This window comes from Streptomyces sp. CHD11, from assembly GCF_018638295.1.
Classification (GTDB): Bacteria; Actinomycetota; Actinomycetes; order Streptomycetales; family Streptomycetaceae; genus Streptomyces.
This window is the reverse complement of record NZ_JABTTS010000026.1, coordinates 1-57,671: the sequence shown is the minus strand read 5'-3', so window position 1 is coordinate 57,671 and position 57,671 is coordinate 1. Positions and strand designations below refer to the sequence as shown.

At 72.8% G+C, this 57,671-nt stretch carries 42 protein-coding genes and 1 pseudogene (1 of these 43 running past the window's edge); 17 read left to right on the top strand and 26 right to left on the bottom strand.

Features of this window, described 5'->3' with window-relative positions:
* The 9 genes from ngcE to HTV45_RS23090 all read left to right on the top strand — a co-directional run.
* Nucleotides 1–1,072, top strand: the 3' portion of a protein-coding gene (gene ngcE / locus HTV45_RS23130) for an N-acetylglucosamine/diacetylchitobiose ABC transporter substrate-binding protein (protein ID WP_215207773.1). Its footprint begins 386 nt before the window's first position; 1,072 of the gene's 1,458 nt are visible here — the last part of the coding sequence; the start codon falls outside the window, past its left edge; its stop codon occupies nucleotides 1,070–1,072.
* A 76-nt stretch (nucleotides 1,073–1,148) separates the two neighbouring features.
* Nucleotides 1,149–2,078, top strand: coding sequence for a carbohydrate ABC transporter permease (locus tag HTV45_RS23125; protein WP_215207772.1), 930 nt, complete (start codon nucleotides 1,149–1,151; stop codon nucleotides 2,076–2,078).
* A gap of 15 nt (nucleotides 2,079–2,093) precedes the next feature.
* Complete coding sequence (locus HTV45_RS23120; protein WP_215207771.1) at nucleotides 2,094–3,029, top strand: carbohydrate ABC transporter permease; 936 nt, start codon at nucleotides 2,094–2,096, stop codon at nucleotides 3,027–3,029.
* Nucleotides 3,030–3,212: 183 nt separating this feature from the next.
* Entirely contained in the window at nucleotides 3,213–4,424 is a 1,212-nt protein-coding gene (locus HTV45_RS23115; RefSeq protein WP_215207770.1) for an ROK family transcriptional regulator, read from the top strand.
* A 132-nt stretch (nucleotides 4,425–4,556) separates the two neighbouring features.
* Nucleotides 4,557–5,657, top strand: coding sequence for a substrate-binding domain-containing protein (locus HTV45_RS23110; protein WP_215207769.1), 1,101 nt, complete (start codon nucleotides 4,557–4,559; stop codon nucleotides 5,655–5,657).
* A gap of 181 nt (nucleotides 5,658–5,838) precedes the next feature.
* On the top strand, nucleotides 5,839–6,630 hold the full coding sequence (locus tag HTV45_RS23105) for an ATP-binding cassette domain-containing protein (protein WP_215207768.1): 792 nt from the start codon (nucleotides 5,839–5,841) through the stop codon (nucleotides 6,628–6,630).
* Entirely contained in the window at nucleotides 6,627–7,919 is a 1,293-nt protein-coding gene (locus HTV45_RS23100; protein WP_215207767.1) for a sugar ABC transporter permease, read from the top strand. Before HTV45_RS23105 ends, HTV45_RS23100 begins: the two co-directional genes overlap by 4 nt.
* A 252-nt stretch (nucleotides 7,920–8,171) precedes the next feature.
* The gene (gene dxs / locus HTV45_RS23095) at nucleotides 8,172–10,106 is read left to right on the top strand and encodes a 1-deoxy-D-xylulose-5-phosphate synthase (RefSeq protein WP_215207766.1); all 1,935 of its coding nucleotides are present in this window, start codon (nucleotides 8,172–8,174) and stop codon (nucleotides 10,104–10,106) included.
* Between the two features lie 149 nt (nucleotides 10,107–10,255).
* Nucleotides 10,256–11,779 carry an amino acid permease gene (locus HTV45_RS23090; protein WP_215207765.1) on the top strand — a complete coding sequence of 508 codons (1,524 nt, stop codon included), beginning with the start codon at nucleotides 10,256–10,258 and terminating at the stop codon, nucleotides 11,777–11,779.
* A 184-nt stretch (nucleotides 11,780–11,963) separates the two neighbouring features.
* Here the strand turns inward: HTV45_RS23090 and HTV45_RS23085 are convergent, their stop codons facing one another.
* Genes HTV45_RS23085 through HTV45_RS23060 form a run of 6 tightly spaced genes read right to left on the bottom strand, consistent with a single transcriptional unit; the run spans nucleotide 11,964 to nucleotide 17,991 of the window.
* Complete coding sequence (locus tag HTV45_RS23085; RefSeq protein WP_215207764.1) at nucleotides 11,964–13,187, bottom strand: beta-ketoacyl synthase; 1,224 nt, start codon at nucleotides 13,185–13,187, stop codon at nucleotides 11,964–11,966.
* Complete coding sequence (locus HTV45_RS23080) at nucleotides 13,184–13,444, bottom strand: acyl carrier protein (protein WP_215207763.1); 261 nt, start codon at nucleotides 13,442–13,444, stop codon at nucleotides 13,184–13,186. Before HTV45_RS23080 ends, HTV45_RS23085 begins: the two co-directional genes overlap by 4 nt.
* Nucleotides 13,408–14,454, bottom strand: a complete 1,047-nt coding sequence (locus tag HTV45_RS23075) for an NAD(P)-dependent oxidoreductase (RefSeq protein ID WP_215207762.1) — start codon at nucleotides 14,452–14,454, stop codon at nucleotides 13,408–13,410. The genes HTV45_RS23080 and HTV45_RS23075 overlap by 37 nt, the downstream gene beginning before the upstream one ends.
* Nucleotides 14,451–16,028, bottom strand: a complete 1,578-nt coding sequence (locus HTV45_RS23070; RefSeq protein ID WP_215207761.1) for an AMP-binding protein — start codon at nucleotides 16,026–16,028, stop codon at nucleotides 14,451–14,453. The genes HTV45_RS23075 and HTV45_RS23070 overlap by 4 nt, the downstream gene beginning before the upstream one ends.
* Entirely contained in the window at nucleotides 16,025–16,972 is a 948-nt protein-coding gene (locus tag HTV45_RS23065; RefSeq protein WP_308309731.1) for an alpha/beta fold hydrolase, read from the bottom strand. The genes HTV45_RS23070 and HTV45_RS23065 overlap by 4 nt, the downstream gene beginning before the upstream one ends.
* Entirely contained in the window at nucleotides 16,969–17,991 is a 1,023-nt protein-coding gene (locus HTV45_RS23060; RefSeq protein WP_215207759.1) for a 3-oxoacyl-[acyl-carrier-protein] synthase III C-terminal domain-containing protein, read from the bottom strand. Before HTV45_RS23060 ends, HTV45_RS23065 begins: the two co-directional genes overlap by 4 nt.
* A gap of 142 nt (nucleotides 17,992–18,133) precedes the next feature.
* Between HTV45_RS23060 and HTV45_RS34875 the strand changes: the two genes are divergently transcribed.
* Nucleotides 18,134–25,510 carry a type I polyketide synthase gene (locus tag HTV45_RS34875; protein ID WP_215207758.1) on the top strand — a complete coding sequence of 2,459 codons (7,377 nt, stop codon included), beginning with the start codon at nucleotides 18,134–18,136 and terminating at the stop codon, nucleotides 25,508–25,510.
* Between the two features lie 356 nt (nucleotides 25,511–25,866).
* Here the strand turns inward: HTV45_RS34875 and HTV45_RS23050 are convergent, their stop codons facing one another.
* On the bottom strand, nucleotides 25,867–26,238 hold the full coding sequence (locus tag HTV45_RS23050; RefSeq protein ID WP_215207757.1) for an NTP pyrophosphohydrolase: 372 nt from the start codon (nucleotides 26,236–26,238) through the stop codon (nucleotides 25,867–25,869).
* Nucleotides 26,239–26,305: 67 nt separating this feature from the next.
* Between HTV45_RS23050 and HTV45_RS23045 the strand changes: the two genes are divergently transcribed.
* Nucleotides 26,306–27,322, top strand: coding sequence for a hypothetical protein (locus tag HTV45_RS23045; RefSeq protein ID WP_215207756.1), 1,017 nt, complete (start codon nucleotides 26,306–26,308; stop codon nucleotides 27,320–27,322).
* A 113-nt stretch (nucleotides 27,323–27,435) separates the two neighbouring features.
* Here the strand turns inward: HTV45_RS23045 and HTV45_RS23040 are convergent, their stop codons facing one another.
* Nucleotides 27,436–29,571 carry a 3-hydroxyacyl-CoA dehydrogenase NAD-binding domain-containing protein gene (locus HTV45_RS23040; RefSeq protein WP_215207755.1) on the bottom strand — a complete coding sequence of 712 codons (2,136 nt, stop codon included), beginning with the start codon at nucleotides 29,569–29,571 and terminating at the stop codon, nucleotides 27,436–27,438.
* Complete coding sequence (locus tag HTV45_RS23035; protein ID WP_215207754.1) at nucleotides 29,568–30,785, bottom strand: acetyl-CoA C-acyltransferase; 1,218 nt, start codon at nucleotides 30,783–30,785, stop codon at nucleotides 29,568–29,570. The genes HTV45_RS23040 and HTV45_RS23035 overlap by 4 nt, the downstream gene beginning before the upstream one ends.
* Before the next feature lie 308 nt (nucleotides 30,786–31,093).
* On the opposite strand from HTV45_RS23035, the pseudogene HTV45_RS34425 reads away from it, so the two are divergent.
* Nucleotides 31,094–31,300: pseudogene (locus HTV45_RS34425) on the top strand (carbohydrate ABC transporter permease); the annotation flags it as partial.
* Nucleotides 31,301–31,367: 67 nt separating this feature from the next.
* Here HTV45_RS34425 and HTV45_RS23030 read toward each other — a convergent pair.
* The 3 genes from HTV45_RS23030 to HTV45_RS23020 all read right to left on the bottom strand — a co-directional run bounded on the left by HTV45_RS23030 (nucleotide 31,368) and on the right by HTV45_RS23020 (nucleotide 34,421).
* A complete protein-coding gene (locus tag HTV45_RS23030) occupies nucleotides 31,368–32,657 on the bottom strand; it encodes a ribonuclease D (protein ID WP_215207753.1) in 1,290 nt (429 codons plus the stop codon).
* A gap of 158 nt (nucleotides 32,658–32,815) precedes the next feature.
* Entirely contained in the window at nucleotides 32,816–33,478 is a 663-nt protein-coding gene (locus HTV45_RS23025) for a response regulator transcription factor (protein ID WP_103542798.1), read from the bottom strand.
* Between the two features lie 268 nt (nucleotides 33,479–33,746).
* Entirely contained in the window at nucleotides 33,747–34,421 is a 675-nt protein-coding gene (locus HTV45_RS23020) for a DUF3000 domain-containing protein (RefSeq protein WP_215207752.1), read from the bottom strand.
* Nucleotides 34,422–34,595: 174 nt separating this feature from the next.
* Here HTV45_RS23020 and hemE point away from each other — a divergent pair, with 174 nt between their 5' ends.
* Nucleotides 34,596–35,660, top strand: a complete 1,065-nt coding sequence (hemE, locus tag HTV45_RS23015) for a uroporphyrinogen decarboxylase (RefSeq protein WP_215207921.1) — start codon at nucleotides 34,596–34,598, stop codon at nucleotides 35,658–35,660.
* Nucleotides 35,661–35,729: 69 nt separating this feature from the next.
* On the opposite strand, the gene HTV45_RS23010 is transcribed toward hemE, so the two are convergent.
* Nucleotides 35,730–36,275 (bottom strand): GNAT family N-acetyltransferase, encoded by a 546-nt coding sequence (locus tag HTV45_RS23010; RefSeq protein WP_215207751.1) that lies wholly within the window; start codon nucleotides 36,273–36,275, stop codon nucleotides 35,730–35,732.
* Between the two features lie 40 nt (nucleotides 36,276–36,315).
* A complete protein-coding gene (locus HTV45_RS23005) occupies nucleotides 36,316–37,128 on the bottom strand; it encodes a rhomboid family intramembrane serine protease (RefSeq protein ID WP_215207920.1) in 813 nt (270 codons plus the stop codon).
* A gap of 134 nt (nucleotides 37,129–37,262) precedes the next feature.
* Between HTV45_RS23005 and HTV45_RS23000 the strand changes: the two genes are divergently transcribed.
* Nucleotides 37,263–37,592: a hypothetical protein gene (locus HTV45_RS23000; RefSeq protein WP_215207750.1), complete on the top strand. Its 330-nt coding sequence runs from the start codon at nucleotides 37,263–37,265 to the stop codon at nucleotides 37,590–37,592.
* Nucleotides 37,593–37,703: 111 nt separating this feature from the next.
* On the opposite strand, the gene HTV45_RS22995 is transcribed toward HTV45_RS23000, so the two are convergent.
* Both HTV45_RS22995 and HTV45_RS22990 read right to left on the bottom strand, forming a co-directional pair.
* A complete protein-coding gene (locus HTV45_RS22995; RefSeq protein WP_215207749.1) occupies nucleotides 37,704–39,101 on the bottom strand; it encodes an FAD-dependent oxidoreductase in 1,398 nt (465 codons plus the stop codon).
* A gap of 49 nt (nucleotides 39,102–39,150) precedes the next feature.
* The gene (locus HTV45_RS22990) at nucleotides 39,151–40,170 is read right to left on the bottom strand and encodes a DUF4349 domain-containing protein (RefSeq protein WP_215207748.1); all 1,020 of its coding nucleotides are present in this window, start codon (nucleotides 40,168–40,170) and stop codon (nucleotides 39,151–39,153) included.
* 155 nt (nucleotides 40,171–40,325) lie between these two features.
* Between HTV45_RS22990 and hemG the strand changes: the two genes are divergently transcribed.
* Both hemG and hemQ read left to right on the top strand, forming a co-directional pair.
* The gene (gene hemG, locus HTV45_RS22985; protein ID WP_215207747.1) at nucleotides 40,326–41,783 is read left to right on the top strand and encodes a protoporphyrinogen oxidase; all 1,458 of its coding nucleotides are present in this window, start codon (nucleotides 40,326–40,328) and stop codon (nucleotides 41,781–41,783) included.
* Between the two features lie 5 nt (nucleotides 41,784–41,788).
* Nucleotides 41,789–42,520 carry a hydrogen peroxide-dependent heme synthase gene (gene hemQ / locus HTV45_RS22980; protein ID WP_215207746.1) on the top strand — a complete coding sequence of 244 codons (732 nt, stop codon included), beginning with the start codon at nucleotides 41,789–41,791 and terminating at the stop codon, nucleotides 42,518–42,520.
* Nucleotides 42,521–42,759: 239 nt separating this feature from the next.
* On the opposite strand, the gene HTV45_RS22975 is transcribed toward hemQ, so the two are convergent.
* The 4 genes from HTV45_RS22975 to HTV45_RS22960 form a co-directional block, all read right to left on the bottom strand.
* The gene (locus HTV45_RS22975) at nucleotides 42,760–44,400 is read right to left on the bottom strand and encodes an alpha/beta hydrolase (protein ID WP_215207745.1); all 1,641 of its coding nucleotides are present in this window, start codon (nucleotides 44,398–44,400) and stop codon (nucleotides 42,760–42,762) included.
* Between the two features lie 88 nt (nucleotides 44,401–44,488).
* Nucleotides 44,489–45,274 (bottom strand): TIGR04222 domain-containing membrane protein, encoded by a 786-nt coding sequence (locus HTV45_RS22970; protein WP_215207744.1) that lies wholly within the window; start codon nucleotides 45,272–45,274, stop codon nucleotides 44,489–44,491.
* A 119-nt stretch (nucleotides 45,275–45,393) separates the two neighbouring features.
* On the bottom strand, nucleotides 45,394–46,752 hold the full coding sequence (locus HTV45_RS22965; protein WP_215207743.1) for a DUF692 domain-containing protein: 1,359 nt from the start codon (nucleotides 46,750–46,752) through the stop codon (nucleotides 45,394–45,396).
* Nucleotides 46,753–47,033: 281 nt separating this feature from the next.
* Nucleotides 47,034–49,109 (bottom strand): neutral/alkaline ceramidase, encoded by a 2,076-nt coding sequence (locus HTV45_RS22960; RefSeq protein WP_215207742.1) that lies wholly within the window; start codon nucleotides 49,107–49,109, stop codon nucleotides 47,034–47,036.
* A 264-nt stretch (nucleotides 49,110–49,373) separates the two neighbouring features.
* Between HTV45_RS22960 and HTV45_RS22955 the strand changes: the two genes are divergently transcribed.
* Nucleotides 49,374–51,290, top strand: a complete 1,917-nt coding sequence (locus HTV45_RS22955; RefSeq protein WP_215207741.1) for a glycoside hydrolase family 76 protein — start codon at nucleotides 49,374–49,376, stop codon at nucleotides 51,288–51,290.
* Nucleotides 51,291–51,307: 17 nt separating this feature from the next.
* On the opposite strand, the gene HTV45_RS22950 is transcribed toward HTV45_RS22955, so the two are convergent.
* The 6 genes from HTV45_RS22950 to HTV45_RS22925 form a co-directional block, all read right to left on the bottom strand.
* Entirely contained in the window at nucleotides 51,308–52,111 is an 804-nt protein-coding gene (locus HTV45_RS22950) for an alpha/beta hydrolase (protein ID WP_368860897.1), read from the bottom strand.
* Between the two features lie 273 nt (nucleotides 52,112–52,384).
* A complete protein-coding gene (locus tag HTV45_RS22945) occupies nucleotides 52,385–53,104 on the bottom strand; it encodes a peptidyl-tRNA hydrolase (RefSeq protein ID WP_215207740.1) in 720 nt (239 codons plus the stop codon).
* A 34-nt stretch (nucleotides 53,105–53,138) separates the two neighbouring features.
* Entirely contained in the window at nucleotides 53,139–53,330 is a 192-nt protein-coding gene (locus HTV45_RS22940; RefSeq protein ID WP_215207739.1) for a hypothetical protein, read from the bottom strand.
* An 18-nt stretch (nucleotides 53,331–53,348) separates the two neighbouring features.
* Nucleotides 53,349–54,167, bottom strand: coding sequence for a polysaccharide deacetylase family protein (locus HTV45_RS22935; protein WP_215207918.1), 819 nt, complete (start codon nucleotides 54,165–54,167; stop codon nucleotides 53,349–53,351).
* 113 nt (nucleotides 54,168–54,280) lie between these two features.
* Nucleotides 54,281–55,804 carry an FAD-dependent oxidoreductase gene (locus tag HTV45_RS22930; protein WP_215207738.1) on the bottom strand — a complete coding sequence of 508 codons (1,524 nt, stop codon included), beginning with the start codon at nucleotides 55,802–55,804 and terminating at the stop codon, nucleotides 54,281–54,283.
* 347 nt (nucleotides 55,805–56,151) lie between these two features.
* Nucleotides 56,152–57,534: an alkaline phosphatase PhoX gene (locus HTV45_RS22925; protein WP_215207737.1), complete on the bottom strand. Its 1,383-nt coding sequence runs from the start codon at nucleotides 57,532–57,534 to the stop codon at nucleotides 56,152–56,154.
* Between the last annotated feature and the right edge of the window lie 137 nt (nucleotides 57,535–57,671).

Genomic DNA, 57,671 nt, shown 5'->3' with positions numbered 1-57,671 from the left:
CGACGACTCGGGCGCCCAGCAGATCCCGATCGACGTCCTGCACAAGAACGGCCAGCTCCTCGACCTCGCCGAAGTGCTGGACGCCCCCTCGGCCGACGACCCGGACGTGAAGGTCCGCGACACCCTCATTCCCGGCACGCTCGACGCCGGCATGCAGGAGGGCAAGGTCGTCGCCCTCAACTACATCTACACGGTGTGGGGTCTGTGGTACTCCGGCAAGCTCTTCGAGGAGAAGGGCTGGGAGGCGCCCAAGACCTGGGACGACTTCCTCGCCGTCTGCAAGGACGCCAGGTCCCAGGGCATCGGCGGCCTCGCGCACCAGGGCAAGTTCCCGTACTACATCAACGTCGCCATCATGGACCTGATCGCCAAGAAGGGCGGTCTGGACGCCATGAAGGCGATCGACAACCTCGATCCCAAGGCGTTCGTCGGCTCCGACGCCGCCACCGAGGCCATCGAGGCCGTCTACGAGGTCGTCGAGAAGGGCTACTTGATGCCCGGCACGAACGGCCTGACCCACACCGAGTCGCAGACACGCTGGAACCAGTACAAGGCCGCCTTCATCACCAGCGGCTCCTGGCTCGAGAACGAACAGCTCAAGACGACACCGGAGGACTTCGACATGAAGTTCCTGCCGATGCCGGTGCTCGCGGACAGCGCGCTGCCCTTCGAGGCGATCCGGGCCGGTTCCGGCGAGCCCTTCATCATCCCGTCCAAGGCCAAGAACCTCCCCGCGGCCAAGGAGTTCATGCGGATGATGCTCTCCAAGGAGTGGTCGACCATCTTCGCCAAGGAGGCGAACTCGCTGACCATCCTCAAGGACGGCGTCGACCCGGGCGTGCAGCTGCGGCCGGGCACCCAGTCCACCGTCGAGGCCTCCAAGGCGGCCGGCGACAACACGTTCCGTTTCCTGTACACCGAGTGGTACAGCGAGATGGGCACCGCCATCGAGAACGCGTCCAACGAGCTGATGGCCAAGCGTATCCAGCCCAGGGAATGGCTCAAGCGCGCCCAGGCGGCGGTCGACAAGCAGGCCAAGGACCCGGCCTCGAAGAAGAACCGCCGCGACTGATCTCGCTCGGCCGACGACCGCCGCGGGCCCGGAGGAATCCCGGCCCGCGGCGGCCACACCCAGGGGCAGGAACGCCATGCGCAAAGGGCAGCACCGGTTCGTCGCGGGATTTCTCCTCTTTCCCGTGGCGCTCTACCTGATCTTCGTGATCTGGCCGTACATCCAGACCTTCGGTTATTCACTGACCGACTGGAAGGGACAGTCGCAGAGCTTCGACTTCGTCGGGCTGGACAACTACACGGCGTTGTTCAAGGACGACGTCTTCATGGGTGCCATCTGGCACAACATCCTGTTCCTGGTGTTCATCCCGGTGATCACCATTCTGCTCGCGCTGTTCTTCGCCTTCATGCTGAACGCGGGCGGACGCGGACGTTCCGGAGGCGTCTCGGGAGTCGCCGGATCGAAGTACTACCGGGTCATCTACTTCTTCCCGCAGGTCCTTTCGCTGGCCATCCTGGCCGTGCTCTTCGGGGCGGTCTACCGCAGCGACGGCGGCGGAATGCTCAACGGCGCCCTGATCAAACTCGGACTGGTCGACAGCCAGAATCCCGTGGAATGGCTCAACGAGCCGAACGTCGTGCTGTGGGCCCTCATGGCGGTGGTCGTCTGGCACGGCGTCGGCTTCTATCTGGTGCTCTTCTCGGCCGCCATGCAGTCCATTCCGCGTGACATCTACGAGGCCGCCCTGATCGACGGGGCGAGCCGCACCCAGTCCTTCTTCCGCATCACCCTGCCCCTGCTGTGGGACTCCGTGCAGACCGCCTGGGTCTACCTCGGCATCGCGGCGATGGACATGTTCATCCTGGTCTCCACCATGACCGCCGGCGACTACGGCGGTGGCCCCGACCACCACAGCGAGGTCATGTCGACCGTGATGATGCGCAACTTCCTGCTGTACGGCCGGAGCGGCTACGCCTGCGCCATGGGCGTGGTCATGCTGCTCCTCACCCTGATCGTGTCCGTGGTCATGCTGCGCGCCACCCGTCGCGAGCGCATCGAGTTCTGAGGCGGAGCAACGACGATGAGCGCACCTCTCAAGGAATCCGCCCCCACCGGGGGCCCCACCCCGCCCTCGCCGCCGGTGAGCAAGGGCACCGTCCGCCCCGGCGACGAGCGCGGCGAAGGCGTCGTGCTGAACGTCTTCTCGCACGGTTTCCTCGCCGTGTGGGCGGTGCTGATCGTGCTGCCGCTGCTGTGGCTGGTGCTCAGCTCCTTCCGGACCGACGCGCAGATCGGCGGATCGGCCTTCGGCTGGCCGCGGAACTGGGACCCGGGCGTCTTCTCCCGCGCCTGGGAGAAGGGCATCGGCGACTACTTCACCAGCACCGTCATCGTGCTCGTCATCTCCGTGCCGCTGACGATGCTGCTCGGTTCCATGGCGGCCTACGTACTGGCCCGCTACGAGTTCCGGGGCAACCGCCTGCTGTACTACTTCTTCGTCGCGGGCGCGATGTTCCCCGTCTTCCTGGCCCTGGTGCCACTGTTCTTCATGGTCAAACGGCTGGACATGCTGAACACGTACCACGGCCTGGCCCTGGTGTACGTGGCCTACTCGCTGCCGTTCACGGTGTTCTTCATGCACGCGTTCTTCCGGACCCTGCCCACGGCGGTCTTCGAGGCGGCGATCCTCGACGGGGCCTCGCACACCCGGACGTTCTTCCAGGTGATGATGCCGATGGCCAAGCCCGGTCTGCTGAGCGTCGGCATCTTCAACACGCTGGGCCAGTGGAACCAGTACATTCTGCCGACGGTGCTGATGCAGCCGCAGAGCGGTGACGATCCGGAACGCTATGTGCTGACCCAGGGGCTGATCCAGCTCCAGCAGCAGCAGGGGTACGCCTCCGACCTTCCCGTGCTCTTCGCCGGCGTGACCATCGCCATGGTGCCCATGCTGGTGGTCTATCTGTCCTTCCAGCGGCAGGTGCAGGTCGGCCTCACGTCCGCAACCTTGAAGTAACGCTCCGGCACCCACCGTTCACACGCCGCTCCCGGCCCAGGGAGCGGCGTGTCCGTGTGTGTCCATGCCCCCGGAAACGGTTCAACCTCTTGACGGGAGGCGACCCGAACGGCTCATCTTAGGGTTCACTAGTTGGACAGAGAGGGGCCTCACCGATGCGGCCCCCGCGCGCGGGAGGTCGTCGTGGAGACTCCGGGGTCGCAGTCGTCGCTGCACCGAGCCAACCTGGAGCGGGTCGTCCGGGCAGTACGTCTTGCGGGTTCCCTCACCCAGGCCGAGATCGCGAGGACGACCGGTCTGTCCGCGGCCACGGTCTCCAATATCGTCCGGGAGCTGAAGAACGGCGGGACGGTGGAGGTCACCCCGACCTCCTCGGGCGGCCGCCGGGCCCGCGCGGTCTCGCTGAGCGGGGACGCGGGCATCGTGATCGGGGTCGATTTCGGGCACACCCACCTACGGGTCGCGGTCGGGAACCTCGCGCACCAGGTGCTGGCCGAGGAGGCCGAGCCGCTGGATGTGGACGCATCCTCGACCCAGGGCTTCGACCGGGCGGAACAACTGGTCAGCCGGCTGATCGAGGCGACGGGCGTGGACCGTTCCAAGGTCGCGGGGGTGGGCCTTGGCGTGCCGGGCCCGATCGACGTGGAGTCCGGCACCCTGGGCTCCACCGCGATCCTGCCCGGCTGGACCGGCACCAGGCCCGCCGAGGAACTGCGGGGGCGGCTCGGCGTGCCGGTGCACGTGGACAACGACGCCAACCTCGGCGCCCTGGGAGAGATGGTCTGGGGCAGCGGCCGGGGTGTGCAGGACCTGGCCTACATCAAGGTGGCGAGCGGTGTCGGCGCGGGCCTGGTGATCAGCGGCAAGATCTATCGCGGGCCGGGTGGCACCGCGGGTGAGATCGGACACATTACACTCGACGAATCCGGTCCTGTGTGCCGCTGTGGCAACCGCGGCTGTCTGGAGACGTTCACGGCCGCGCGCTATGTGCTTCCGCTGCTCCAGCCGGGCCACGGCTCCGATCTGACGATGGAGGGAGTCGTCAGACTGGCGCGGGGCGGTGACCCGGGCTGTCGTCGCGTGATCGCCGACGTCGGCCGTCACATCGGCAGTGGAGTCGCCAATCTCTGCAACTTGCTGAACCCGAGCAGGGTCGTTCTCGGTGGCGATCTCGCCGAGGCCGGCGAGATCGTACTGGGGCCGATCCGGGAGTCCGTGGGCCGCTACGCGATCCCCAGTGCGGCACGTCAACTCTCCGTTCTCCCCGGGGCACTTGGGGGTCGTGCGGAGGTGCTCGGGGCGCTCGCCCTCGCGTTGAGCGAGATGGGCGATTCGACCCTTCTGGACGGAACCGCGACGGGGTCACTCGCCGCGGCCAGCCCTGCCTTCACTTAGAGAACGGATGGCACCGTTGCCATCTCGTTAAGGATTTACTTCTTGACGTCGCACGCGTGGCCGAGTTGACTTCCAGCCACCTCGGCCGCAAGGACGCGGCCTCGTCAGGGAGGTTTCTGAATGAACACGCGTATGCGTCGTGCAGCCTTTGCCGTTGCCGCAGGTGCGATGGCCGTCTCGCTCGCCGCTTGCGGCAGCGCCGCCGAGTCCGGCGACAAGAAGGACTCCGGTGACTCCGCCGCCAAGGGCGACGACATCAAGGTCGGCCTGCTCCTGCCGGAGAACCAGACCGCGCGGTACGAGAAGTTCGACAAGCCCTTGATCGAGAAGAAGGTCAAGGAGCTCACGAACAACAAGGCCGAGGTCGTCTACGCCAACGCCAAGCAGGACGCCAGCCTGCAGAACCAGCAGGTCGACACGATGATCACCAACAAGGTGGACGTCCTCATCGTGGACGCGGTCGACGCGAAGGCCATCGCCGGCTCGGTGAAGAACGCCAAGGACGCCGGCATCCCGGTCGTCGCCTACGACCGTCTCGCCGAGGGCCCGATCGACGCCTACACCTCGTTCGACAACGTGACCGTCGGCAAGACCCAGGGCGAGGCCCTGCTGGAGGCGCTGGGCGACAAGGCCGAGGGCGGCCAGATCGTCATGATGAACGGGTCCGCCACCGACCCGAACGCCGCCATGTTCAAGGAGGGCGCGCACTCCGTCCTCGACGGCAAGGTGAAGGTCGGCCGCGAGTACGACACCAAGGAGTGGAAGCCGGAGAACGCCAACGCCAACATGGAGGGCGCCATCTCCGCCCTCGGCAAGGACAAGATCGTCGGCGTCTACTCCGCCAACGACGGCATGGCGGGCGGCATCATCACCGCCCTGAAGGCGGCCGGCATCGCCGACGTCCCGGTCACCGGCCAGGACGCCGAGCTCGCGGGCGTGCAGCGCATCGTCACCGGTGAGCAGTTCATGAGCGTCTACAAGCCCTTCCCGCAGGAGGCGAGCGTCGCCGCGGAGCTGGCCGTCCTGCTCGCCCAGGGCAAGTCGCTGGACTCCGTCGCCAAGGACAAGGTCGACAGCCCCACCACCAAGGGTGTCCCGTCCGTCCTCGTCCCGGTCGTGTCGCTGACCCAGGAGAACATCAACGAGACGGTGATCAAGGACGGCATCTACACCGTCCAGGAGATCTGCACCGACAAGTACAAGGCCGCCTGCGACAAGATCGGCCTCAAGTAAGCAGTCCCTCCGTCCCGTGACACATGAGGGAGTCCGCGACCCGGACCCCCTCTCGGGACCGACTGCCGCACGCTTCCGCCGGTGCCCCGCACACAACAGCCCCGCAAGCTAGGCGGGGCACCGGACGGAACACCCCCCAAATACTCAGCACAACCTCCCGCCGGGTCAGGCGGCGAAGGAGATGGTTCACGTGTCCGCTACGCCCGTGCTGGCGTTGCGCGGGGTCTCCAAGCGGTTCGGTGCCGTTCAGGCGCTCACCGACGTAGAGCTTGAGGTCCACGCCGGTGAGGTGGTCGCCCTGGTGGGCGACAACGGTGCCGGAAAGTCCACGCTGGTCAAGACGATCGCCGGCGTGCACCCCATCGATGAGGGCATCATCGAATGGAGCGGAAAGGGCGTCCAGATCAACCGGCCGCACGACGCCCAGAACCTGGGCATCGCGACGGTCTACCAGGATCTCGCGCTGTGCGACAACATCGATGTCGTCGGCAACCTCTACCTGGGCCGGGAGCTCCGCAGGCGCGGTGTCCTGGACGAGGTGGAGATGGAGCGCCGTTCCCGCGAGCTCCTCGACACGCTCTCGATCCGCATCCCCAGCGTCCGGATCCCGATCGCCTCCCTCTCCGGAGGCCAGCGCCAGGTCGTGGCCATCGCCCGCTCCATGCTCGGCGAGCCCAAGCTGGTGATCCTCGACGAGCCCACCGCCGCCCTCGGCGTCGAGCAGACCGCGCAGGTCCTCGACCTGGTCGAGCGGCTGCGCGAGCGCGGTCACGCGGTCATCCTCATCAGCCACAACATGGCCGATGTGAAGGCCGTGGCGGACAAGGTCGCCGTCCTGCGCCTGGGGCGCAACAACGGCGTCTTCGAGGTCAAGTCGACCTCGCAGGAAGAGATCATCTCCGCCATCACGGGCGCCACGGAAAACGCCGTGACCCGTCGTGCGGCGCGCACCAATGGGGAGATCAAGAAGTGAGCACCGAAAAGACCTCCGCCCCCGCCGAGGACCACGCCGTGGAGAATTCCGAGGCGGCCGCCGCCGCGGTCACCGTGGTCGACCCCCGGCTGCTGGTCCGCGAACAGGGCTTCGCGGGCTACCTGAGCGAGTTCAAGCGGAAGATGAAGGCCGGTGACCTCGGCTCCATCCCCGTGGTGGTCGGCCTGCTGATCATCTGGGGCATCTTCACCGGCCTGAACTCCAACTTCCTCACCGCCGGCAACTTCTCCGACATGTCCGTCGCCATGGTGGGCACGGGCATGATCGCCGTCGGCATCGTCTTCGTCCTGCTGCTCGGCGAGATCGACCTGTCGGTCGGCTCGGTCAGCGGTGTCGCGGGCGCCGCCTTCGCGGTCATGAGCGTCACCCACGGGATGAACGAGTTCCTGGCCCTCGTGCTGGCGATTCTCACCGGCACGGCGGCCGGCGCCATCCACGGTTTCGTGTTCGCCCGTATCGGCGTTCCGGCCTTCGCCGTGACCCTGGCCGGCCTGCTGTTCTGGCAGGGCTTCATGCTGTGGATCCTCGGCAGCAACGGCACGATCAACCTCGACTCCGAGGGCATCGTCGTCAAGCTGACCAGCTACTACTTCAGCGATGTGGCAGCCGCCTACGGCCTGGCGATCCTGGTGACCGCGGGGTACTTCCTCTCCGCGTTCTTCGACAACCGCCGCCGCGAGGCCGCCGGGGTGCCGTCCCGCCCGCTGAACGAGATCATCGTGCGGACCGTGCTGCTGGCCGTCCTGGCGTTCGCCGCGGCGATCGTCTTCAACCAGTACAAGGGCCTGCCGCTGGCCGTGGTGATCTTCCTGGCCTTCCTGGTCCTCACGGACTTCGTGCTGCGCCGCACCGCCTACGGCCGCATGGTCTTCGCACTCGGCGGCAGCGTCGAGGCGTCCCGCCGCGCGGGCATCAACGTGGAGATGGTCCGGATCTCGGTCTTCGCGATCGCCGGTACCTTCGCCGCGATCGGCGGTCTGTTCGTCGCCTCGAAGATCGCCTCCGCCAACCAGGGCGCGGGCACCGGCGAGTTCCTGATGAACGTCATCGCCGCGGCCGTCATCGGCGGTACGTCGCTCTTCGGTGGCCGCGGCCGCACGTGGAACGCGCTGCTCGGTGTGATGGTCATCATCTCGATCACGTACGGCCTGGCGCTGGAAGGTATCGCCTCGCCGGTGCAGTACATGATCACCGGTGGTGTGCTGCTGGCGACCGTCGTCATCGACGCGGTCACCCGGAAGACGCAGAGGACCGCCGGCCGCGCGTAGCGGTTCCGCTGTGGCTGATCGCGCCCGCGCGGCGGAGCCGCACGGTGAAACGGTCCCGCGCCCCTGAGGGCGTCGCTGTTGCCCGGTGCCTCGTCGGTGCCGGGCAACAGCCGTGTCGTAGGACGTGGGCATCCGGGGTACTGCTGATCGGGTGATGTACGACGCACGGCCCGAGGGCCCGTCGGCCGAGCGGAACATTAGACTCGACCCGCCCGGAAACAGCTCGATCAGCTCTACTGCAAGGAGGCACGGGTGCCGCTGCTGACCCGCATCAGGGGACCGCGCGATCTGGACCGGCTCAGCCCGGAGGAGCTCGACCGGCTGGCCGGGGAGATCCGGACCTTCCTCGTCGACGCGGTCTCCAAGACCGGCGGCCACCTCGGCCCCAACCTCGGTGTGGTGGAGCTCACCATCGCCCTGCACCGGGTCTTCGAGTCGCCCAAGGACAAAGTGCTCTGGGACACCGGCCACCAGTCCTACGTGCACAAACTGCTGACCGGCCGCCAGGACTTCTCCAGGCTGAAGATGAAGGGCGGCCTGTCCGGTTACCCCTCGCAGGAGGAGTCCGAGCACGACGTCATCGAGAACAGCCACGCCTCCACCGTGCTCGGCTGGGCCGACGGCATCGCCAAGGCCAACCAGATCAGGAAGCGGGACGACAGCCACGTCGTCGCCGTCATCGGTGACGGCGCGCTCACCGGCGGCATGGCCTGGGAGGCGCTGAACAACATCGCCGACGCCAGGGACCGCCCGCTCGTCATCGTCGTCAACGACAACGAGCGCTCCTACTCGCCCACCATCGGCGGCCTCGCCAACCACCTGGCGACCCTGCGCACCACCGACGGCTACGAGCGCTTCCTGACCCGCACCAAGGACCTCCTGGAGCGCACCCCGGTCGTCGGCAAGCCCCTCTTCGACACGCTGCACGGCGCGAAGAAGGGTCTCAAGGACTTCATCGCCCCGCAGGGCATGTTCGAGGACCTCGGCCTGAAGTACGTCGGCCCCATCGACGGCCACGACATCGAGGCCCTGGAGTCCGCCCTGACCCGCGCCAAGCGCTTCGGCGGCCCGGTGATCGTGCACTGCCTCACCGAGAAGGGCCGCGGCTACCAGCCCGCCCTGGCGGACGAGGCCGACCGCTTCCACGCCGTCGGCAAGATCCACCCCGACACCGGCCTGCCGATCGCCAGCTCCGGCGCCGACTGGACGAGTGTCTTCGGCGAGGAGATGGTGAAGCTCGGCGAGGAGCGCGACGACATCGTCGCCATCACCGCCGCCATGCTCCAGCCGGTCGGCCTCGACAAGTTCGCCAAGCGCTTCCCCGACCGGGTCTACGACGTCGGCATCGCCGAGCAGCACGGCGCCGTCTCCGCGGCCGGCCTGGCCCACGCCGGGGTGCACCCCGTCTTCGCCGTGTACGCGACCTTCCTCAACCGCGCCTTCGACCAGGTGCTGATGGACGTGGCACTGCACAGGTGCGGCGTGACGTTCGTGCTCGACCGGGCCGGAGTCACCGGCACCGACGGCCCCTCCCACAACGGCATGTGGGACATGTCCCTCCTCCAGGTCGTCCCCGGACTGCGGCTCGCCGCCCCGCGCGACGCCGACCAGGTCCGCGCCCAGCTGCGCGAGGCCACGGCCGTCGATGACGCCCCCACCGTGGTCCGCTTCTCCAAGGGCGCCGTCGGCCCCGCCGTGCCCGCCGTGGGCCGCGTCGGCGGCATGGACGTCCTGCGCGAGCCCGGCACCGACACGCCCGACGTGCTCCTGGTGTCCGTCGGAGCTCTCGCGCCGATGTGCCTGGAGATCGCCGGACTGCTGAACCGGCAGGGCATCTCCACCACCGTCGTCGACCCGCGCTGGGTCAAGCCCGTGGACGAGGCGATGGCGCCGCTCGCCGGGAAGCACCGGGTCGTCGTCACCGTCGAGGACAACTCCCGCGTCGGCGGCGTCGGCTCGACGATCGCCCAGGCCCTGCGCGACGCCGGCGTGGACGTCCCCCTGCGCGACTTCGGCATCCCGCCGCGCTTCCTCGACCACGCCTCGCGCGCCGAGGTCCTGGCGGAGATCGGGCTGACCGCCCCCGACATCGCCCGTCAGGTCACCGGCCTGGTGGCGAAGCTCGACGGCGGATACGAGCGCCCGTCCGCGGACGCCGTCGATTCGGTGCAGCCGGCCCGCGACTGACCCGCCGTCCACCTGTCGCCCGGATGGGCCGCCCGCGCCACCGTGAAGAGTGGCGCGCGCGGCCCATTCGCGTGAGAACGCCCGCGCGGGGGCATACGAGGTGTGCCCCCTCTCGATCATGTCGAGGACGACAAGCGTGGGAGGTACCCGTGACAAGCCCCCTCTTCCGGACGAAGAAGGTCGAGCAGTCCATCCGTGACACGGAAGAACCTGAGCACGCGCTCAAGAAATCCCTGTCCGCCGTCGACCTGACCGTGTTCGGCGTCGGTGTCATCATCGGCACCGGCATCTTCGTCCTCACCGGCACGGTCGCCAAGGACAACGCCGGGCCGGCCACCGCCGTGGCCTTCGTCGTGGCCGGTGTCGTCTGCGCGCTCGCCGCGCTCTGCTACGCCGAGTTCGCCTCCACCGTGCCGGTCGCGGGTTCCGCCTACACGTTCTCGTACGCCTCCCTGGGCGAGTTGCCGGCCTGGATCATCGGCTGGGACCTGGTCCTGGAGTTCGCGCTCGGCACGGCGGTGGTGGCCGTCGGCTGGTCGGGCTACATCCAGTCGCTCATGGACAACGCGGGCTGGCAGATGCCGGCGGTCCTCGGCAGCCGCGAGGGCTCCGACGCCTTCGGGTTCGACATCCTCGCCGCCGCCCTGGTGCTGGTGCTCACCGGCATCCTCGTCCTCGGCATGAAGCTGTCCGCCCGTGTCACCTCGGTCGTCGTCGCCATCAAGGTGACCGTGGTCCTCGTCGTGATCATCGCCGGAGCCTTCTTCATCACCAAGGACAACTACGACCCGTTCATCCCGGACTCCAGGCCCGTGCCGGCCGGCGACAGTCTCGACTCCCCGCTCATCCAGCTGATGTTCGGCTGGGCCCCGGCCAACTTCGGCGTGATGGGTATCTTCACGGCCGCCTCGGTGGTCTTCTTCGCCTTCATCGGCTTCGACATCGTCGCCACGGCGGCCGAGGAGACCAGGAACCCGCAGCGGGACATGCCCCGCGGCATCCTCGGCTCCCTGATCATCTGCACCGTGCTGTACGTGCTGGTGTCGATCGTCGTCACCGGCATGCAGAACTACCGGGAGCTGTCCGTGGACGCCCCGCTGGCGGACGCCTTCAAGGCCACCGGACACCCCTGGTTCGCGGGCTTCATCAGCTTCGGGGCCGCCGTCGGCCTGACGACCGTGTGCATGATCCTGCTGCTCGGCCAGACCCGCGTCTTCTTCGCGATGAGCCGCGACGGACTGCTGCCGAGGTTCTTCTCCCGGGTCCACCCCCGGTTCCGGACCCCGCACCGGCCGACCATCCTGCTCGGTGTGCTCATCGCGGTCCTCGCGGGCTTCACCCCGCTGAACGAACTCGCCGCGCTGGTGAACATCGGCACCCTGTTCGCCTTCGTCATCGTCGCGATCAGTGTGCTCATCCTCCGCAGGACCCGGCCCGATCTGCACCGGGCGTTCCGCACCCCCTGGGTGCCGCTGCTGCCGATCGTGTCGGTCGCCGCCTCCCTGTGGCTGATGCTGAACCTGCCCGCCGAGACCTGGGTCCGCTTCGGCATCTGGATGGCGCTCGGCATCGTCGTCTACTTCCTCTACGGCCGCACCCACAGCCGTATGGCCCGGGAAGAGGCGGAACCCGGGGCGTCGCTCGGGCCGTCCGGCGGTCCGGACCCCCGCTGAACGGGCGCGGGCCGGCCGCCCCCCACTCCGCCGACCGGCGCGGCGTCCCGCCGCCGTGCGCCCGGCCGACCCGTCTCCGGCCGGCCCGCGTCCGGCCGCCGCGCCGGTGGTGGCGTCCTGCCGTGCCCCGTTCCGCGCACTCCGGTGCCCGGACGCCCCGCACCACCTGGCCGAACACCCTTCCTCAGGCCCTGGCCAGGACGAGGACGACGTTGTGGCCGCCGAAGCCGAAGGAGTGGCTGACGGCGATGCGCACGTCCTGCCGGCGGGGCTCCTTGGTGACGCAGTCGATGTCGAACCCGGGCGCCGGGGCGTCCAGGTTCGCGACCGGCGGCACCGTGCCGTGCTGAAGGGTGAGCACGGTCAGCGCCGCCTCGACGGCGCCCGCCGCGCCCAGACTGTGTCCCAGCACGCCCTTGGGCGCGGTGACGCCGGGCCGGTGCGGCAGCACCCGGGCGATCAGGGCCGCCTCGCCGGCGTCGCCCAGCAGTGTGGAGGTGCCGTGGGCGTTCACGTGGCCGACGTCGTGCGGAGCCAGGTCCGCGTCCGCCAGGGCGGCGCGCAGAGCCGCCTCCGCGCCCCGGCCGTCCGGGGCGGGCGCGGTGGGGTGATGGGCGTCCGAGGTGCTGCCGCAGCCCACCAGCCGGGCGCGCACGCGCGCACCGCGGGCGGCCGCGTGCCCGGTCCGCTCCAGCACGAGGACGCCCGCGCCCTCTGCCGGCACGAAGCCGTCCCGGCCGGCGGCGAACGGCCGGGGCGCGCCGGCCGGCGCGTCGGTGTGCCGGGACAGCGAGCCCGCCCGCCAGAAGCCGGTGACCGTCAGCGGGGTGACGGCGGCTTCGGTGGCCCCGGCCACGGCGATGTCACACCGGCCCAGGAGCAGGAGGTCGCGGGCGACGGCGACGGCGGTGGCACCGGAGGCGCAGGCGGTGGAGGGGGCGAGACCCGGGCCGCGGGCCCCGAGGTCGATGGAGACCTCTCCGGCCGCCATGTTCGGGATGATCTGGGGGACGGTGAGCGCGGACACCATGTCGGCGCCCAGTTCTCGCAGCCGCCCCGCCTGTTCCTCGCGTTCCGCGCCCGCCCCCATGCCGCAGCCGATGACGACGGCGACCCGGTCGCCGTCCCACGCGCGGGGATCGAGCCCGGCGTCGTGCACCGCCTCACGGGCGGCGAGCACCGCGAGTACGGCGTTGCGCGACATGCGCCAGGCGGCGCGCCCGACACGCCGGTCCAGGGCGTCCCGGGCCAGGGGGACACGGCAGGAGATGTCCACGGGCAGGCCGGCCAGCGCCGGGTCGTGGGACGCGGTGCCGGCGCCACGGCAGACCCCGCCCCAGGTGGCGTCGGTGCTCTCCCCGGCGGGGGTGAGCAGGCCGAGGCCGGTGACGGCGACGGGTTCGGTCACGGCGCGCTCACCGCTCCCGCGCCGTCCGCGCGCAGCGCGTCGAGGTGGTCGACGACCTGGGCGAGGGTGGTACCGCGGGCGAGGTGCTCGTTGCTGATCCGCACTCCCAGGCGTTCGTGGAGGATGAGCACCAGCTCGGTCAGGGCCAGGGAGTCCAGGTCGAGTTGCTCCAGTGTGAGCTCGGGCCGGATCTCGTCCTCCGGCACGCGGAAGGCGCCGCTCAGGACGGAACGGACGGTGTCGTAGGTGTCTGGCACGGCGTTTCCTCGCTGTCGGGCGGAAGGGCTGGGGCGAGCCGGTCGAGCTCCGCGACTCCGGCGTCGAATCCGACCGGCGGTTCGAAGCCGAGATCGCGGCGTGCGGCGGTGAGGTCGAACCAGTGCGGATGCAGCAGTTCCGCGACCAGGAATCGGCTCAGGGCATGGGTGCGGGGACTGCGGGCCGCGCGCAGGAAGACCTCGGCGGCGGCGGCCCCGACGCCGGCGAGCCGGGGTGGTACGGCACACCAGCGGGCCTCGACGCCGGCGGCCCGCAGGAAGTGCCGGGTGATCTCGCGCAGCGGCCGCGGGTCGTCCTGGCCGATGAAGTAGGCGCGCCCGCCGGTCCCAGGCGACTGCCGCAGCCGGTCCAGGGCGAGCAGATGGGCGTGCGCCGCGGTCCGGACATGCGTGGTGTCGATGAGGTTGCCGCCGTCGCCGGGCATCAGCAGCCGGCCGGCCCGCACCGCTCGCGCGAGGGCGGGGACGAAATGGGGGTCGCCCGGCCCCCAGATGATGTGCGGCCGCAGCGAGACGGTGGCCAGCTCCGGGCCGTGGGCGGTCAGCACCAGCGCCTCGGCGCGGGCCTTGGTCGCGGGGTAGGCGGCCAGGTGGCAGGGGACCGGGGGAAGACCCTCGGCGACGCCTTCCAGACCGCCGGGCCGGAAGACGACACTGGCGGTCGAGGTGTAGAGGAGCGTGCGCACCCCGTGGGCGCGGCACTGCTCGATCACATGGCGGGTGCCGAGGACATTGGTGGTCCAGTAGGGCCGCGGCGGGCCGCTGACGCCGGCCAGAGCGGCGTTGTGGACGACCGCGTCGCACCCGGCGACGGCCCGGGAGACCGCTCCGGCGTCGGCGAGGTCGCCCAGGTGCTGGTGGACGCCCAGTCGTTCCAGCGCGGTGCTGGGACGGCGGTTCAGCGAGGAGACGACGGCTCCGCGTGCGCTCAGCCGGCGGCAGATCTCCAGGCCGAGGAAGCCGCTCCCCCCGGTGACCAGTACGTTCATCGTGTCCTCCCGCGCAGCCGCCTCGCGGCCCAGCCGGCCAGCCGCATGCGGTCGATCTTGGAGTTGTGCCGGGGGTCGGTGGGGAAGCCGGAACGGATCAGCAGGGCGCCGACGCGGTGCCCTTCGGGATGGTTCTTCAGGACGGCGCGCACAGCCGCCAGGGCGGTGGCGCGCGGGGTGGACGGCGCGGGTTCCACGCACAGCACGGGCAGTTGGCACACGGCCGTGCCGACACCGACCAGGGCGGTGCGCCGGACGCCGGGGGCGGTGTCCGCCGCGGCCTCGATGTCCTCGGTGGCCAGGGTGAAGCCGGTGCCGGTCACCAGGTGCGCCTTGCGGCCGAGGAACCACAGCCGGCCCTCGTCGTCCAGCCGGCCGAGGTCTCCGGTGCGGTGCAGCACACCGTGGTCGCTGTCGCTCTTGGTGACGGCGTCGGCGTCGGGGCGCGCATGGTAGACGGGGCTGACGGTGGTACCGGTGACGGCGATCTCCCCGAGCCCGGTGGCGTCGGAGTCCAGGATCCGGGCGCGGACGCCGGGCACCGGACGGCCCAGGCAGGTGCCGGCGTGCCCGGCGGGCGGCCGGGCGCGGGTGGCCCGCAGGTCGTGGTCGGTGATCGCGGAGACGGGCAGACACTCGGTCGCGCCGTAGACGCTGAGGATCTCGGCGTCGTCCGGCACGGCCCTGCGCAGGGCGTCGGCGAGACGGACCCGCAGCGGGGCGCCGAAGGACAGGATCTGCCGGACCGAGGGCAGGGTGACGCGGTGGCGGGCACAGTGGCGGGCGATCAGGGTGAGCACGGCGGGTGACGCCAGGACGACGGTGGCCCGGTGCCTCAGGATCGGCCCGACGAGTTCCGCGGGCGGTGTACGGGCCGGGGCCAGGTGGTTCACGGCCGGGGCGATGGTGGCCGGGCCCAGCAGCGGACCGAGCAGCGCGGCCGGCAGGAATCCGGCGAGGAGTACGTCGTCGGGGCGGGGGTCCATCAGGGTCGTCAGCGCGTCGAGCTGTCCGGCCAGGGTGGCGTGACGGTACTCAGCGCCCTTGGGCCGCCCGGTGGAGCCGGAGGTGAAGGCGATGAGGGCGGGCTCGTCGCCGTCGGGCTCCCGCACGGCCGGCGGCCGGGTGTCGCCGGCCGGTGTCCGGGTGGCCAGCCGCCGTCCTGCGGGGAACTGTGCCGGGCCGGTGACCAGCGCGATCCGGACATGGGGGCGGCCCCAGCCCAGGGCCAGGCGCCCGAGGTGGGCCGGCGGTTCCCCGATGAAGACGTCCGGGACGGTGTCCTGGAGGCAGCGGCCCACCTCGGCGCGCGGTTCGATCAGCACGGGCACGGCGCCGAGGAGGCCGAGGGCGTAGCAGACGGCGGTGAGATCGTGGGCGTCGCGGGTCATCACGACGGCCTTGTGGCCGGGCCGGACACCCGCGTCGTGCAGCGCCCGGGCGATGTGGTGGCAGTGCCGCACCAGTTCGCCGCGCGAGGTCGTCCGGGAGGACCCCTTGCGGCATTCGACGAGGGCGACGGCGTCCGGCCGGTCGGCCATGCGCGCGGCGATGGGGGGAACGGTCACGGTCATGGGGCTCCCTGAAGGAAGTCACGGATGAGGTCGCCCAGTTCGGCGGCGGCGTCCTCCATCACGAAGTGCCCGGCGTGGGGAAAGCGGTGCACGGCGGCGTGCGGATGACGGCGGACCCACTCCTCCAGCAGGACCGGGGTGAAGACGGGATCGCGCATGCCCCAGCCGATGAGCAGCGGAAGTTCCGACAGGCCGGCCGCGCCGTCCCCGGGTTCGAGCAGTCGCCACGCGGGATCCGCGGGGTCGCGGGGGATGGCCCGGACGGCGTCGGTGACCGCCCGGCGTTCCGCGCGGCGGGCACAGGGCCGCAGATAGGCCCGGCGCTCGGCCGTGAGCAGCGGGCGGTGGACGCCGGCGCGCACGGCGACGCGGGCGAACGCGTCGGTGGCGTGGACGAATTCGGCGACCGGCCGGTGGTCGCGGATCCACCGCAGGTAGAACGGCAGTTGGAAGCCGTCCGGGAAGGGGAAGGCCACGGTGTTGCAGACGACCAGCCGGGCCACCGTGCCAGGGTTGCGCAGCGCCCAGGCGACGCCGAGCGGGCCGCCCCAGTCGTGCAGGACGAACGTCCAGCCCCGTTCGGGCAGTCCCACGTCCCGCACCAGGTGCCGGTGGAGCGTGTCCAGACCTTCCAGCTGGGCCTCGTAGGGATCCGGAACCCCGTCGGCGGGCCGCAGACGCCGGGACAGTCCGAAGCCCGGCAGGTCCGGTGCCAGGCAGCGGGCGTGCGGGGCGAGCCGGTGCAGCAACGTGCGCCAGACGTAACTCCACGACGGGTTGCCGTGCAGGAACAGCACCGGCCGTCCGGAGCCTAGGTCGAGATAGTGCTGTCCGGTGAGCGGCACCCGCCGCCAGTGCCGGGGCGCGGGGTAGCCGGGCATCAGCCGCGCCAGCACGGCGGGATCCGGTACGGGGGCCGGGGCGTGCCCTCCTCGTGAGGTCACCACCGGACGAGGGCCAGGCCGAAGCTGAAACCACTGGCCAGACCGATCATCGCCACCAGGTCGCCGCTCTCGATGCGGTCCGCCTGCCGCGCCTTGACCAGTTGCAGCGGAAGCGAGGCCGCCGCGCAGTTCCCGTGCTCGGCCACCGCGGGAAGGCACCGGTCCTCGGGAAGGGAGAACCCCTCGATCATCTCGCGGTACTGCGGCATGGCGATCTGGTGGAAGGCGACGAAGGCGGCGGAGCGCGCCGCCTCGAGATCGTCCCCGGCGGTGTCCAGGATCCGGGGGAGCACGTCGATCAGGCCCTGGCGCAGATCCCCGTTGAGCCGCAGCGTGGTGTGGTCGTCGTGCACGGAGAGGTGGTGCATGGATCCTCCGCCGGCCACCGTGCAGGCCTCCCAGGCGGCGGAGTTGCTGACGAACCGCAGGGACAGGATGCCGGGATCGCCGTCCCGCGCGGGGCCGGCCGTGAGCACCATCGCGGCGCCGGCGTCGGAGGCGGTGTAGCCGGGCAGGGCTCTCAGCAGATCCTCCCGGTCGGGGGCGTGCCAGCGGGTGGCCAGGGTGGAGGGTTCACCGCAGGTGATGAGGACCGTGCGGTAGCGGCCGGTCTCGATGAACGACGAGGCCACCTCCATGGCGTTGAGGAAGCTGTTGCACGCGTTCTTGATGTCGAAGACCGGGCAGGAGGCGCCGAGTTTGGCGGCCACGAGGTGGGACGTGGCGGGTTCGACCAGGTCCTGCGAGGTCGAGGCGAACAGCAGCAGGCCGACGTCGGCGATCTTCAGGCCGGCCTGGTCGAGCGCGCCGCGGGCGGCCTTCACGGCGAGGTCGGAGGAGTTCTCGCCGTCGTCGTGCACATGGACCCCGCGCACCCCGGTGAGATCCTCCAGCAGACCGGGCGGTGGAGCGTAGCCACCCGTTTCGGTGATCTTGACACGGATCTCGTCCAAGGTCCGGTAGCGGGACGGAAGATGAGCGGAGACGGCGGCGATGCGGGCACGGAGGGCTTCGGACACCGCGTCACCGTAGCCAGCCACCCGGCCGGAATGACGGTTAGATGGCGGTATCCACCCCAACGAGTGATGTGGGCTGGCTTTCCCGCCAGTTGTCCCCTTCAATCCGTACGAGGTCCGGCAATCGGCGTAAAGGGGCGGGGAATTGGCGACGCAGCAGTATGAACGGGCCGTAGCGGTGGTGGGAGTGGGCTGCCGGCTCCCCGGGGGCATCACGGACCTGGACGGACTGTGGTCCGTGCTGCGCGACGGACGGGACGTGGTCGGCGAGATGCCCGCCGACCGGCTGCCCCGCGACCGGACGGTCGACCCGGGGACCGTACGCCCCGGCCGCAGCTACACCGCCGCCGGCGGATTCCTCGAGGACGTCGCCTCGTTCGACGCCGCCTACTTCGGCATGTCCCCCGCGGAGGCCCGGCACATCGACCCGCAGCAGCGGCTGCTGCTGGAGATGGCCGCCGAGGCGCTGGACGACGCCGCCGTCCCCGCCGAGTCACTGGCCGGCTCGGACACCTGCGTGTACGTGGGCGTCTCCGACCCCGGCTACGGCGTGAACCTGTCGATGATGTCGGACCACACGAGCCCGCACACCATGCCCGGCGCCACCCTGTCCATCACGGCGAACCGGATGTCGTACGCCTTCGACCTGCGCGGCCCGAGCATGGCCGTCGACACGGCCTGCTCCTCCGCCCTGGTCGCCCTGGACCGGGCCTGCCGCACCCTGCGCGAGGGAACAGGCCGCGTCGCCCTGGTCGGCGGCGTCAACGTGCTCTCCAACCCCTACTCCTTCGCCGGGTTCTCCTACGCGAACATGCTGTCCCGACGCGGGCGCTGTGCGGCGTTCTCCGCCGACGCCGACGGTTTCGTCCGCGCGGAGGGCGGCGCGGTGCTCGTCCTCAAGCGTCTCGCGGACGCGCTGGCGGACGGCGACCGGGTCCACGCCGTACTGGCCGCCACCGGCAACAACACCGATGGCCGCAGCACCGGCATGATCGTGCCCAGCGCCGAGACCCAGGAGGCGCTGCTGCACACGGTCTACGCGGAGGCCGGGATCGACGCCGACGACCTGGTCTACGTCGAGGCCCACGGCACCGGCACCCAGGTCGGCGACCCCGCGGAGGCCGAGGCCATCGGCCGGGCGCTGGGCCGGCGCCGCCGCGGCGGACCCCTGCCGATCGGCTCGGTGAAGTCGAACGTCGGCCATCTGGAGCCCGCCTCCGGAATGGCCGGTCTGCTCAAGGCGATCCTGGTGCTGCGCCACGGGCTGGTACCGGCGTCCCTGCACGCCCTTCCCCTCAACCCCCGTATCGACTTCGCCGGCCTGGGACTGGCGCCGGCAGCCGCCCCCGTGCCGTTGGAGGTGGGGGAGCGGTCCGCCGTGGGAGTGAGCGCCTTCGGCTTCGGCGGAGCCAACGCCCACGCCGTCCTCACTCCGCCCCCCGCCCGGCCGGTGTCCGGGACCGGCCCGGTGCCGGACGGGCGCCCGCTGCCCCTGGTCGTCTCCGCACGCTCCGCCAAGGCGCTGAAGCAGATGACCGCCCGGATGGCCGAGCGGCTGCGGAACACCGGGCCCGGCGAGTTCTACGACCTGGCCCACACCAGCACCGTCCGGCGCACCGCGCACCCGCACCGGGCCGCCGTACTGGCCGCCGACCCGCAGGACGCCGCCCGTCAGCTGGACCTGCTGACGGCCGCGGAACCCGCCCGCGGAGCCACGGTGCGCACCGGTGAACGGGCCGGGACCGCGTTCGTCTTCTCCGGCAACGCCTCCCAGTGGCCGGGCATGGCCGCCGACCTGCTGGAGAGCGAACCGGCCTTCCGCCGGGCCGTCGAGCAGGCCGACGCGGCCCTGGCCCCCCACCTGGGCTGGTCGGTCACCAAGGAACTGGCCCATCCGTCCCCACGGAAGTGGCAGCGCACCGAGATCGCCCAGCCCGCCCTCTTCGCCGTGCAGGTGGGCCTGACCGCGCTGCTCGCCTCCCACGGCGTGCGCCCGCGGGCGGTGACCGGGCACAGCGTCGGAGAGGTCGCCGCCGCCCACACCGCCGGCGTCCTGACGCTGGAACAGGCGGCGCGGGTGATCGCCGAGCGCAGCCGCACCCAGGGCGCCACGGCGGGCCGGGGCCGGATGGCCGCCGTCGGTCTGCCCGAGGCACAGGCACGCGAGGAACTGCTCCGCCACGACGGCGCCCTCGAGATCGCGGGCATCAACAGCGAGAGCGACGTCACCGTCGCCGGCGACGCCGACGCGCTCGCGGCCTGGGGTGCCGAACTGACCGGCCGCGGCGTCTTCTTCCGCGAACTGGACCTCGACTACGCCTTCCACAGCCGGGCCATGGACCCCATCAGGGAGCCGCTGCTCGAAGCACTCGACGGACTCGAACCCGCCCCGGCCGCCGTCCCGTTCCTCTCCTCCGTCACCGGCACCGAGCTGGCCGGGCCCGAACTCGACGCCGCGTACTGGTGGCGCAACGTCCGCGAGCCCGTCCGTTTCGCCGAGGCCGCCGCGCTCCTCACCACCGGGCACGCCGGCGTCCTGGTCGAGATCGGCCCGCACCCGGTCCTGCGCCCCTACCTGCGCCGCACCGGTGCCACCTGCGTCGCCACCCTGCACCGCGACGGGGACGGCCCCCGCGAGACCGCGGCGGCGGTCGCCGCCGTCCTCGCCGCCGACACCGCCACCGACTGGCGGCACCACTTCCCCCGCCCCGGCCGGGTGGCCGACCTGCCCGCCTACGCGTGGCAGCACGAACGGCACTGGTACGGCACGGCGCAGGACCGGGTCGCGGGCACCAGCGGCAGCGGCCTGCTGGACCATCCGCTGGTGGGCGAACGGATGCCCGCCCCGCACCCCGTATGGCACGGCACCGTCGAACCGCAACTGGTGCCCTGGCTGGGCGACCACAGAATCGGGGACGACGTCCTCATGCCGGCCGCCGCCTATGTGGAGATGGCCCTGAGCGCCGGCCGCCGGGCCCTGGACCGCCCGGTCGAGGTGCGGCACCTGGAGATCGGCCGTCCGCTGGCCGTGCCGTGGCCGGACCCCACGCCCGTCGCCCTGCAGACCGCGGTCACCCCCGAGGACGGCGCCGTGACCATCAGCGTCCGCGAGGAACACCGCGGGGAGTGCCTGCCCGTCGTACGCGCCCAGGTACGCACCCTGCTCGGTACGGCGCCGGCCCCGCTCGACGTCGACGCGGTCCGGGCCCGCTGCGACCGCCGTATCGACGGCCCGGACTTCTACCGCGCCTGCCACGCCATCGGCCTGAACTGCGGGCCCGACTTCCAGCTCATCGACCGCATCGACGCCGGTGAGGGCGAGCTCCTCGTCGGCTACCGGCTGGAGCACACCGCCGACGCCTACACCGCCCACCCGGTCCTGATCGACGCGCCGCTGCAGGCCACCGTGGCCCTCGCGGGGGCGGAAGCGGAGAACGCCGCCTTCCTGCCCACCGTCTTCGCGGCCGTACGGGTGTGGCGCACCCCCGCGCCCACCGGCGTCGTACACCTGCGCCGCCGCAGCCGCAGCGCCAACGAGATGTGCTGGGACATCACCTACGCCGACCCGGACGGCACGGTCACCGCCGAGATCGACGGCTGCCGCACCCGCCGCGGTCACCTGACCGAACGCACCCCGCTGACCGTCCAGCGCACCGTGCTCCGGGCCGCCCCCCACCCGTGGGCCCCCGCCCCGACCTCTCCGCTCCCCGCGCCCGCCGAGGTGGCGCGCGCCGTCGAGCCGCGCGTCGCCGCCGCCCGCGCAGCCCTGGACGACAGCGGTCACCACCGGTTCACCGCCGCCGCCGAACAGGCCGGCGCCCACTGCTGGGCCGGGACGCTGCGCGGTCTCCTCACCGACCCCGCCGTCCCCTTCACCATGGCCGAGCTGGTGGCCGGCGGACTGCAGCCCCGGCACCGGCGGCTCGTCCGGCTGATGCTGCCCCTGCTGGCCGAGCACGGCCTCGCCCGGCCGGAGGGGGAGACCTGGCGGTTGACCGGCGCGGAGATCCACGCCGAGGCACGCCTGCGCGCCCTGATCGAGGACCACCCCGCATACGGCGCCGAGACACTGCTCCTCAACCGGCAGCTGCGCCGGCTGCCCGACGTGGTGCGGGGACGCGCCGACGCGCGCGAGCTCCTGCCGGCCGGGGACACCAGCCACGAGCAACTCCACGAGACGGGCCCGGCCCACCGCTTCACCCACCGCGCCGTGCAGGCACTGCTGGGAGACATCGTCGCCCGCTGGCCCGCCGACCGCCCGCTGCGCGTCCTGGAGTTCCGCGCGACCACCACCGCCCTGACGGCCGCCGCCCTGCCCGTGCTGCCGCCCGACCGGACCCGCTACACCTGCACGGCCGCCACCGGCAGCGTGCTCACCCGCGCCGAACACCGTTTCGCCGCATACGACTTCGTCGACCATCGCACCCTGGACCCGGACACCGACCTGGCCGGCCAGGGCCTGCCCCCGGGCGGTTTCGACCTCGTCCTCGCGGGCGACGCCCTGCACGCCACCACCGACCTGGCCGCCACCCTGCGCCGGCTGCACACCGTGCTGGCTCCCGGCGGCCACCTGCTGGCGGCCGAACCGCACCACGCCGGGCTCCAGGCCCTCCTGTCCGGCACACTCAACGACTTCTGGGAGCGCGGCGACCACACCCTGCGCCCGGCGTCCCGCATCCTCCCCCGCGACCGGTGGGCGCCCCTGCTGCGGCAGTGCGGCTTCTCCGGTGTGGTGCAGACCGGACCCGGGGACCGCTCCGTCCTCCTCGCCGCGGCCGACCACGACCAGACCCCGGACGCCGCGCTCCCGCGCGCGCTTCCCGGAGCCGCCTGGGTGATCGCCGTCGAGGACGGGACCGAGACGGAGACCGCGCGGGCCCTGGCCGCCCACCTCGGCGGGGCGACCGTCCTCACCGCGCCCGACGGGGCCACCGCCTGGCGCGGGACGCTGCCCACGGACTCCGACCCGCACGTCGTCCTGCTGCTCGCCGAACCCGGCCCGCACGACATCGTCACCCGGACCACCCGCCGGGCGGCCCTCCTGCGCTCCCTCGCCGCCGCCTGCGACGGCCTGAAGGGCGGTACGAGCCCCCGGGTATGGCTCATCACCCGTCCGACCGGCCTCTTCCCCGCCCCTGAACAGCCGTCCCACCCGGTCGACGCGGCCGTCTGGGCGGCCTGCCGCACCCTCGCCAACGAGCGCCCCGACCTGCGCCTGCACCGCCTGTCCTGCCACCGCACCGGCGACACCGGCATCGACGCCCGCCGCCTGGCCGGAGAACTCCTCGCCCCCGGCGACGACCCGGCCGCCCAGGAGGACGAGGTCGTCCTCACCGCCCGGGGCCGGTTCGTCCCCCGGCACGTCCAGCACCCGGCGGACGAACCACCCGCCGTCCCCGCCGGCACGCCGTACATCCTCGAAGCCCGCGATCCCGGCCTGCGGCGGCGGCTGATCTGGCGGCAGACGGATCCGGGCGAACCCGGACCGGGCGAGGTGGCCCTGGAGATGCGGGCCGTGGCCCTGAACTACCGTGACCCCATGCGGGCCAACGGCCTGCTCCCGCCCGAAGCGGTGGAGAACAGCCCGCTCGGCCGCGGACTGGGCACCGACGGCGCCGGCATCGTGCGTGCCGTGGGACCGGACGTACGGGGTCTGAAGCCCGGCGACCGGGTGTGCGGCCTGGTGCCCGCCGCCCTCGCCTCCCACGCGAGGACCGCCGCCGACGCCGTCGTCCGCATCCCCGACGGGATGGGTTTCGCGGAAGCGGCGACCTTCCCCGTGGCCTTCCTCACCGTCCACCGGACCCTGGTCGACCAGGCCCGCCTCGCCCCCGGGGAGACGGTGCTGGTGCACGGCGGAGCCGGGGCGGTGGGCCTGGCCGTCCTGCAGTGCGCCCGCCGTCAGGGCGCCCGCGTCATCGCCACCGCCGGCACGGAGACCAAACGGGACCTGCTGCGCACCCTCGGCGCCGAGCACGTACTCGACTCGCGCGGCCTCGACTTCGTCCCCCGGGTACGGGAGCTGACCGGCGGCCGGGGCGTGGACGTCCTGGTGAACTCCCTCAGCGGCGAGGCCATCGCGCAGGGGCTCGACCTGCTGCGGCCGAACGGTCGCTTCATCGAGCTCGGCAAACGGGACATCTTCCTCAACAACCCGGTCACGCTCCGCCCGTTCGACCGCAGCCTCACCTTCATCGGCTTCAACCTCGACGCCGTCATCGGCTCCCCGGAACTGGGGTCCCGGCTGCTGACGGACTTCGAGACGGAGGTCGTCTCCGGCACGTACCGGCCACTGCCCCACACGGTCCGTCCCGCCGCGCGGGTCGACGAGGCCTTCCACCTCCTGCAGCACTCCCGGCACACCGGCAAGGTCGTCGTCACCTTCGACCCCCTGGACGAACCCGTCCCCGTGGAGCCCGCGCCCGGCACTCTCCGCCTCGACGGCGGGGGCACCTACCTGATCACCGGCGGGCTGAGCGGTCTCGGCGCCGCCACCGCCCGTCTCCTGGCCGACCGCGGCGCCCGGCACCTGGCCCTGCTCTCCCGCGGCGGACCAGACGCCCCCGAGGCGCCCGCCCTGCTGCGGGAACTGACCGACCGCGGCGTACGCGCCACCGCCCACGCCGCCGACGTCACCGACGAAGCCGCGCTGCGCCGGGTCATCGAGGCCGTGGACGCCACCGGGCATCCCCTGCGCGGGGTGGTGCACGCGGCGATGCACATGGACGACGCGGTACTGGCCGACCTCACCGACGACCGTTTCGCCGCCGTCCTGGCGCCCAAGGCGGCGGGCGCGGCCCTGCTGGACCGGCTCACCGCCGACCGGGACCTGGACCTGTTCCTCACCTACTCGTCCGTCTCCGCCGGTGTCGGCAACCCGGGCCAGGCCGCCTACGCGGCGGCCAACGCCTTCCTGGAAGCCCTCACCCGGGCCCGCCGCGACACCGGCCGCAGGGGCACGGCACTGGCCTGGGGACCCATCGGCGGAACCGGCTATGTCGCCCGCAGCGGCATCGGCCCCGCCATGGCCGGACGCGGCCTCGAACTGCTCACTCCCGCCGAGGTGCTGACCACCGCCGACCACCTCACGGCCGGCGGCACCGACGTCGCCGGGGCGGGCCGCTACCGCTGGGGTACCGCCCGCCATCTGCTGCCGGCCCTCGCCACCCCGCGGTTCGCCCCGCTGGCCCCGGCGTCCTCCGGGCCCTCCCCGGACGACCGCAACGAGCTCCTGGGCACGCTGGCGGACCTCCCGGCGGACGAGGCGGTGCGCGTGATCACCGAGACGATCACCCAGCTCCTCGCCGGCGTCCTGCAGACCGCTCCGGCCGACCTCGACCCCGCGGTCAACGTCACCGACTTCGGGCTGGACTCACTGCTGGGGATGCAGTTCCTGATGCGGACGAGGGACCTGTTCGACATCCGCCTCGGCCCGGCCGACCTGGCCACCGGCCGCACCCTGACCCACTTCGCCCACCTGATCCACCAGCGCCTGGCCCCGCCCACCGGAAAGCGGGACTGAACACCCGGGCGGCGGCCCCCGGCACGGGGCACCGGCTCCCGACGGGATCCGGCCCGCCCGCCCCGCGGTACGGTCGGCGGCCGGTCGTACGGCGTACCGCTCACGGCCACCGGGGACGCGGGCGGCGGCCCGGTGCCTCGGTTGCCGGACGGAGCCGGCCTGCGGTCGCCTCGCCGTCGGCCGGTTCCGGTCCCGAGGGGCGCGGAGCACGGTCGGGCTGCTCTTGTGCCCGGTCCGGCCGCCCGCGGAGGGCGGTGCGCGGGCGTTCCTGTCCGCTCTCCCGGGGCGTGCCGGGGCCCGGCGGGCAGGCGCCCGGACGGGCGGCCCGCGGTCCGCCGTACGAAGGGGCGCCCGGGTCAGCGGGGTACGGAGCGGGGACCGGTGCATTCCGCGCCCAGGGCGGCCACCCTGCGGCGCAGCTCGCGGTCGGCCGTGACGACCAGGACCGGACGGTCGTCCGCACCGGCCACCAGCGCGACCATGTGGTCGTCCCCGCTGCCCGGAGCGGACTCCACGCGGACGCCCGGCACCGACTCCACCCCGCGGGCCGCGCCCTCGACCACCAGGACGATCTCCACCGGGCCGGTACGGCCGGGCAGGCCGTCCGCGGCCAGCCGGTCGCGCAGCCGTTCCGCGGCGCCCCGGCGGTCCCGCCACCACCCGTCGGGCACCGACCCGACGACATTCGCGGCGTCGACGATCACGAGCAGGGCGGCGGTGTCGTTCATGGGGCCAGCGTCCCACGAGGGCCGGACCCGCCCGCGCGCGCGGAACCGCTGTGCATAGGGTGAACTGGTGAACGGCGACTGGCTTCTCCGCGGCTGCGATGGCCGCCTCACCGTCTACCTGCCGTCGGACGACGCTGTCCTGTGCCGCGCGGAACTCGCCCCCGGCGGCCCCTGGGAGGCGCCCCGCGGGATCGGCGGGGAACAGAGGGTGCGCCCGGGGCCGGCCGTCGGCCAGGGCGCCGACGGCTATGCCCATCTGGCCGCGTGGCGGCCCACGGCGGACGGCGGGTCCGTCCTGGTGCACTCCACCCACTTCCGTCCCCGGCTCGCCCCGCTGGACTGGAGCCCGATCGGTCACCCCAACCGGACGGGCGACCGCACCGGAACCCCGGCCGTGGCCGTCGACGCGCGGGGCCGCGCGTTCGTCTTCGTCCGCAACGGGGGCGGAGGCGTGAGCGTGCTCGTGCAGAGGGAGAAGGGCGGCTGGTACCCGTGGGTGGACCTCGGCGGACAGCGCGTCCATGAGCAGCTGACAGCCGTGACGAGCGAGCTGGGAAGGACCGGGCTGTTCGCCGCGGCTCCGGACCGGATCCTGCACTGGCGTCAGGAGGACCCCAACAGGCGGCCCGTACGGGCGGAGAGCCTCGACGTGTCCGCGGAACCGGGCACCCTGCGCGCCCTGGCCACCTCCGCCGAGCACACCACCCTCTACTTCACCGACCGGCGGGGCGAGGTGTGCGCCTGGCGTCCCGGAGGGGCACCCGTGCCGTTCCTCACCGCGGCCGGTCCCGGCCCGGTGTCCGCCGTGCGCTGCGTGATAGAGGGCAACGACTGCACCGTGCTCGCCCAGCGCGCCGCGAGCGGCCGGATCGCGTTCGCCGCCTACCCCACCGAACAGGAGCGGGCCGGGGCCTGGTGGACCGAGTCCGGCCCCCAACTTCCAGCGGACGCCACGGTGTCCGTCGCACTCGACGAGCACGGCGAACTCGTCGCGGCCACCCTCGACCCGTCCACCGGCACCCTTATGCTCACCCGCCGCAAGGACGAACCGGGACTGGCCCTCCAGGCCTGGCGCGAGGTGTGAGGGTGTGAGGGCACGGCCTCGTTCTCGCCGCGGCGGAACAGGACGGCGCCGGACGACGGAGAAGGGCCTCCGCCCTGACGGCGAAGGCCCTTCTCCTGTGTGCGGTACGGCCGTTACGCCGGAACCGACGCCACGCCCGGCTCCAGGAACCGCTTGCCGTTGACCCGCTCGGAGACGCCCTCACGGTCCAGGTACGGCGTGATGCCGCCCAGGTGGAAGGGCCAGCCGGCGCCGGTGATCAGGCACAGGTCGATGTCCTGCGCCTCGGCGACGACGCCCTCGTCGAGCATGAGCCCGATCTCCTGCGCCACCGCGTCCAGCACCCGCGCCCGCACCTGCTCCTCGGTGAGGACGGTGTCGCCCTGCTCGAGCAGCGCGGCGACCTCGGGGTCCAGCTCGGGCTTGGCGGTCTCGGCGGAGTAGACGTAGAAGCCGCGCTTGCCCGCCCCGACGACCTTCTTGAGGTTCGGGGAGACCGTGAAGCGGTCCGGGAACGCCTTGTTGAGCGTCTCGGAGACGTGCAGACCGATCGCCGGACCGACCAGTTCGAGCAGCACCAGCGGCGACATCGGCAGACCGAGCGGCTCGACGGCCCTCTCGGCGACCTCGACCGGGGTGCCCTCGTCGATGACGTTCTGGATCTCGCCCATGAAGCGGGTCAGGATGCGGTTCACCACGAACGCCGGGGCGTCCTTGACGAGCACCGCTGTCTTCTTCAGCTTCTTGGCGACACCGAACGCCGTCGCCAGCGAGGCGTCGTCGGTCCGCTCACCGCGGACGATCTCGAGGAGCGGGAGGACGGCGACCGGGTTGAAGAAGTGGAAGCCCACGACCCGCTCGGGGTTCTTCAGCTTCGACGCCATCTCGGAGACCGACAGCGAGGAGGTGTTGGTGGCGAGGATCGCGTGCGCCGGGGCGACCGCCTCGATCTCGGCGAACACCTGCTGCTTGACGCCCATCTCCTCGAAGACCGCTTCGATGACGAAGTCGGCGTCCGCGAAGCCCTCGGCCTTGTCCAGCACACCCGAGACCAGCGCCTTGAAACGGTTGGCCTTGTCCTGGCTGATCCGGCCCTTGCCGAGCAGCTTGTCGATCTCGGCGTGGACGTAGCCCACACCCTTGTCGACGCGCTCCTGGTCGATGTCGGTCAGCACGACCGGCACCTCCAGTCGGCGCAGGAACAGCAGCGCGAGCTGGGAGGCCATCAGACCGGCGCCGACGACCCCGACCTTCGTGACCGGGCGGGCCAGCGACTTGTCCGGGGCGCCCGCGGGACGCTTGCCGCGCTTCTGCACCAGGTTGAACGCGTAGATGCCGGAGCGCAGTTCACCGCCCATGATGAGGTCGGCGAGCGCCTTGTCCTCGGCGTCGTAGCCCTTCTGCAGGTCACCGTCCTTGGCGGCGGCGATGATGTCCAGGGCGCGGTAGGCGGCCGGGGCGGCGCCGTGCACCTTGGAGTCGGCGATGAGGCGCCCCTTGGCGACGGCCTGGTCCCAGGCCTCACCGCGGTCGATCACCGGACGCTCGACGACGATCTCGCCCCTGAGGACGGACGCGGTCCAGATCAGCGACTGCTCCAGGAAGTCCGCGCCCTCGAAGATCGCGTCCGCGATGCCGAGTTCGTAGACCTGGTGGCCCTTGAGCTGCTTGTTCTGGTTGAGGCTGTTCTCGATGATGACCGAGACGGCCTTCTCGGCGCCGATCAGGTTCGGCAGCAGCGTGCAGCCGCCCCAGCCGGGGACCAGACCGAGGAAGACCTCGGGGAGCGAGAAGGCGGGCAGGGCGGCCGACACCGTGCGGTAGGCGCAGTGCAGACCGACCTCGACGCCACCGCCCATGGCGGCGCCGTTGTAGTAGGCGAAGGTCGGCACGGCCAGCTGCGACAGCCGCTTGAAGACGTCGTGGCCGCCCTTGCCGATGGCGAGCGCGTCCTCGTGCCGCTTCAGCAGCTCGACGCCCTTGAGGTCGGCGCCGACCGCGAAGATGAACGGCTTGCCGGTGACGCCGACGCCGACGATCTCACTGGCCGCGGCCTCCTTCTCGACCCGGTCGATCGCGGCGTCGATGTTCGCCAGCGACTGCGGGCCGAGCGTGGTCGGCTTGGTGTGGTCGTGACCGTTGTCGAGGGTGATGAGCGCGAAGCGCCCGGCACCCAGGGGCAGGTCGAAGTGGCGTACGTGCGCGCTGGTGACGACCTCGCCGGGGAACAGCTCGGCCGCACCCTTCAGAAGCTCTGCGGTGGTGCTCACTTGTCCCCCTCGAAGTGCGGGTTCTCCCAGATGACCGTGGCGCCCATGCCGAAGCCGACGCACATGGTGGTGAGGCCGTAACGGACCTCGGGCCGCTCCTCGAACTGGCGGGCCAGCTGCGTCATCAGACGGACGCCGGAGGAGGCGAGCGGGTGGCCGAAGGCGATGGCGCCGCCGTACTGGTTGACGCGCCCGTCGTCGTCGGCGATGCCGTAGTGCTCCAGGAAGGCCAGGACCTGGACGGCGAAGGCCTCGTTGATCTCGAACAGGCCGATGTCGGAGATGGACAGGCCCGCCTGGGCGAGCGCCTTCTCCGTGGCCGGGATCGGGCCGTAGCCCATGACCTCGGGCTCCACGCCCGCGAAGGAGTACGCGACGAGGCGCATCTTGACCGGCAGGTCGTTCTCGCGGGCGAATTCCTCGCTCGCGATGAGGGAGGCGGTGGCGCCGTCGTTGAGACCGGCCGCGTTGCCGGCGGTGACCCGGCCGTGGACGCGGAAGGGGGTCTTCAGACCGGCCAGGTTCTCCAGGGTGGTGCCCGGACGCATCGGCTCGTCGGCGGTGACCAGGCCCCAGCCCGTCTCACCGGCCTCTTCGTTGGTGCGGCGCACCGAGACCGGCACCAGGTCGGCCTGGATCTTGCCGTCGGCGTACGCCTTGGCGGCCTTCTCCTGCGAACGCACGGCGTACTCGTCGGCGCGCTGCTTGGTGATGCTCGGGTAGCGGTCGTGCAGGTTCTCCGCGGTCATGCCCATGAACAGGGCGGACTCGTCGACCAGCTTCTCGCTCACGAAGCGCGGGTTGGGGTCGACGCCCTCGCCCATCGGGTGGCGGCCCATGTGCTCGACACCGCCCGCGATGGCGACGTCGTACGCGCCGAAGGCGACGGAGCCGGCCACCGAGGTGACGGCGGTCAGGGCACCGGCGCACATGCGGTCGATGGAGTAGCCGGGGACAGAGGTGGGCAGGCCCGCCAGGATGCCGGCCGTGCGGCCGATGGTCAGGCCCTGGTCGCCGATCTGCGTGGTCGCGGCGACGGCGACCTCGTCGATCTTCTTCGGGTCGAGACCGGGGTTGCGGCGCAGCAGCTCCCGGATCGCCTTCACGACGAGGTCGTCGGCCCGGGTCTCGTGGTAGATGCCCTTCGGGCCCGCCTTGCCGAACGGGGTGCGGACGCCGTCGACGAAGACGACGTCCCTGACGGTACGAGGCACGATGGCTCTCCTCCAGTACGGGATGCTGAGCGCTTGCTTACGGGCCATGCTACTTATGAGTAACGTGACTGCCCAGTCCCGGCCCCCGGAGCGGCGAACATCACACGACCGGCCGTACGCCGGGCCCCTCGCTTTTCGCCCCCGCCGGGGGTGCTGCCCCCGCACCCTGGCTCCTCAAACGCCGGAGGGCTGGATGTCAGCACCTCCGGCGTTCGAGGAGCGGGGTCCGGGGCGGAGCCACGGGGTTGGGACGGGAAGGGGCGGCGGGGGCGAGAGAGCCGTCCCACGCCGGCAGCGACACGTCGACGATCGCGACGGTGGTGATCGTGAAGGGGATCGACGTCCACCACTCCGAGGATCTTGGCGTGATCCCGACGTCTCTGTTCCGCTTCAAGGGCCCCTTCGGAGCGCACGGGGAGACCATCTCGGCGGGCGCCGTCCTGGTCATCCCTCCCACGCCGGCCGTCTTCCCGCTCCTTCGGCGCCTCATCTGTCACGCATCCATGCCAGGCGCGGGGAACCGCGCGCCCCGTCACGACGTGGCGGCCGCACGCGCCGAAGGCGACAGCCGCCATACGGCGCTCAGGCCCCCGCGGAGGACATCGCGGCGACCAGCACCGGGGTGACCTGCTCGATCTGCCAGGGCCGCGCCCCGTGCGCGGCCAGCGCCGCGGCGACCGCCTGCTCGTCGGCGGGCTGGGGCGGCTCCCAGCAGACCCTCCGCACCGTGTCCGGAGTGATCAGGTTCTCCGCCGGCATCCCCAGCCGCTCGGCCACCGCGCTCACCCCGGCCCGTGCGGCGCTCAGCCGTGCCGCGGCCTCCGGGTCCTTGTCGGCCCACGCGCGCGGCGGCGGGGGGCCGGTCACCGGCTGGCCGGGCTGGGGCAGCCGGTCCTCGCTCAGAGCCTTCGCCCGGTCGACGGCGGCCTGCCACTGCTCGAGCTGGCGCCGCCCCACGCGCTGCCCGAACCCGTTCAGCGCGCCGAGGGCGTGGTGGTTCGCCGGCATCGCGAGGGCGGCCTCGACGATGGCGGCGTCGGAGAGCACCTTGCCGGGGGAGACGTCCCGCCGCCGGGCGATCCGGTCGCGGGCCTCCCAGAGCTCCCGGACGACGGCCATCTGCCGGCGCCGGCGGACCTTGTGCATGCCGGAGGTACGCCGCCAGGGGTCCTTGCGGGGCTCCGGCGGCGGAGCCGAGGCGATGGCGTCGAACTCCTGCCGGGCCCAGTCGAGCTTGCCCTGCCGCTCCAGTTCCTTCTCCAGGGCGTTCCGCAGGTCGACCAGCAGTTCGACGTCGAGTGCGGCGTAGCGCAGCCAGGGTTCGGGCAGCGGGCGGGTGGACCAGTCGACGGCGGAGTGGCCCTTCTCCAGGGTGAAGCCGAGCACGTTCTCGACCATCGCGCCGAGTCCCACCCGGGGGAACCCGGCGAGCCGTCCGGCCAGTTCGGTGTCGAAGATGCGGCTGGGCAGCATGCCTATCTCGCGCAGACAGGGCAGATCCTGGGTGGCGGCGTGCAGCACCCACTCGACACCGGACAGGGCCTCGCCGAGACCGGACAGGTCGGGGCAGGTGACAGGATCGATCAGCGCGCTGCCCGCGCCCTCGCGGCGCAGCTGGACGAGGTAGGCGCGCTGGCCGTAGCGGTAGCCGGAGGCGCGCTCCGCGTCGACGGCGAGGGGGCCGGTGCCCGCGGCGAAGGCGGCGACCGCTTCGGCCAGGGCGGCCTCGTCCGCGATCACGGGCGGAATGCCCTCACGCGGTTCGAGCAAGGGGATCGGCGCCTCCGTAGCAGAAGATCCGCCGTCGTCCGGAGGGGCGCCTCCGGTGGTGCGCAGTGAACTGTCTGCTGCGGTGTCGTGGGCGTCGGTCACCTGTCAAGAGTATCCGCAGGAGCCGGCGCCTGACCTTCCCCTACGTGCCGGGGCGGGGCCGACCAGCGAGAACAGGCCGCCGCGGGCGGCGCCGCCGGGTGTGGGAAGGCGCCCGCCGGCAGGGGGACGCCGACGGGCGCGGATCAGGGGGACGGGGGTCAGTGGATGATGCCGGTACGCAGGGCCACCGCCACCATTCCGGCACGGTCACCCGTGCCGAGCTTGCGGGCGATGCGGGCGAGGTGGCTCTTGACGGTCAGGGCGGACAGGCCCATCGAGACGCCGATCGCCTTGTTCGACTGGCCCTCCGCCACCAGTCGCAGTACCTCGACCTCGCGGCCGGACAGTTCGCGGTAGCCGCCCGGGTGGCTCGGGGCACCCGGGGGGCGGCGGTGCAGCCGGGCGGCGGCGGCGCCGATGGGGGCGGCACCGGGCCGGGAGGGGAGCCCGAGGTTGGTGCGGGTGCCGGTGACGACGTACCCCTTCACCCCGCCGGCCAGCGCGTTGCGCACGGCGCCGATGTCGTCGGCGGCGGACAGGGCGAGGCCGTTGGGCCAGCCCGCGGCGCGGGTCTCGGAGAGAAGGGTGAGGCCGGAACCGTCCGGCAGATGGACTTCGGCGACACAGATGTCGCGGGGGTTGCCGATGCGGGGACGAGCCTCCGCGACGGACGAGGCCTCGATGACATCGCGCACACCGAGCGCCCACAGATGGCGGGTGACGGTGGAACGGACGCGGGGGTCGGCCACGACCACCATGGCGGTCGGCTTGTTCGGGCGGTAGGCGACCAGGCTTGCGGGCTGCTCGAGGAGAACGGACACCAGGCCTCCTGGGGGGCGGGGCGGGGCCGGCTCGTGGGGGGTGTGCCGGGACGAACCGTGCTTTCAAGGTCACAGTCGTCTTCGGCAGCAAACCTGGAGTCCTTTAGGAAATGATCACGAAGTAGTGAGTAACAATCTGGGCAATTCGGACGCACGGTCGATCATTCGAAGATCGAACGGTTTCGGTCTGCGTCGAAACGCTTCCGATTGTGGCCGTATCGACAAAGAGATCGTCATGGATGGTTGCGGGGGGCCCCGCAGGGGAAGCTCAGCGCGACTGCGGCCCCCTGCGCTGGGGCAGCGTCACCACCGACGCGTCCCCGGGAGCGGCCGGGGGCAGCCCCGCCACCTGAGCCAGCAGATCGCACCAGGCGACCAGATGGGTGCCCGTGTCCGGCACCCCGCCCAGCCCCTCCCGGGGCGTCCACGAGGCACGGATCTCGATCTGCGAGGCGGCCGGCCGCGCGGACAGCCCGCCGAAGTAGTGGGAACTCGCCCGCGTCACCGTGCCGCTGGGCTCGCCGTACGACAGCCCGCGCGCCGTGAGCGCGCCGGTCAGCCACGACCAGCACACGTCCGGCAGCAGCGGGTCGGCCGCCATCTCCGGCTCCAGCTCCGCACGCACCAGCGTCACCAGTCGGAAGGTGCCCCGCCAGGCGTCGTGCCCGGCCGGATCGTGCAGCAGCACCAGCCGCCCGTCGGCCAGGTCCTCCTCGCCGTCGACGACCGCGGCCTCCAGCGCGTACGCGTACGGCGCGAGCCGCTTCGGCGCGGGCGTGGACTCCGCCTCGATCTGGGGCCGCAGCCGCGCGCCGCGCAGCGCGTCGACAGCGGCTCGGAAGGGCGGCGGAGGCGCACCTCCGTGCCCGGTATCCCCCTCGGCCCCCTTCTGTTCGTCCATTCCGCCAGCGCCGTCCGACAGTCGTCCCTGAGCCGCAGCCATGCGGGGAAGATTAAGCGGAACGGGCCCCCGGCGCAGGGAAGGACACCCGCGCCGGCCGGGGGTGTCCGGAACCCGGCCCGCGTCCACCGCGTACCGGACGACCTCGGGTCGGTCCGGCGGCCCGGTCGTGCGAGACTGGCCGGTGTGAGTGCCAACGCAAGCCCGACGGGCCAGATGCCGACTGAGACCACCGACCCCGTCAAGAACGACGCGGTCAGGGATTCAGCCTTCCTCAGGGCGTGCCGGCGCGAGCCGGTGCCGCACACGCCGGTGTGGTTCATGCGCCAGGCCGGACGTTCACTGCCGGAGTACCGGAAGGTGCGCGAGGGCATCGGGATGCTCGACTCCTGCATGCGGCCCGAGCTGGTCGCCGAGATCACCCTCCAGCCGGTGCGCCGCCACCGGGTGGACGCGGCGATCTACTTCAGCGACATCGTCGTCCCCCTCAAGGCCATCGGGATCGACCTCGACATCAAGCCCGGCATCGGCCCGGTCGTCGAGCAGCCGATCCGCACCCGCGCCGACCTCGCCCGGCTGCGCGACCTCACCCCCGAGGACGTCTCCTACGTCACCGAGGCCATGGGGATCCTGACCCGGGAACTCGGTCCCACCCCGCTGATCGGCTTCGCGGGCGCCCCGTTCACCCTCGCCAGCTACCTCATCGAGGGCGGCCCCTCCCGTACGTACGAGAACGCCAAGGCGATGATGTACGGCGACCCGGAGCTCTGGGCCGACCTGCTCGACCGCCTCGCCGACATCACGGCCGCGTTCCTGAAGGTGCAGATCGAGGCCGGCGCCTCGGCCGTCCAGCTCTTCGACTCCTGGGCCGGCGCGCTCGCCCCCGCCGACTACCGGCGCTCGGTGCTGCCCGCCTCGGTGAAGGTGTTCGACGCAGTGGCCGGCTACGACGTCCCGCGCATCCACTTCGGCGTCGGCACCGGTGAGCTGCTGAAGCCCATGAGCGAGGCCGGCGCGGACGTCGTCGGCGTCGACTGGCGCGTCCCGATGGACGAGGCCGCCCGGCGTGTCGGCCCCGGCAAGGCGCTCCAGGGCAACCTCGACCCGACCGTCCTGTTCGCCGGCCCCGAGGCCGTCGAGACGAAGGCGCAGGAGGTGCTGGACGCCGCGGCCGGCCTGGAGGGCCACGTCTTCAACCTCGGCCACGGCGTCATGCCGTCCACCGACCCGGACGCCCTGACCCGCCTCGTCGAGTACGTCCACACGCGGACCGCCCGCTGACCCACCGCACACGCGCCGGACGCGCGGCGGCCCCCGGGAGGCGGGGTACCGGGCCCGCCCCCGGGCTCCTCACGGCGCCGCCGCGTAGCAGTGGACGACCACCGACCGCGACGGGCTCCATCGCTGCTCGACCGTGGCCATCCGTTCCCGGCCCAGCCGCTCGTACAGCGCCACGGCGCCGGTGTCGGACGCCACGACATCGAGCACCGGATGCAGGCCGCGCCCGCGGGCCTCGTCGGCGGCCCGGCCGATCAGCAGCGCACCGATGCCGTGCCCCCGGGCCCGAGGGCCGACGAACAGCCGGCTGACCACCGCGGTCAGGTCCCTGCCCGCCCCGCTGCGCGCGCTCCACAGACCGGGGGCCACGTCTCCCTCGCCGCCGCGGGACAAGACTGCGTGGCCGACGACCCGGCCGTCGAGTTCGGCGACCCAGACCCCCGGCGCGGCGCCCGGCGACACCCACTCGCCGGGCCGGTCGGGCCAGTTCACCGGGTATCCGTCGCACCGATGGACTTCCGCGAGGACCCGCGCGCAGCTGTCGAGGTCGTGATCGGCCCTCGGGCGGACGCGGACGTGCGGCTTCCGCACCGCGGTCGCGGAGTTCTCGGTATCCATACCGTCAGGGAAGCACAGGCGGCGGCCCGCGCGGCCGGGGTCACCGGGCCCGCCGGCCGAAGAGGACTCCGGGTGGCTCCGGGGGCGGGGGAGTGCCGGGTCTGAGCGGCCAGGCGAGGAGCATGCCGGCCGCGAAACCGGCCACATGCGCCACGTAGGCGACGGTGCCGGCGCTGGAGACACCCTGGCCGGCGGAGTAGAACGCCTGCAGGACGAACCAGGAGCCCAGCACGATCCAGGCGGGCAGGCGCAGCGGCAGGAAGATCAGGAACGGGACGAGGACCCAGACGCGGGCCTTCGGATAGAGGACCAGATAGGCGCCGAGCACACCGGCGACCGCTCCCGAGGCACCGATCAGGGGGTCGCCCGAGCCGGCGTTGAGCAGGGCGAAGCCGTACGACGCCGCGTACCCGCAGACGAGATAGAACAGCAGGTACCGGACGTGCCCCATGCGGTCCTCGACGTTGTTGCCGAAGATCCACAGGAACAGCATGTTGCCCAGCAGGTGCAGCCAGCCGCCGTGCAGGAACATCGCCGTGAGGACGCTCAGCTCGGCGGACTTCTCGTACCCCGGCCGGTCCACCACGCATCCCGGACCCTGCGGGCCCACCCCGGTCTCGCCCGTGGGCACCAGGTGCGGCATGCGGTGGTGGATCAGCTCCTGCGGGACGGCCGCGTAGCGGTCCAGGAACGCCTGCAGACGGCACAGCTCGGCCAGGCTGCTCCCGCCGGTCAGGGAGTCGACGACACCCGGCGTGAAGCCGACGAAGACCGCGAAGTTGGCGGCGAGCAGCGCGTACGTCACCCACGGGGTGCGCCGCGCCGGATTCATGTCATGGACGGGGATGACCACATCCCCCATGTGCCCGGGCGGGGACGGGTGAATCCGAGGCCGCGCTGAACACGGCCGTGCGGGCGTGCGTATGACTCGTCAACCGCACGCGGCGCGGGGAAGGGGCCGCGGCGCCGACGTGAGGACGACAGGCGATGAACGACCGAGTGACCCCCGCGATACACGCGCTGCCCGACGGCGAGGCCGAGCTCACGCTGGTGGTGCGCCTCCCCTGGGAGGACATCGCGCGGCTCGGCCAGGAGGCGGGGCGGCTCGCCGCCCAGGCGAAGCGGCCGGTGACGCTGGACGAGGCGGTGAGCCACCGGCTGCGTTCCGTGAAGGCCGCGGCACACGCGAAGCCGGCGGGGGAGCAGCCGGCGCCGGCGCCGGTGCCGGCCGCCAGCGGCTCGGTGTCCTCGCTGCCGTCCCGGCCGCCGGCCGAACAGGCGCGGCAGGCGATCGAGAGGATCAACGGGACGGGGTGAGGGCTTCACGGGCGGCGCCGTAGGGGTGCGGTCCCGTCGTGCGGTGCCGGCCGTACGGGGCCGGCCGCGCCCACGCGGCGGAGCCGCACATCGCTCCGGCCCCGCACCCCCTCACATGACCGCCCTGATCCTCGCCGCCGCCTTGCGGGCCGCCACCTGGACCGGGTCCCAGACCGGGGAGAAGGGCGGGGCGTAGCCGAGGTCCAGGGCTGTCACCTGCTCCACGGTCATACCGGCCGTGAGGGCGACCGCCGCGATGTCGACCCGCTTGCCGGCGCCCTCGCGGCCGACGATCTGGACACCGAGGAGCCGGCCCGTGCGCAGTTCGGCGAGCATCTTCACCGTCATGGGTGAGGCGTCCGGGTAGTAGCCCGCGCGGCTGGTCGACTCGATGGTGACCGACTCGAACCGCAGCCCCACGCGCAGGGCGTCCTTCTCCCGCAGTCCCGTGCGCGCGATCTCCAGATCGCACACCTTGCTGACCGCGGTGCCGACCACGCCGGGGAAGGTGGCGTAGCCGCCGCCGACGCCCGCTCCGATGATCTGGCCGTGCTTGTTGGCGTGGGTGCCGAGCGGGATGTGCCGCTGCTGACCGGAGACCAGGTCGAGCACCTCCACACAGTCGCCGCCGGCCCAGATGTTCTCGTACCCGCGCACCCGCATCGACCGGTCGGTGAGCAGCCCGCCGGAGTCCCCCAGGGGGAGCCCGGCCGCCCGCGCGAGGGCCGTCTCGGGCCGCACGCCCATACCGAGGACGACGACGTCGGCCGGGTACTCGGACCGCGCCGTGGCCACCGCGCGGACCCGGCCGTCGCCGTCCGTCAGCAGCTTCGTGACCTCGGCGTCGTTCACCATGGTGATGCCCATGCCTTCCATGGCCCGGTGCACCAGGCGGCCCATGTCGGGGTCGAGCGTCGCCATGGGTTCCCTGCCGCGGTTGACGACCGTCACCTGGTAGCCGCGTTTGATCATCGCCTCGGCCATCTCCACGCCGATGTACCCGGCGCCGACCACCACCGCGCGCCTCCCCCGCGCGCCCGCCAGCGTGTCCAGCAGAGCCTGTCCGTCGTCCAGGGTCTGCACACCGTGCACCCCGGAGGCGCTCATACCGGGCAGGTCCGGGCGGATGGGCCGCGCACCGGTGGCGATCACCAGTTTGTCGTACGACGTCCAGGACTCGGCCCCGGAATCCACGTCACGCGTGCGCACCCGGCCCCGCCCCGGGTCGATCTCCGTGACCTCGGTGCGCAGCCGCACGTCGATGTCCCGCGCGCGGTGCTCCTCGGGGGTGCGCGCGATCAGCCGGTCACGGTCGGGGACGTCGCCGCTCACCCAGTAGGGGATGCCGCACGCCGAATAGGAGGTGAAGTGGCCCCGTTCGAACGCCACGATCTCCAGTTCGTCCGGGCCCTTCAGCCGGCGGGCCTGCGACGCCGCGGACATGCCCGCGGCGTCACCGCCGATCACCACCAGACGTTCCCGCGCGCCGCGCGCCTCGCTCTTGTCCATGCGGACACGCTACGGGGCGGGGCCGCCCGGCAGTCCGGAGCCCGACCGTTCAGCCCCGCTGGTTCTCCTGCCCGCCGCCCGGCTGCGTCGGAGCCGCAGTCGGAGCCGCAGTCGGGGCCGGACCCGCAGGCGCAGCCGGGACCGGTGCCGAGGTCCGGGCGCGTCGCGACAGCAGGGGCCGTACGGCCTTCAGCCACAGCAGGACCAGCAGCGCCGCCACGGCCGCGAACGGCAGGACCGCGCCGACCGCCACCATCAGCCAGCGCAGCATCGTCACGAACACGTCCCAGCCGCCCGCGAGAGCGTCCACGAAGCCGGGCTCGTCGTCGTCCTTCCCGCCCTTCTCCGCCGGCGCCTCCGACAGGGACAGAGTGATCGTCGCCAGGCTCGTACGGTCCTTCAGGGACGCCTGCTGGGCCAGCAGGGACTCCAGGTCCGCCTGGCGGGTGCTCAGTTCACCCTCCAGCGTGACCACGTCACTGAGCCTGGTCGCCCGGTCCATCAGCTCGCGGATCCTGACCACACTGGCCCGCTGCGAGGTGATCCGGCTCTCCACGTCGACCACCTGGTCGGTGACGTCCTCCGCCTTCGCCCGGCGTTCGACGAGTTCGCCCGTTCCCTCGAGCCCGGCGAGGACGTCCGCGTACCTGGCGACGGGAACGCGCAGTTCGATGTGCGTGTGCTCGTGGCCCGTGGGGTCCCGGCGGGTGTTCTCGTCGCCGACGTAGCCGCCCGCGTCCGCGGTCGTCGTGCGGACCTCGTCCAGCGCCTCGGGCACGTCCTTGACCCGCACGGTCAGCGAGGCGGTGCGGATGATGTGGTTCACGGTGGCCCTCGGCGGTGCGGCCGTCCCGGCGGCGTCCGCCGGACCGCCGGGCGCGCCCTGTTCGGCGCCCTCGTCCCGCGCGGCCTCCCGCTGTCCCTCGGCCGGCGCGGCGGCCGCCTTGTCGTCGGCCCCGGAACCGGCCGAGTCGCTGCCCGTACCGCTGCACCCGGTGACCGCGAGGGCCACCGCCAGCAGCACCCCGGCCAAGGCGTGGGCGGGTCGAACGGATCGTCGTATGTACATAGCGGGTCCCCCCGGTTGTGAAGCACTGACGTTCCTTCGACGCGGCGGGGGCCCTGGCCGTTTGCGCCGGACGGTTCCGATGAGGTCACGGTAGGGACTCGTCAGGGCCACATGGCCCTCGCGGAAGCGCCGGTGCCGTTTGAGAAGGTGGAGCCATGAGCGGAACACATGCGGGCGACGGGCCGCGGGTCGTCGTCGTCGGAGCCGGAATCGCCGGGCTGGCCGCCGCCCACCGGCTGCTGGAACGCGGGGCGCGGGTCACCGTGGTGGAGGCCTCGGACCGGGTCGGCGGCAAGCTGCTGCCCGGCGAGATCGCGGGCGCCCGCGTCGACCTCGGCGCCGAGTCCCTGCTGGCCCGCCGCCCCGAGGCGGTCGGCCTCGCCCGCGAGGTGGGTCTCGCCGACCGGCTCCAGCCGCCGGCCACCGCGTCCGCCGCGCTGTGGACCCGCGGCGCCCTGCGCCCCATGCCCAAGGGGCACGTCATGGGCGTGCCCGGCACCGCCGACGCCCTCGCCGGCGTGCTGTCCGACGAAGGGGTGGCCCGGATCGGGCGCGACGCCGACCTGCCCCGCACCGAGGTCGGCGACGACGTGGCGGTCGGCGAGTACGTGGCGGCCCGGCTCGGCCGCGAGGTCGTCGACCGCCTCGTCGAGCCCCTGCTCGGCGGGGTGTACGCGGGCGACGCCTACCGCATCTCGATGCGCGCGGCGGTCCCGCAGCTCTTCGAGGCCGCCCGCAGCCACACCTCCCTGACCGAGGGCGTCCGCGAGATCCAGGCGAAGGCCGCCGCCGCGCGGCAGACCGGCCCGGTGTTCATGGGCATCGCGGGCGGAGTGGGCACCCTCCCGCTCGCCGTCGCCGACTCCGTGCGGGCGCGGGGCGCCGGGATCCTGACCGGGACACCGGTCACGGATCTGCGCCGCGAACCGGAGACCGGCTGGCGGGTCGTCGCCGGGGACCGGGAACTGCGGGCCGACGCCGTCGTCGTCGCCGTGCCCGCCCCGGCCGCCGCCGCCCTGCTGCGCGCCGAGGCGCCGGGCGCCGCCGCCGAACTCGCCGGAGTCGAGTACGCCTCCATGGCGCTGGTCACCCTCGCCTACCGCCGCGCGGAGACCGATCTGCCCGGGGGCAGCGGATTCCTCGTCCCGCCCGTCGACGGACACACCATCAAGGCGTCCACGTTCGCCTCCCGCAAGTGGGGCTGGATCGCCGGGGAGAACCCGGACCTGGTAATCCTGCGCACCTCGGTGGGCCGCCACGGCGAGACGGAGATCCTCGGCCGCGACGACGCCGGTCTCGTGGAGGTGTCACGGCACGACCTGAAGGCGGCCACCGGCCTGTCCGCCACTCCGGTCGCCACCCGCGTCACCCGCTGGGACGACGGCCTGCCGCAGTATCCCGTCGGCCACCACGCGCGCGTGACCCGTGTCCGCGCGCACCTCGCGGGCCTCGCCGGGCTCGCCGTGTGCGGCGCGGCCTACGACGGTGTCGGCGTCCCCGCGTGCGTCGCGAGCGCGTACGCCGCCGCCGACCAGATCCAGGGTGACCTGCGCGCTGTGCAGCAGCTCACCGCCCACCCGGTGCAGAGCCTCCACGGCGGAGCAGGAGAATAGGAACCATGAGTGACGACGCCACCACCCCCGCCCCCGGCCGGATCCCCAACAAGGGCAAGCTGGCCAAGGACCTCAACGAGGTCGTCCGCTACACCCTCTGGTCGGTCTTCAAGCTGAAGGACCTGCTGCCCGAGGACCGCGCCGGGTACGCCGAGGAGGTCCAGGAGCTGTTCGACCAGCTGGAGGCCAAGGACGTCACGATCCGCGGCACCTACGACGTGTCGGGCCTGCGCGCGGACGCCGACCTCATGATCTGGTGGCACGCCGAGACCGCCGACCAGCTCCAGGAGGCGTACAACCTCTTCCGCCGCACCCGGCTCGGCCGTGCGCTGGAGCCGGTCTGGTCGAACATGGCGCTGCACCGGCCCGCCGAGTTCAACCGCTCGCACATCCCGGCGTTCCTCGCCGACGAGACGCCCCGCAACTACGTGAGCGTCTATCCCTTCGTGCGCTCCTACGACTGGTACCTGCTGCCCGACGAGGACCGCCGCCGGATGCTCGCCGACCACGGCAAGATGGCCCGCGGCTACCCGGACGTGCGCGCCAACACGGTCGCCTCCTTCTCGCTCGGCGACTACGAGTGGATGCTCGCCTTCGAGGCCGACGAGCTGGACCGCATCGTCGACCTCATGCGCCACCTGCGCGGCTCGGAGGCCCGGATGCACGTCCGTGAGGAGGTCCCGTTCTACACGGGCCGCCGCAAGGACATCGCGGACCTGGTCGCGGGCCTGGCCTGACCCCGGTCCCGCCGGCGGACCTCCAACCCCCCGCCCAACCCCCCGCCCGGCCGGCCGCCCGGCGCGGGACCGGCCGGGCAGGAGGGCGGGGTGGCCCCGGGCGTCCGGCGCGGAGTCGGACGGGTGGGGCGTCGCATGCCGGCGGGCGGGTCGGTGGACCCGGCGCCGGACGTGGACCCCGGGTGCGGGACGCCTCCGGCCGCCGCTGCGGGCGGCACCGGTCGTGACCCGCCGGGTGATCACCCGGCGGGTCGCTCCACCGGCCGGGTCCGCGGTGTGGGCCTCGGCTCCGGGTGGGGTGCGCAGGAAGCGCGCCGGCCCGGGACGTGGCCCTCCAGCAGATACGCCTCCAGATGCCCGTTCACACAGGCGTTGGGCCCGCCCGCGATGCCGTGGCTGCCGGCGTCCCGCTCGGTCACCAGCGTCGAACCCGCCAGCCGCCGGTGCATCTCCAGAGCCCCGTCGTACGGGGCGGCCGCGTCCCGCTCGGCCGCCAGGATCAGCGTCGGCGGCAGCTCGCCCCGTCCGGCACGCACATCCAGCGGCCGCTGCCGGGGTGCCTTCCAGTAGGCACAGGGCAGGTTCGTCCACACATTGGCCCAGGTCTCGAAGGGTGCCCTGCGCGCCAGCCGGGTGTTGTCCCGGTCCCACACCGCCCAGTCCTCCGGCCAGGACGCGTCGTTGCACTCCACGGCGAGATACACCGCCCGTGCGTTCTCGGCCTCCGCCGCCGCCTCCGGATAGGCCTGGGCCAGCTCCACCAGCGGCTCGGGGTCGCCCTTCAGATACGCCGACAGCGCCCGAGCGCGATGCGGCCAGAGGTCGTCGTAGTACCCGGCCTGCAACAGTGCCGCCTGCAGTTGTTCCGGCCCGGCCTTCCCGCCCGCCGGGTCCTTCGCCAGCCGCGTCCTCGCCTTCTCGTAGGCCGCCTGCACCTTCCGCGCGGTGTCACCCAGTCCGTACACGGCGTCGTGCCGGGCGACCCAGGCACGGAAGTCCGCCCAGCGGTCCTCGAACGCCGCCGACTGGTCGAGGTTGTTGCGGTACCAGATGTGCTCCGGGTCCGGGTTCACCGCCGCGTCGAACACCATCCGCCGTACGTGCGAGGGGAACATCGTGGCGTACAGCGCCCCGAGGTATGTGCCGTACGACGATCCCACGAACGTCAGCCGGTTCTCGCCGAGCGCGGCCCGCAGGACGTCCAGGTCACGGGCGTTGTTGAGCGAGTTGTAGTGCCGCAGGGAGTCGCCGGCCCGCTCGGCGCAGCCACGGGCGTACGCCTTGGCCCTCGCGACGCGCTCCCGCTTGTACGCCGCCGAGGGGTGGACCGGCGCGTCCGTGGGAGCCCGGTGGAACGTCCCCGGGTCCGTGCAGGACAGCGGCGCCGAACGGCCCACACCGCGCGGGGCGTAGCCGACCAGGTCGTAGGCCGCCGCGATGCGCTTCCACTCGGGAAGCGCGGCCGTCATCGGGAAGTACATGCCGTTCGCGCCCGGCCCGCCCGGGTTGTACACCAGGGAGCCCTGCCGGGGCACCTCGCGCTTGCCGCCCGCCGGGTCCTTCCCGGTGGCGCGGGCGCGGCTGACGGTGAGTTCGATCTGCTCACCGTCCGGGCGGGTGTAGTCGAGCGGGACGCGGACCGTGCCGCACCGGACGGTGCCCGGGAGCTGCTGTCCGGTGGGGCACGGACCGAAGTCGACACCCCGGTCGGCGGCGCGCGCGGCGGCCACGGCGGTACCGCGCAGCCCGGCCGCGGCGGAGGCGGACGAGGAGGCCGCGGCGGAGGCGGGGACGGCGGGGGTTCCGGCGCCGGCCGGGGCGGCGGCCAGGGTGGTGAGGAGCATGGACCCGGCGGCCACATGGACGGCGGCAGTTCTCATCGGCGATCCCTTCGGTGCGCAAACGCGACTCAAGGGATGTTTCGTTCGATGGTGGTGCGAGGCAAGCACCCTCCGCCGGGGTGTGTCGTCAGTGCTCCTGACGCGGATCCCGGTGGGCGAGGGCCGCGCGCAGCTCCGGTTCGCCCACCGCGCGGATGCCGAGCACCGCGACGGAGGTGAGGTACGTGCGGTCGTCCCCGGTGTCACCGGCGCCGCGGGGCAGGGCGCCCAGCAGCCGCTGACCCGCGGGGGAGGCCCAGCGCGAGTAGGGATGGACCTCGAACCGCGCGACGGCCAGACAGCTCAGCGTGAAGAACAACGGCAGGGTGAACCACGCGGCGACCAGCTGCCGCGGCAGGTCCGAGGGGGCGGGCATGAGGAGGGCGGTCGCCGCCAGCCCGGTGACCGCCACCGCGGCGAGCCGCACCTGCCGCACCGCGTCCGCGACGCTCCGGCCGGCGCCGTCCGGTACCGCCAGTCCGGCACGGATCAGCCGCTCCGCGATCCCGCCCACCGCGTCGCCGGCCGCGGCGGCGGTCCGCACCGGCGCGATCGGCGACTGCCCCTGAGGCCCTATGGCCCCTATGACCGACCGTTCCATGTCGTCCCGGCCGTCGGGATCGACCACCGTCGCCCAGCCGGTGTGCGCCAGCAGCAGCCGTCGCTGACGGGCCATCGCGACGAGCGTGACGTCGGCGACCCGCCCGGGGCCACCGGACAGGAACGCCGCCTCGTACAGCGTCAGACCGCGTCCCGCTCCCGCCTCACCGCCGGGCGGCGCGGCATCGGCCCCGCGTAGGGCGGCCAGGCACAGCCGCAGACTCGCCGCGCCGGCGACGGCCCAGGCCAGGAGCAGGAGAGGGACCCAGAACATGGCCCCTTTGTAAGCGACGCGGTCACAGGAACACCATGCCCTGTTCACGATCCGGACGTGCTGTTGTCCGTACGTGACATTCCGCTTGGGGTTCGTCCGGCCGCCGTGGCCGGGGCGGGTCAGCGGCGCAGCAGCACCCGCCGCGTGGCCCGCGCCAGCCGTACCGCCGTCCTGCCCGACCGGGGACGCGGCCCCGACCGCTCCAGCCACCACTGCCGCAGCTCGCGGTGTACCCGCGTGTCCTCCGGCCGCCGGGCGATCAGCAGTTCCTCGACGAACTCCAACGCGTCCTGCCGGTAGCCGTCGCTCATCGGCTGCGTCTGCGCGTACGCGAGGAAGGCGGGCCGGTAGCCCTCCCCGAGGATCACCGGCAACTCCGGGGCGACCTTCGCGACCACATCGGCGCGCTTGGCGGCGAGCGCCCGCGCCTGCACACCCATCCGCACCCGGTCGAACCCTTCCGGCACGGGGGTCCCGGCGACCAGCGCGGACAGCACGGCGGTCTGCGCGAGCGCGAGCCGCTGTCGTGTGGCAGCGGCAGCGGCAGCGGCAGCGGCAGTGGCAGTGGCAGCGGCAGCGGCAGCGAAGCCCGGCCGTGACGAGGGCCCGGCCCCCGTCACCGCGGCCGCCGGGCTCGTCCCCCGCCGCTCCGCCCCCTTCTCGACCGCACCCCGGATCGCGGCCAACTCCCGCCGCATCTCCTCCGCTTCCGGGAAGTTCTCGTCCCGCTCCAGCAGTACACCGGGCGGGGCCACCCGGGACGCGAGATCGGTGAGGACGTCCAGCACGGGCTCCGGAACGGGATGGGCGTGACTGTCGTGCCACACACCGTCCCGCTCGAACCCGCCCGCGACATGGACGTACGCGATGGCCTCCAGCGGCAGTCCGGCGAGCGCCTTGGCCGGGTCCTCGCCCCGGTTGACGTGGTTGGTGTGCAGATTGGCGACGTCGATGAGGAGCCGTACGCCGGTGCGGTCGGCCAGCTCGTACAGGAACTGCCCCTCGGTCATCTCCTCGCCCGGCCAGGAGATCAGCGCGGCGATGTTCTCGACGGCGAGCGGCACGGGCAGCGCGTCCTGGGCGATCCGGACGTTCTCGCAGAGCACGTCCAGGGCGTCGCGAGTACGCGGCACGGGCAGCAGGTGCCCGGCTTCGATCCGGGGGGAGGCGGTCAGCGCCCCGCCGGCCCGCACGAACGCGATGTGCTCGGTGACCAGGGGCGACCCCAGCGCGGTGACCCGCTCGGCGAGCGCGGTCAGCCTCCCCTCGTCGGGCGGCTCGGCCCCGCCCAGCCCGAGCGAGACCCCGTGCGGCACGACGGTCACCCCGCGCTCCCGCAACCGCAGCAGCGAATCGGGCAGGTGCCCCGGACAGACGTTCTCGGCGACGACCTCCACCCAGTCGATCCCCGGCATGCCCTCCACCGCGTCCGCGATCTCCGGCCGCCACCCGATCCCGTTCCCCAGCCTCACACTCATCCCCGCCCCCTCCGTCACCCGGCACTCCCGCCCGGCCCCCCGAACGCCCCCTCGGGACGTGCCAGGGATATGACCCCGCCGCCCGCCCCCGAACCACTCACCGGGCGCCTTCAGAGCAACATTTGAGGTTAGGGACGCACGGACCGGAGGAAGTCGCCGAGGACACGGAAGTCGTCCTGCCGGAGCCCGACCCGCGGGTGAGATGGACGTCAAGCCGCAGGAGCCGCAGGGCTGATTCCGTGGCGCCGGGCACGCGGAGTCGCGGCGCCTCCCCGCCCGGATCAGCGCACCGTGAACGCGGGGGACGTTCCCGTGAACGGGGTGATGGTGCCGGTGAGGCTGCGCGCGTCGCCGTGGTAGACGACGCGGTAGGGGCCGGGGGCCGTGCCCTGGGGGACGTCCCAGGTTATGGTGACTTTGGAGGCGGCGATTCCGTCGCGTATCCAGTGGAAGCGGGTCGGCCAGTCGCCGTCGTCGGCGACGGTGCGCCACGTGCCGCCGGCTTCCTGGCGCTGGATCTCCAGGTAGGTCTGCCCGCGGTGCAGGTCGTTGCCCGGGTGGGCGCCCGCGAAGACGGTCTCGACCCGCTCCCCGGCCCGGTAGTTCTCCCGCGGCGGCACCAGTACGTCGCCGAACCTCCGGAACAGCTGCGGCGCGTCGAGCACCACCCCCGGCTGCAGCGAGAGCGCCTTCCCGGACAGGTCCGGCGGCTTCGGGCCGGGCGGGAGCTCCGTTCCGTCGCGCAGTGAGGCGGCCAGCGCGGCCGCGGTCTGCTGGAGCGCCGGAAGCTGCCAGCGGCCGAAGAGGGTGCTGCCGCCCTCGTACTGCTGCGCGTCGTACTCCTCGGGGGTGGTCAGATAGTGGAAGTACGCGTTCGCGTATCCGGCGACGAGTACGTCGTCGACGTCCGCGCCCACGATCCCGGCGACGGTGCGCCGCAGCCGCAGACCCGCGCAGACGGTGACCTCGCCCGGGATGCCGATCAGATAGAGGCCGCCGATGCGGACCAGCATCACCGGCACCCGCTCCTGCACCCAGGGGTAGACGCGGTTCATCTCCCCGATGGGCACGAAGACGTCCTTGGGCGCCTGGGCCTGCCTCAGCTCCGGTGAGACCGTGTAGATCACGGAGTCGGAGATCGCGTCCCAGAAGGGGTTCTCCCCTTCCTCGAAGCCGGGGAAGGCCGGGCCGTCCTCCATGCTGCCCGCCGCCATGGAGGCGCCGACGCACGGGGTGGACGTGCGGTGGGTCCGTCCGTCGCCGGTGAACTCGGGGCCGACGGTGACATCGGAGAGGTCGACGTACACCAGCCGGGAGTCGACCGGACCGGACAGCCGCACGCCCGGCTCTCCCAACTGGGAGGCGGCGGCCTCGTACTGGCGGAGCCCGCTGGCGCGGGTGTGCGCGAAGTCCTCCGGTGTCGTGGGCGGCTGGAGGTCCAGGTTCGGCGACATGTCGCCGCTGTTGGTCTGGGCGAACGCGGAGACGAAGGCGGGGGTGCCGTCGGCGAGGTAGTCGACGCCGCTGACCTCGCGCTCCCAGTGGTGCGCGGCGTAGCCCTTGTTGTCCGCGCTGATGAGCCGGTTGTCCCCGGACATGCCGGTGCTGTGCACGGGGAACCAGTTGACGGCCCCGACCGCCCGGCCGGCCCGTTCCACCCGGAGCAGGGTGGTGTGCGTGTCGACGGCGTCCGGGAAGTGGTCCCGGTCGGCCTTCGGGTTGCGGTCGAAGGCCGACCGGGACCGGTTGACGCTGGCCCCGGTCAGCGTGCCGTGGCTGAGCACGAGGTCGGACGGCGCGAGGTCGTCGTGGGCGTTGCGGGCCGCCTCGAACAGGCCGTCCGCCACCGCCTCGAAGGTCTTGCGGTGGAACCCGAACGTGGTCGTGTTGTACAGCAGATGGTGCGAGTAGCCGCCGGGGCCGGCATGGGTGTGGGTGGCCGTGATGAGCACGTTCTGCTCGGTGTAGAGACCGCCGTACGCCCCGGCGAGCCGGCGCAGCACCGCCTGGTGCACACTGCCGAAGATCATCGGTGAGTCGGCGACGATCAGCATGACCCGCCGCCTGCTCGACCCGTCCGCCACGACGAACGCCCGCGCCCGCAACCGGGTGTGCAGCCCGGCCGCCTGCTGGTCGAACCGTCCGTAACCCATCATCCCGACCTCGGCGACCTCACCGGTGGCGTCGGCGATTCCCCGGCCGACGAGGAATCCGGCATCGCGGGCGGCGGGGGCGGAAGCCGCGGCGGCGGGTGAGGGGGCCGCCATCTGCGCACCCGCCAGCCCCAGGCCGGTGAGGGCTCCCGCCCGCAGGACGGTGCGACGGCTGCTGCTCATGGGACGACGTTCCGCGGACATCCGCAGCTCCTCCGGCTCGATCGGCCCCCCGGGCGGCACGGAACCTGAACAAGATTCAACTTCCGTTTCCCTATTGGTACACCGGCCGCCGGGGGCCCGGCAAGAGGTGTGCACGACAACCGGAGCGGCACCCGGAGCGGCACCTGGACACCCGGCTGCTCACGGCATCAACTTGGCGCATCGGCGCGCTCGTTGACGCTCCCTGTCCCCGGTATTACGTTGCCGGAGAGCGCTCTCACCCCCCACGCAGGGAGCAGGCTGCCGATGAACCCCGCACGGAGATCCAGCCGGCTCCGGCCTGCCGCCCCACTCACCCTCAGCCTCACCTTCGTCCTCGCGCTGTGCGCCGCGCTGCTGCCGGGGAGCGCGTCCGCCGCGGGCGGCACGGCGGCGGACCCGGCCCGCGCGGCGGCGCCGGTGTGCGCGCTGGCCTGCGACACCCTCGACCCCTCGAGAGCGGCGCGGGACACCTTCCCCGTGCCCGACCGGAACATCAACGGGCGGATCCTGCGCCTGCACGTCTCCGAGCCCGACAGCATGGCCTGGGCCTCCATCGACGAGGGCGTGCGCGGGGACTCCGTCTGGCTCGACCGCTCCTGGGACCGGGGCGCCACCTGGGAACCCCTGCTGGGCAAGGCGTCGATCCCCGGCACCTGGACCGGCACGCGGACGCTGATGTACAACATCACCGACCCGGCGGCGCACCGGCGCGGCTGGATCCGCGCCTGCGGCGACGCGGCCGGAGTCGCCTGCACCGGCTGGGTCCACCCGGCGGTCTGCGACGGTACGTCCTGCGACGGCGCCGACCCCGCCACCGCGGCCGGCGACGACCGCCCGGTGCCGGCGACGGCCCTGCACGGGCGGGCCATCAGCCTGCACATGGACCACGCCGGCGGCATGGCCTGGGGCGTCATCGAGAACGGCGGCGCGGGCGACGAGATCTGGATCGACCGCTCCTGGGACGGCGGGACGACCTGGCCCGAGGGCTCCTCCCTCGGCCGCACGAGCATCCCCTCCGGCGCCGCCGCCACCCGCACCGAGATGTACGCCACCCGGGACCCGCGGGGCCTCCTCCACGGCGGCGCGGTCCGCGCCTGTGGCCGTGCGGCCGCCCACCGGGAGGGCAGCTGTACGGCGTGGGCCCGGCCGGTGCCGTCCCCGGCGCGTGCCGCCGCCGACGCCCTCATGGCGTCGTACCACACCCACGAGGGCTGGTGGCGCAGCAGTTGGTGGAACTCCGCCGTCGCGATCACCGCCGTCATGGACTTCGCCGAGCGCACCGGCCGGCACGACTACGACTGGGCCGTCTCCCGCACCTTCGAGCAGAACCGGGGCGTCTTCCCCGCGGGCGTGCGCAGTTCGGACCCGGTCGAGGGCCACTTCATCAGCCGGGCCGTCGACGACGCGGGATGGTGGGCCATGGCCTGGGTGACCGCCTACGACCGGACCGGCCTGCGGCGCTACCTGGACGAGGCGGTCGTCATCGCGAACTACCTGCAGCGGCACTGGGATCCGGGCACCTGCGGCGGGGGCATGTGGTGGGACCGGGAGCACACCTACAAGAACGCCGTCACCAGCGGCCAGTACCTGTGGCTGGCGACCGCGCTGCACCAGCGCCTGGCCGGTGACACGGTGTGGGGCGAACGCGCGGCCACGGCGGCGGACTGGTACCTGGGCAGCGGACTGATCAACGCGTCCGGTCTGGTCAACGACGGACTCACCCGGGGCTGCGCCAACAACGGCCAGACCGTGTGGAGTTACAACCAGGGGCTGGCCATCGGCGCCTTCACCCAGCTGTGGCGCTCCACCGGTGGGACCCGCTACCTGGACACCGCGAGACGGCTGGCCGACGCGGCGATGTCCTCACCGCGGCTCACCCGGGACGGCATCCTGACCGAGTCCTGCGACACCGGTACGGCCTCCTGCGACGACAACCAGAAGCAGTTCAAGGGCATCTTCATACGCCACTTCGCCGACCTCGCCGACGCCACCGGGTCGGCCGCCTACCGCGCCTACCTCACCCGGCAGGCCGAATCCGTCTGGACCACCGACCGCGATCCTCTCAACCGGCTCGGCCAGCGCTGGGCCGGCACCGGCCCCAACCAGACGGACTGGCGCACCCAGGCCAGTGCCCTCGCGGCGCTCACCGCGCGGCCGGGCCCGGACGCCCGGTCCGGCTGACCACCGCCGAGGCGGTGTCACCCCTTCCCCTCCAGCGGCTCGTGCTCGCACACGCTCCCGGCAGCCGGAACCCTGCCCGCGAGGAGATAGGCGTCGACCGTCTCCCGGACGCGGCGGTTGCCGGAGTCGTACGCGCCGTGGCCCTCGCCCCGGCAGGTGAGTTCGACGCCGACGCCCTTGCCGAGCCGCTCGGCCATCCGCGCGGCACCCTCGTACGGCGTGGCGGGGTCACCGGTGTTGCCGACCAGCAGGACGGGCGGCGCGCCGGGGGCCCGGACGTCGGGGTGCTCGGCCTTGCCGGCCACCGGCCAGTCGGTGCACATCGGCGTCCCCCACACCATGGTGTCGCCGAAGAGCGGTGAGGCCTCCTCGAACGCGGGTGCCATCTCCGGGACGTCGTCCACGGTGTAGCGGTCGGCGCGGTCGGCGCAGGTGATGGCGGTCCGGGCGTCCTGCTGGTCGCTGTGGACCGCGGCGTGGCGGTCGCCCAGGGCGTCGGCGAGGTTCAGCATGGTCCGGCCCTCGTCCCCGGCGAGCAGTTCCAGGCCCACCTCCAGAGCGGGCCAGGCCGTCTCCAGGTAGAGGGCCCGAATGACGGCGTCGAGGAGGAGGGAGCCGGTGAGCACCCTGTCCCCGTCGAGGGCCAGCGGTTCGTCGTCCAGCGCCGCCTCCAGCTCCATGACGACCTCCCGCACCTCCTCGGCGCTCTCACCCAGCGAACAGCCGTTGTCGACACACCACTCGGCGAAGTGGTCGAAGGCGAGCTGGAACCCCGCCGTCTGGGCCAGCGCCTCCTCCATCTGGTTGCGCGCGGGGTCCACGACCCCGTCCAGGACGGCACGGCCGACGTGCCGGGGGAACAGGTGGGCGTAGACGCCGCCGAGTTCGGTGCCGTAGGAGATCCCGAAGTAGTGCAGCTCGTCGTCATCACCGGGGCGCTGGGCCGCCTGCGCCGGGGCGGTGGGTTTGCGCCCGGCGGCGTCGGACCGGTGACCGTCACCGTCGCCGTCCTGCTCGCGCGGACCGCGGACGCCGCCGCGGACCGACCCGGCTTCGGGCTCGGTGCGGCAGGGAACCGTGCCCGTGCACCGGCGTCACGACCGCAGCGCCGGATGGTCCGCCACCACCGTGCACGAGCCCGGGGCGATCTCGGTGAAGCCCGCGTCGCGGACCGCGGGGAGGGCGCCGGCGGTCAGGGTGGGCCAGCGGGACGGGGCGGCGGGGCGGACGGCGAGGGGGAAACCCGTGGCGTGCCAGGCTTCGCGGGCCTCGGGGGAGAGTGCCAGCCAGGCCAGCTGGGCGCCGTGGCCCGCCTGGGCCATCGCCTTGCCGGCCGACATGGCGAGATCGGGGTTGAGCCAGAGGGCGGGTACGCCGGGGTCCGCAGGGGGGACCGGGCCGGGGTCGTCGAGGTCGGTGCCGGAGACCTGGAGGCGGGCCAGGTCCTTGGGCCAGTCGTCCAGGGGGACCGGCGGGAAGACCCGGACCTCGGCGGACCTGCCGGTGACGGTGATGCCGGGGAGCGCTTCCGCGCGGCGCCACTCCGCGCCGCGGGCGCGGCGCACCACCTTGCGGATACGGCCGTCCTGCCAGTCGCGCAGCGCCTGCGCCCACTCGCCCTCACCCACCGACCGCTCGTCGGTCAGCATCGTCAGCACGGCGCGGGCCGCCGTCTCCAGGGCGTCCGTACGGGCCGGGGGTGCCGCCCGTTCGAGGCGGACCACCAGGGGCAGTACGAACTGGGGTGCGTGGTCGCGGGTGGCCGGGGCGAGGCGGAAGGGGCTGGCGGCGGCAGAAGTCGGCTCAGTGCTCACGGGGACCAGTGTGCCAAGCCGTGCGGCTCCCGCGTCAGCCCGAGCAGGAGGTCCGTTCGGCCTCCCGCCATTCGCAGACCGGGCAGAGGGTGATGCCCTTGTACGACTCCGGGTGCTCCGTCGGCTCCTGGCACAGCACGCACGCCGCGTACGGAGGGCCGTCGGCCCCGGGGGGCCGTGACACGTCGATCAGGCAGTAGTCGTGGTCGGTATCGGTGTCGCTCATGTGTCCAGGGTAGGACGGTCAGTCCCGTCCGCCGGCGGCGATCAGCTCGGAGACCTTCACGAAGCGGTAGCCCTGGCGGCGCAGCTCCGGGACGATCCGCCGCACGGCCCGTTCCGTGGTGGGGGCCGCGCTGCGGGTGCAGTGCAGGACGACCACCGAGCCCGGCCGTACGCCGTCCAGGACCTGCCGCGCCACCGCGTCCGCGTCGGTGGCGAAGGCGTCGCCGCCGACCACGTCCCACTGCACGGCCGTGACCCCCGCCGGGACCAGGGCCTTGAGCGCCTGACGGTCGTAGCAGCCGCCGGGGAAACGGAAGTACGGCATGGGGTCGCGCACTCCCACCTTCCGGAACGCCGCGTACGCCCGTTCCACGTCCGCCCGCATCCGGTCCCCGGAGACGGCCGGCAGACCGTAGCAGTCCCCGGTGAAGGCGTAGTGGCTGTAGGAGTGGTTGGCGACCTCGAAGAGCGGGTCCCGGCCGATGGAGCGGGCCTGGTCCGGGTACTCCTCGGCCCAGCGGCCGGTCATGAACACGGTGGAGGGCACCTTCAGCGCGCGCAGGGTGGCGATGAGCCGCGGGTGGTCGAAGTGCTCGCCGGCCGCGGCCCTCGGGCCCTGGTCGGCGGTCATGTCGGCGTCGAAGGTGAGGGCGACCGTCCTGCCGCCGGTCCGCGGGCCGTGGTCGAACACCGGGGTCAGGCCGGCGGGGCCCGGGGCGAGGGTCGGTGGTGACGGGACCGCGGGGGACGCCGAGGGCGCGGAGCGGGGCGCCTCGCGGGAGGGCGGGGAGGGGGCGCAGGCGGTGAGCGCGGCGGCCAGCAGGCAGGCGGCGGCCATCCGGTGGGTATATGTGATCACCGCATGACGGTATGAGGCGATTTATGGGGTTCCATGTCACCGGTCGGCGGGCGGGGGCGAGTGTCACCCGGTCGGCCGGGCCCGCCCGCGTCTCAGATGTCCCGCCGCTCCAGCGGCCGGGTCGCCGGGCCCTGGATCACCTTGCCGTCGGTGTCGAAGCGGGAGCCGTGGCAGGGGCACTCCCAGGCGCGTTCCGCGGCGTTGAAGTCGACCAGGCACCCCATGTGGGTACAGCGGGCCGAGACGGCGTGCAGGGCGCCGTCGTCGTCGCGGTACACCGCGGCCCGGCCGCGGCCGGCCCGCACCACCGCGCCCTCACCCGGCGGCAGCGCCTCCACCGGAGGCGACGGACGCAGCCGGTCGCCGACGAAGTGCCCCGCGACCTGCGCCTGGTGCTTGAGGAACGACGGCGCCTCGCGCACGGCGGAGGCCAGGCGCCGCGGGTCGTACAGACCGCTCCACTCGCACTCCTCGCCGGTGATCTGCGCGGTGAGCAGCAGGCCCGCCATCATGCCCCCGCTCATGCCCCAGCCGCCGAAGCCGGTCGCGACATAGAGGTGCCGGGCGCCCGGGTGCATCGGGCCGACCAGCGGCACGGTGTCGGTGGAGTCGTTGTCCTGGGTGGCCCAGAAGTGGGTGAGCTCCACCTCGGGGAAGTGCTTGCGGGCCCAGGCGGCCAGGAGGTCGAAGCGGGCCCGGGTGTCACCCGTCCCCGGGGTGAAGTGCTCGCCGGTGATCACGAGCAGGCGCCGGGTGCCGTCCTCGCCGTAGGGGGCGGTGCGGACCGAGCGGGTGTTCTCCTCGGTGGTGATGTACATGCCGTCCGGGTCCTGGCCCGCCGGGAGCGGTCCGGCGACGACCAGCTCGCGGCGCGGGGAGAGACGGGTGAACAGCAGCGCACGGTCGAAGACGGGGTAGTGGGTGGCGACCACGACGTCACGGGCGGTCACGGTGGCGCCGGTCGACGTGGACAGCCGGCACGGTGTGCCCTCCTCCAGGCCGAGCACCGTCGTGTCCTCGTGGAGGTGTCCGCCGCGCGCGGCGATGTCACGGGCGAGGGCGAGCAGGTACTTGCGCGGATGGAACTGGACCTGGTCCGCCACCTCGACCGCACCCGCCACGGGGAACGGCAGGCCGGTCTCCGTCACGAACGAGGCCGGCAGTCCCGCCTCCCGCGCGGCCCGCGCCTCCGCGCGCAGCTCCGCGACCCCGCCCGCGTCACGGACGAAGGTGCAGGCGCTCCGGCGTTCCCACTCGCAGTCGATGCCCAGCTCCGCCACGACGTCCGCCGTGTGCTCGATCGCCTCGGACTGCGAACGGGCGTACAGCCGCGCGCCCTCGGCGCCGCGGGTGCGGCGCAGTGTGTCGTAGACCAGGGTGTGCAGGGCGGTGACCTTGGCCGTGGTGTGTCCGGTGACTCCGGCGGCGATCCGTCCGGCGTCCAGCACCGCGACGCTCCGCCCGGCCCGGGTCAGCTCCCACGCCGTGCACAGTCCGGCGATACCGGCCCCGATCACCGCGACGTCGACCTCGAGATCGCCGGCCAGCGCCGGATACGCCCCGCCCGGTGCGGTCTCGAGCCAGTACGAGTCGCCCACCTGCTGCTTCTCCGTCATGCCGGGCCGAGTACCCCGCTGTCTCCCGTTCAGTGACCGGGGTCTTCCCTTGCGCGGCGGACGGCACGGGGCGCCGCCGGTCCCGCGACCCCGGACCGTGACGGGAACACCACGCAGGGAACGGACGCATGACCGTCACCGGCGTGGACGAGGACGTCGACCACCGGACCCTGACCCTGGCCCCGACGCTCGTCGCCGGCTTCACCGCCCCGGTGGAGCGGGTGTGGCGGCCGTCGGCCAGATGGACGAGCCGCCGGCGGGCTGAGACGGCCGGGACGGCGGGCGGAAGGCGGCACGCCGCCTTCCGCCCGCCGTCCCGTGCGACTCCGGCTACCGGCTGCTACCGGCTACCCGCGCCAGGGACCCGTCACCGCGAACGTCGTGCCGGGGTCGTAGACGTTGACGTACATGGTCCGTGCGTCGGGGGAGAAGGCGACCCCGGCGAACTCGCCCCAGTCCGGGTCCTCGTCGGTCCCCCGGTTCTGGCGGTTGCGGGCCATCTCGTAGACCTCGCCGCGCCGGGTGACGCCGTAGACGTGCTGGGCGCCGCCACCGTCCTCGCAGACCATCAGGCCGCCGCTGGGCGCGAGGCAGATGTTGTCCGGCGACTCACCGGGCAGCTGGATGTCGGTGTCCGGGCCGAAGACGATCACCAGGGTGAGCCGGCACCGGTCCGGGTCGTAGCGCCAGATCTGGCCGTAGTGGTCACCGGCCGAACCGTCGGAGCTGCGGGCGAAGGACGAGACGAAGTAGACCGAGCGGCCGCCCCAGTAGCAGCCTTCCAGCTTCTGCGCGTGGGTGATCCCCGCGGGGCCGAAGTCCTGGAAGCGGATGGCCGTCCCGGTGGCCAGCGGGTCCGGTACGTCGACCCACTCGACCCGGTCGAAGTGGGCACCCGTCTCCCGGATCGAGGACAGGTCGGGCACGTCCGGCACCCGCATCGCCTGGAGCCGGCCCCCCGCGTGCAGCGAACCGGTGCCGCCGAGCGGCTTCTGGGGCAGGAAACGGTAGAAGAGACCGAAGGGCCGGTCGAAGGCGTCCTCCGTCTCGTAGACCACGCCCCGCCTCGGGTCCACGGCGACCGCCTCGTGCTGGAAGCGGCCCATCGCGGTCAGCGGTACGGCACCCGTGCGGCGCGGATCGGCGCCGTCGACCTCGAAGATGTAGCCGTGGTCCTTGGCGTAGCCGTTGGTACCGGCCCTGTCCTCGGTCTCCTCGCAGGTCAGCCAGGTGTTCCACGGGGTCGGACCGCCCGCGCAGTTGACGGCCGTACCGGCGATCGCGACCCGCTCCGAGAGCACCCGGCCGCGCTGGTCCAGGGTCAGCGCCGTACAACCGCCCTTGGCCTCCGGGTCGTAGGTCAGACCGTCGATCACCGGGACGGGGATCCTGGCGGTGACGCGGTTCTCGTGGTTGCGGACCAGGTGGACACGGCCGCGGCGGCCGGCGAGCGCCGCCATGCCGTCGTGGTTGGAGGGGACCGGGCCCTCGCCGGAGCGGAGCGGGTCGCCCTCGCGGGAGAGGACCGTGTAGCGGAAGCCCTTCGGCAGGTCGAGCAGCCCGTCGGGGTCGGGGACGAGGGGGCCGTAGTCGCGGTGTCCGAGGTTCTGGGCGGCCGCGCTGCCGGTGAAGAGTTCGGAGAGTGCGCCGGTGAAGGCGATGCCGATGCCTGCGGCGCCGGTGCGGGCGAGGAGCTGACGGCGCGAGGCGGGGGAGCCGGTTTCGGACATGGGTGGGGGAAACCTTCCTGCTGGCGGACAGGAACTGTGACCCCGCTGTGTCTATCACCTGGCGTGGGTGACGGGAACCACGCGTACCTCGTGTCACGGGGCGGGGACGGGGGCCGGGGGGGGGGGGGGGGGGGTGG

Excerpts from the sequence above, each read along its gene's own strand:
- HTV45_RS23000 (WP_215207750.1), top strand. The coding sequence starts at position 37,263 with ATGAACGACCGAGTGACCCCCGCGATACACGCGCTGCCCGACGGCGAG.
- HTV45_RS22995 (WP_215207749.1), bottom strand. The coding sequence starts at position 39,101 with ATGGACAAGAGCGAGGCGCGCGGCGCGCGGGAACGTCTGGTGGTGATC.
- HTV45_RS23050 (WP_215207757.1), bottom strand. The coding sequence starts at position 26,238 with ATGAACGACACCGCCGCCCTGCTCGTGATCGTCGACGCCGCGAATGTC.
- HTV45_RS22940 (WP_215207739.1), bottom strand. The coding sequence starts at position 53,330 with ATGAGCGACACCGATACCGACCACGACTACTGCCTGATCGACGTGTCA.
- HTV45_RS23125 (WP_215207772.1), top strand. The coding sequence starts at position 1,149 with ATGCGCAAAGGGCAGCACCGGTTCGTCGCGGGATTTCTCCTCTTTCCC.
- HTV45_RS22965 (WP_215207743.1), bottom strand. The coding sequence starts at position 46,752 with ATGAGTGTGAGGCTGGGGAACGGGATCGGGTGGCGGCCGGAGATCGCG.
- HTV45_RS22960 (WP_215207742.1), bottom strand. The coding sequence starts at position 49,109 with ATGTCCGCGGAACGTCGTCCCATGAGCAGCAGCCGTCGCACCGTCCTG.
- HTV45_RS22955 (WP_215207741.1), top strand. The coding sequence starts at position 49,374 with ATGAACCCCGCACGGAGATCCAGCCGGCTCCGGCCTGCCGCCCCACTC.
- HTV45_RS22970 (WP_215207744.1), bottom strand. The coding sequence starts at position 45,274 with ATGTTCTGGGTCCCTCTCCTGCTCCTGGCCTGGGCCGTCGCCGGCGCG.
- HTV45_RS23120 (WP_215207771.1), top strand. The coding sequence starts at position 2,094 with ATGAGCGCACCTCTCAAGGAATCCGCCCCCACCGGGGGCCCCACCCCG.
- HTV45_RS23020 (WP_215207752.1), bottom strand. The coding sequence starts at position 34,421 with ATGGCTGCGGCTCAGGGACGACTGTCGGACGGCGCTGGCGGAATGGAC.
- hemE (WP_215207921.1), top strand. The coding sequence starts at position 34,596 with ATGCCGACTGAGACCACCGACCCCGTCAAGAACGACGCGGTCAGGGAT.
- HTV45_RS23105 (WP_215207768.1), top strand. The coding sequence starts at position 5,839 with ATGGTTCACGTGTCCGCTACGCCCGTGCTGGCGTTGCGCGGGGTCTCC.
- hemG (WP_215207747.1), top strand. The coding sequence starts at position 40,326 with ATGAGCGGAACACATGCGGGCGACGGGCCGCGGGTCGTCGTCGTCGGA.
- HTV45_RS22930 (WP_215207738.1), bottom strand. The coding sequence starts at position 55,804 with ATGACGGAGAAGCAGCAGGTGGGCGACTCGTACTGGCTCGAGACCGCA.
- HTV45_RS23010 (WP_215207751.1), bottom strand. The coding sequence starts at position 36,275 with ATGGATACCGAGAACTCCGCGACCGCGGTGCGGAAGCCGCACGTCCGC.
- HTV45_RS22990 (WP_215207748.1), bottom strand. The coding sequence starts at position 40,170 with ATGTACATACGACGATCCGTTCGACCCGCCCACGCCTTGGCCGGGGTG.
- HTV45_RS23075 (WP_215207762.1), bottom strand. The coding sequence starts at position 14,454 with ATGAACGTACTGGTCACCGGGGGGAGCGGCTTCCTCGGCCTGGAGATC.
- hemQ (WP_215207746.1), top strand. The coding sequence starts at position 41,789 with ATGAGTGACGACGCCACCACCCCCGCCCCCGGCCGGATCCCCAACAAG.
- HTV45_RS23070 (WP_215207761.1), bottom strand. The coding sequence starts at position 16,028 with ATGACCGTGACCGTTCCCCCCATCGCCGCGCGCATGGCCGACCGGCCG.
- HTV45_RS22935 (WP_215207918.1), bottom strand. The coding sequence starts at position 54,167 with ATGGCCGCCGCCTGCCTGCTGGCCGCCGCGCTCACCGCCTGCGCCCCC.
- HTV45_RS22925 (WP_215207737.1), bottom strand. The coding sequence starts at position 57,534 with ATGTCCGAAACCGGCTCCCCCGCCTCGCGCCGTCAGCTCCTCGCCCGC.
- HTV45_RS22975 (WP_215207745.1), bottom strand. The coding sequence starts at position 44,400 with ATGAGAACTGCCGCCGTCCATGTGGCCGCCGGGTCCATGCTCCTCACC.
- HTV45_RS23110 (WP_215207769.1), top strand. The coding sequence starts at position 4,557 with ATGCGTCGTGCAGCCTTTGCCGTTGCCGCAGGTGCGATGGCCGTCTCG.